The sequence below is a fragment of the Cupriavidus sp. 22TCCZM01-5 genome (genome assembly GCF_057798915.1).
In genome coordinates this window covers 55,796-111,486 of record NZ_JBYOJR010000008.1, presented here as the reverse complement: position 1 = coordinate 111,486, position 55,691 = coordinate 55,796, and the positions used below count along the sequence as shown (strand labels likewise).

Genomic DNA, 55,691 nt, shown 5'->3' with positions numbered 1-55,691 from the left:
GTGCGGATAGCCGAGTCCGGCCAGCACGCTGTCACAGGTCGGCCGTGCGGCCTCGGGTACCTGGATGCCGACCAGCACCGAGGCCGCATCGCCGCCATCGTTGCGATAGTGGAAGAGGCTGATGTTCCAGTCTTCCGGCAACGCGCGCAGGAAGGTCGTCAGCGCACCGGGCCGCTCCGGGAACGCAAAGCGGAACAGGCGCTCGCCGCCAGCCAGCGCGGAACGCCCGCCCACCATATGCCGCAGGTGCTGCTTGGCCAGTTCATCGCCAGTGAGATTGACCGTGGCAAAACCCTGCGCGCTGAACGCGCCGGCGATCTGCGCGGACTCGGCCCGGTCACGGATGCGCATGCCGACGAACACATGCGCGGTATGCGCATCGGCAATGCGGTAGCTGAACTCGGTGATGCTGCGGGTGCCCGCCAGGTCGCAGAAGCGCAGGAAGCTGCCGCGCGCCTCGGGCATCGTCACCGCGAACACGGCCTCGCGCGCATCGCCGATCTCGGCACGCTCGGCGACAAAGCGCAAGCGTTCGAAGTTGATATTGGCGCCCGATGTCACGGCCACCAGCGTCCCGCCCTGCATGCCACGCTGTTGCGCGTATTGCTTGGCCGCGGCGACTGCCAGCGCGCCGGCGGGCTCCAGTACGCTGCGCGTGTCCTCGAACACGTCCTTGATGGCCGCGCATACGGCATCGGTGCTCACGGTCATGACATCGTCGAGATACTGGCGGCACAGGCGGAAGGTTTCTTCGCCGACCAGTTTCACCGCGGTGCCGTCCGAGAACAGGCCAACCTCATCGAGCTCCACGCGCCGGCCGGCACGCAGCGATTGCGCCATCGCGCACGAGTCCTGCGTCTGCACCCCGATCACGCGGACTTCCGGGCGCACCGCCTTGACGTAAGTGGCAACGCCGGCGGCAAGGCTGCCGCCGCCGATCGGTACGAAGATCGCATCCAGCGGCCCGCGATGGCGCGCGAGGATCTCCGCGCCCACGGTGCCCTGCCCCGCGATCACGTCCGGATCGTCGAAGGCCGGGATAAAGGTCAGGCCCAGCTCCTTCTGCAGGTGCATGGCGTGACGCCACGCATCGGTGTAGGACGCTCCCGCCTGGACCACCTCGACCGTGGGCCCGCCATGCGCGCGCACGGCATCGACCTTGACCTGCGGTGCCGTGGTCGGCACCACGATCACCGCGCGCACGCCCAGGTGCGCCGCCGACAGCGCCACGCCCTGCGCGTGGTTGCCCGCCGACGCGGTGATCACGCCTCGCTGCAGCGCCTGCGCATCCAGGTTTGCCATCCGGTTGTATGCGCCGCGGATCTTGAACGAGAACACCGGCTGGTTGTCTTCGCGCTTGAGCCAGATGGCGTTGCCGGTGCGCGCGGACAGGTTGTGCGCAAGCTCGAGCTCGGTTTCGCGCGCAACGTCGTAGACGCGTGCGTTCAGGATGCGCTTGAGATAGCTGTTCTGGTCGGGAACGCCTGGTGAAAAAACATCGCGATGCTCGCTGGCGGGCTCGACGGCGTGTACGGACATGACGGGACTCCTGTGCTGGATTCGTGCCCAGGAGGCGGAAACGAAAAACCCGCCTCAGGGGCGGGTTTTGCGGAAACTGATCTAAGGACGCGCGCTAACCCACCATTCCAGGAATGGTGATAATAATCAGCGCGATGTCGTTGTGACGGCGGTCCATGGACGAAAGCTTGTCGGACCCGGGGCGATTTGTCAATCTTGCGATCCGGCGAGTGACGAGGCGTGACGCGGTGAATGGCCCGCGGCTGAACGCGCGGGCCGGTCGGAGACTCAGGTAATTATGTTGAAGACCAGGCCCAGCGCAATCGCTGCGCCGATTGTTTCCACTGCTGCCAGCGCGATCAGGTTCTTCACAATGAAGGCGTCTTCCTGCTTGGTCACCATGTTGTAGTCTCCGTAGGAATCCATATCCGACCGGGAGGCGATGGGCCAACACCAACACTAAACACTTGCAGCCCGATCTTCCGTCCAGCCACGTCTTGTGCGCGATTCCAGTAGACTCCAATGCCACCGCCGGCGAAAGCTGGCACAAACCCGAATATTGCGACGTGGCGAATGGGCGGAAAGTAAGGTGTTGCCGCAGGACGCTCGGCTTCAGTAAATTGCCGGAAGAACCGTAACTGTATAAGGCAGGCCCTGGCCTTTGTTTGCATCTTTTCCGAATTGACCGGCATGGAACCCATCTCATTTGAATTCGTTTCCGTGGAGGAAGCGAAGCAGATCCTGGACGGCGCACCACCCGCGCAGGCCGAGCCGGACTGGCCCAGCCTGCGGCGACCCGTGCCGCCCGACACGATGTCACTGACCCCCACGGCAATACGCTGGCTGGCCGCGCTGCCGCCTGAAGCCCGGCCGCTGGAACTGTGCCGCCGCTTTCCGCGCATCGGCAACCAGCTCGCTGCGTTGTGGAGCCACCCCGACGGCATCCTTGCGTACCTGGAAGACCTGCTGATCGACAAGCGCGGAGGCCGCCAGGGTTTTCCGGACGGCATCGCACTGGAGCTCTCCCGGCTGCAGGAACACCTGCGGCCGCCCCAGTCCTAGCGCGATATGGGTCTTTGGGGGGTCTCAGCGGAGTCTTAGCGGCGCATCGCTTGCATTCTGCGAATCCTCTGGTACAATGTGCAGCTCACTTGCCCAGGTGGCGGAATTGGTAGACGCACTAGGTTCAGGTCCTAGCGGTGGCAACACTGTGGAGGTTCGAGTCCTCTCCTGGGCACCAAGATTTGGAAAAGGCTTGCTTCGGCAAGCCTTTTTTCATTGGCGCACAGGAAACACCTATGGAAGCGTCAAACGCCAATGACGTGCGCGGAGGGCAGAACCCGCGCGGTACTCATGACCAGCCGTCACGGATCCGCATGATGGTCTGGCGCGACACGCGCAGCGTACGGGCCAGTTCGCTGATCGGTGTGCCGACGCGAATCGCGGCACGGATTTCCTCGTGCGTGTGAGGCTCGAGCAAAGGCTTGCGGCCCAGCCGGGCACCGCGACTGACGGCTTCCTGCGCGCTCTGCTTCATGCGCGCGCTGCGCCCTTGCCGCTCCAGCCCGTCAACCGCTTGCAGCGTCCGCAGCACTGCGGAGCCGGGTGCGCTCAGGTCTTCATCGCCCACTTCCACGCAATGTACCCGGACGCCCAACTCATGGCAGCGCTGCGCCGTGGCAATGACGTCGCGCAGATTGCAGCCCAGGCTCGCGAGCGTCGCGGTCACGATAGTGTCTCCGGCGCGCAAGCGCTGCAGTAGCTGCAGGAATGCGGGCCGCTGCACGGCCGGGCCCGTCCCGGATGCGCGCTCCCACCAGGCGTTGCCGATATTGACCACGTAACCCGCGGCATCGAGCGCCATGCATTCGCTTTCGAATTCGCCAAGGCTGCCTGCCTGGTTCGTATAGAGATACACGGACGGCATTTGATCTCCTTGCCGCTTCCGGGCGGCATGCTACTGTCCGGAATCGTAGCATTCCTGACAGCTCGATGATATGCCGGCGCCGATAACCTTCCTTACCATCTCTTCATCGAGCAGAAATAAATACAAGGCCCCTTTGCACCCATGCATGCGGGCCAACTGCCACTGGAGACAGAAAAGTGCCGATGACGACGCAACAGTACTATAACCATATCGTCGAAGGTTCCGCGACATTGCTGTCCGACGATACCTGGCAAGCGGCAGGTAGCGTGGTGCAAGCAGGCGCTGTGCTTGTGCAGTCGGGCACCCTGGGCCTCTTCCGGACCCGTGAACGCGCCCAGGCCCAGGGGCTGGCGTGGGCGAAGAGCTGGATCGACACGCACTCCGACTCGCCAGCCGCCTCGCCCGCTCCTTCCGGCAGCGACCATTCCGGTACGCCGAAGCCGAAAGCCACCCCCAGCACGCGCACAGCCCCAGACTGTGCGGCCAGGCAACTACTGGACATCGAAAGACATATCTGCGAAGTGCGCGGCAACCTCCGCAGGCAAATTCGTTTCGCGCGACAGCTTCGCGCGGATGGCCTGCCGACGGAGTTCACCGAGATGCTGTTGCACACCTTGTGCCAGACCGTGACGTCGTTGCGCAAGCAGCGCAACCGTCTGCGGCAGCAGCTTGCCACCGCTTCGCGGTCCCGGCCGCGAAGCCGCTAGGCAGGGCGGCAGGGAGAGGAAAACAGATCGAGGCGTGGAACCAGCCCGAAGAGACCCGAAGTGCGGGCTGGTTCCAGACGCCGTGACAGCTTCAGCCCTTGCGAAGCCGCATCAGCGTGGTCAGCAAGGTGTCCAGCACGATGGGCTTGGACACATGGGCATCAAAGCCCGCCTGCAGCGCCGCGTCGACGTCGCGCTGTTGCCCGTAGCCGCTGAGCGCGACTGCGGTCAGGTTTGCCAGGCCAGAAAGCTGGCGGGCTGCTCGCAGAAGTTCGTAGCCGTCCATGCCGGGCATGCCGAGATCGGACAGCAGCAGGTCCGGCGGATTCGACTCCATTTCCCTGAGCGCCGCCTGGGCGTCCGTGGCAACCTGGACAACGGCGCCTTCCGATTCGAGCAGCATCCGGAACGTCTCGACCGTGGGCGCATCGTCGTCCACGAGCATCACGCGCATGCCGCGCAGCAATGACGCGGTCACCGGCCCCTCGCCATCGTCGGGCCGCAGGCTGGCACCTGCCGGCAACGCTACGGTAAAGGTGGCACCAAGGCCAACGCCGGCGGAATCCGCGCTGACCGTGCCGCCATGCAGTGTCACCAGTTCCTTGACCAGCGACAGCCCGATGCCAAGACCGGATTGCCGGCCGCGCGGGCCGCCCCCCTGGTGGAACATGTCAAAGATATGGGGCAACGCCTGCGGCTCGATGCCATGACCGCTGTCCCGCACGATGAGCCTGGCGCGCTCGCCCTCGTTCTCCAGCTTGACGTCGACCTTGCCGCCGTCACGCGTGAACTTGAGCGCATTGCTGATCAGGTTCCAGACCACCTGCTCGATGCGCGTGACATCCGCATGGATCCACACAGGCGTCTTGGGCAGTTCGCAGTGCAGCGTCAGGTGCTTGCGCGCCGCGTCATCGGACACGGCCTCGCACACGCGCTGCACGACTTCGCGCCAGTCCAGCGCCTCCCGCGTGAGCGAGAGCTTGCCGGTGCGCACGCGCGACATATCGAGCAGGTCGTCGATGATTTGCGCCTGGTTCTGCACCGTGCGCTGGATCGTCGCCGTGGCACGCGCAATCAGCGGATTGCGCCGGGCCTCAGTCGAGCGCGAGATCAGTTCGCTGCTCGCGCTGATCAGGTTCAGGGGGTGCTTGAGCTCGTGCGAAACGACGGCCAGGAATTCGTCGCGCCGCGCCTGGTCTTCGTCGTGCCGCCAGGCCGACTCATTGCGCGGCGCGCCCTGCGGCAGCGCCTCGTCGAGGTCACGCGCGATCTTGGCGTAACCGCTGATGCCGCCGCCTTCGAGCCGCGACAGCACGCCGCTGGAGCGAAAGCGCGTGCCGTCCTTGCGCACGTGCCAGCGGTCTTCCTCGACACGCCCGTACTTGCGGGCCTGCGCCATCTCCTCTGCCGGCACGCGTTCTTCACGGTCCTCGGGCGTGTACAGGACATCAGCCGCCCTGCCCAGCATCTCCGCCTCGTCGTAGCCGAAGATGCGCTGCGCGCCGACATTCCAGCTCGTGACGCGACCGTCGTCGTCGAACGTGATGATGGCGTAGTCGCGCGTGCTTTCCGCGACGATGCGCATGCGCTGCTCGCCATCGCGAAGACGCTCCTCCGCGGCACGGCGAGACGTGATGTCGATGAACGACAGCACGGCGCCGTCGATACGGTCCTCGGTGGTCCGGTAGGGCAGAAAACGCGCCAGGTACCAGTGGCCGTCGCTGCTGCGCACCTCGCGCTCGATCAGCCGCAGCGAATCGAAGGCTTCGGCGGCATCGTCCGACAGCTTGTCGTACTCGAGCCGGTGCGTAATGTCGAGCAACGACCGTCCGATATCCGACGGGATGATGCTGAACACATCCGTGGCCCGAGGCGTATAGCGCTTGATGCGGATATTGCGGTCCACGAAGATCGTGCCGATGTCGTTGACCGTGATCAGGTTCTGCAGGTCGTCGTTGATCTTGCTGGTTTCCTCGACCTTCGACTTGAGCTCGGCATTGACGGTCGTAAGCTCCTCGTTGATCGATTGCAGCTCTTCCTTGCTGGTCTCGAGTTCTTCCGTGGCGGAACGCAGTTCCTCGTTAATGGCCTGCAGTTCCTCGTTCGACGCCTTGAGTTCCTCGGTCGAGGTCTCCGACTGCTCGATCGTGGCCTGCAGCTGCTCCTTGGTACGCTGCAGCTCGCTTTCCAGCTGGCTGACCATCGGGTCGCGCTGCGGCTTTGACGCGGTGGCATCCGCCTCGGCCATGCTGTCCTCGACCTCGTCGAACAGGATCAGCACGAAGTCCGCGTTGGCTTCGACATCATGGACGGGCCGCGCGATCATGTTCACGTAGAAGGACCGGCCATCGCGCTGGAGTTGCACGCGGCGCGCTTCCACGCTGTGGTTCGCCTGCAGGGCCTGGAAGATCGCGGTACGCAGCTCCAGCCGCAACTCCGGGCGCACCGCCGCGATGATGTTGTGCGACGGTTCACCGCCCGCATACTGCAGGAAGCGGCCGGCACGGTCCGACAGGTGAACGATGTTCGACTCGCGGCTGACCAGCACGCTGGGCGGCGCATGCTGCTCGATCACGCGCTGGTGCAGGTCGCCGAACGAGAACTTGCGCCGCCCCGCGTGCGGCGCGACCATCATCGGCAGGCTGGAGACCATGGTCGCCGGCGCCTGCGGCATGGGCGCTTCGGCGCGCACCGCCACGTTGGCGCGATAGATCCGAGCCTTCTTGTCGACCACGCTGAACAGGTTGCCGACGCTGTCCGCGGCCTCCGAGCCGCCCAGGAAAAGGTAGCCGCCCGGGCGCAACGCAAAATGGAAGGTGCGCAGCACCTCGAGCTGGGCCTCCCGGTCGAGGTAGATCAGCATGTTGCGGCAGCACACCATGTCCAGCCGCGAGAATGGCGGATCGCGCAACACATTGTGCAACGCGAACAGTACATGCTCGCGCAGCTCCTTCTTGACCCGGTAGTGCCCGGCATCCCGCGCCAGGAACTGGCGCATGCGGCCGGCATCGACGTCGGCAAGGATGGATTCCGGATACAGCCCGGAACGTGCCACTGCGATGGCCCGCTCATCGATGTCGGTCGCGAAGACCTGGTACGGCACGGCTTCCCCCGCGTCTGCGCTCGCCTCCTGCAACAGCATGGCGAGCGAGTAGGCTTCCTCGCCGGTGGCGCAACCCGCGCTCCAGACGCGAATCGGATCGCCCTCGGCACGCCGGCGCTCGATGATCTGCGGCAGCACCTCCGTACGCAGCGCATCGAAGGCCTCGCGGTCGCGGAAGAAATTGGTCACGCTGATCAGCATGTCCTGCAGCAGCAGCGGCGTTTCGTCGGGATTCGCGTGCAGGAAGTCGCGGTACTCGGCAAGCTCGCTGAGCCCGTTCACCTGCATGCGCCGCTCGATGCGGCGCAGGACGGTGGCGCGCTTGTACTGGCGGAAGTCATGCGAGGTGCGCGTGCGCAGGATCACCATGATCTCGCGCAGGACGTGCTCGGTATCGGGGGCAGCCGCCGCCACGCTGTCGCCCGAGCCCTCATCCGACGTCAAGTGGATGCGGTTGACGTTGGACCAGAACTCCATGAGCTTCTGCGGCATCTCCGGTACCGGCAGGATGATGTCGACGTGCCCGGTACTGACTGCCGCACGCGGCATGCTGGGAAACGCCGCATCCTCGGGCTGCTGCGCCAGCACGATGCCCCCCAGCTCCTTCACGCGCGTGATGCCGACCGATCCATCGGCCCCCGCTCCCGACAGCACGATGGCCGCGGCACGTTCGTGATGGGCCTCGGCCAGCGAACGGAAGAACAGGTCGATGGCGGCGCGGCGGCTGCCTTGCTGCGCTTCCGATTCGACGCGGAGGTAGCCATCGACCATCAACAACGTCTTGGACGGCGCAATGATGTAAACATTGTTGGGTTCGATGGCCGTGACGTCGCTCACTTGCAATACCGGCATCGAAGTCACGGCGCCGATCATTGCGGGCAGATGGCTCGCGTGATCGGGAGCGAGGTGTACCACGATCACGTAGGCCGCGCCGGTGCGCCCCGGCAAGGCCTCGAAAAATGTCTTGAGCGCTTCGATGCCGCCGGCCGACGCACCAATGCCGACAACGGGAAAGGAAAGCTGGCTTGGAAGCGACTTCACTTCGGAAGGTGCCATTGGTGCGTAAATTCTTGCTGAAAATGGTGGGTAGAAGGAAATATTACTACGCTGATCCCTCGCCGGCGCATCCCGCGTGGCACCGCCAGCGCGGTGAAGCGGGACGCGGCATGGCGTGGCGCCAAAGAGCCTTGGCGCGGCAGCGAGGCAGGCGCGCGGGCCGCACTGCGCGACACGCCGCACCTTTTCCCCCATTTTCCGCATTTCCCGCCTTGGCATTGATACGCGGCTGCGGCGTCATTACCGGCGGTTGTAGTTTCTTCCGCTCACACCAGCATGCCGGACGCCTGCGCACCGCATCGCGATGTCAAACCGGCGGCATGGCAGGCGGGCATGCGGGTTGCTCCACGAATGCACCTGCAACCGTACGGAGACTGCAATGGATCCCAATCTCACCTCGAATCAGGGCGCCGCCATCGTTGGCAGCGGTATCGGCGAAGGCCCCGGCCCCGAAGTCATGGCGGCATCGAGCCTGGACGACACCAAGGTCTATTCATCCGACGACCAGCACGTCGGCGAGATCAAGGAGATCATGATCGACGTCCCGCGCGGCCGGGTGGCCTACGCGGTCCTCACGACTGGCGGGTTCCTCGGCATGGGCGATACGCTGCACGCGATCCCGTGGGGGGCGCTGGTCATGGACACGGACGCGAAATGCTTCCGCCTGGGCCTGACCGCAGACCGCATCAAGAACGCGCCGGGCTTCAACAAGAACAGCTGGCCCAGCATGGCCGACCCGCAATGGGCGACCGAAGTGCATCGCTACTACGAGCGCGAGCCGTACTGGATTGGCAATCCGCCGCTGTTGTGAGCCCTGTTGACGGCATGCCTGGCGTTGCACCCGGGGCCGTGGCGGGCGCCATGGGCCCTGGCTGCGATGCCAGGCACCGCGGCATCGCCACGGCGCGGGCGGCCAGGGGCATGAAGCTTGCACAGGCATTGCATCCCGCCCGATGGCACTACAGGAGCTTGCCGTGACCGCTACCCGTTTCCCAGGACATCTCGCCGCCGCCATGGTGTTCTTCGTCGTCATCCCCGCGCACGCCGCGCCATCTGCGTCCGACACCGAATTCATGAAGAAAGCCGCCCAGGCCGGGACCATGGAGATCGATGCCAGCAGGCTGGCCCAGCAGAAGGCCAATGACAGTTCAGTCAAGGACTTTGCGGCCCGGATGATAAAGGACCATCAGGCCGCGGCGGATGAACTCAAGCAGCTTGCCAGCCGCAAGCAGGTGGCGCTCCCGGCGGCGCCGGACACCTCGGACAGCGCAACGCTGGACGCGCTCAAGGGCCTGAACGGCGCGGCATTCGACCGCCGCTATACGGACAGCGTTGGCGTACAGGCGCACATGCAAGCCGTGGAGTTGTTCCGCCGGGCTTCCCAGACCGCTACCGATAGCGACGTCAAGTCCTTCGCGACAAAGACGCTGCCGACCCTCGAACACCACCTCGACATGGCGCGCAACCTGGCGGCGAAAAGCAAGTGAACGCGTGAGCAGCGCCCCGGTGCGCCATGGCCATGTCCGGTCCGCGCGCCGGGTCATCTTCCGGATCAGCTCCCTGCTTCCTCTTCCATGTAGTGGCTGACGTACTCGTCAGCACCGTGTAGCAGGGTGCGCCGAAGCGGCGGAATCCGACGCCGCTAATGAATCGACTCCGTGCCGGTACATTCGTCGCCAAGTCCCTCGATCAGCAGTACCGACTCGTTCTGCAGCGCGAGCCGGACGCCGGCAGCAATCGCAGCACTCCGGCAAGCGAAGGTTTCGGTCTTCATGGTCTTGCCATCGTCCGTCATGGCGACTGCCCACATCATGCCCGTCATCGGGATCACCTTTACGACACCGTCCGCCATCTTCAACTCCTCGGATGAAGCCACCCTCGCCTGGCCGGGCTGCCGCTATGCGGCCCTTCTGTAAGCGGATGATTGCTTGCCGCTGGCACCGGCTTCTGCAGCTGACCATTGCCGTGCATGGTCCATGCCACCGCTGCACAGGCATCCGGAGCGAGGCATGTCGGCCGCCCAATGCCCCGTGTGGGCGGCACGCAAGAATGGTTGGCAAGGCCTGAAAGAATTACTGTGGTGCCGCGCAGCGAAAGCGGTCAGCGGCGGTCAGCGGCGGTCAGCGGCTATAGGGGCGTGCGGCGCCAGCTCAGACCTGGCGCTTCTCGACTTCGGGGGCGTTCAGCGTGTAGGCTCGCCACGCGCCGATTGTCCAGCGCGTCCAGTGCTCGGGGGCGAAGGCCATTTCGTCATAGTCAGGCAGACGGCTGTAAAGGACATCGCGGAGTTCCGGCTCCGCCATGAAGGCGGCCCGGATGCGGTAGATCGCAAAGACGCGTGCAAGCAGCACCAGGCCCGTAATGGCAAGCGCAATGCACCAAAGCTCCAGCGAACTCATCGAACTCATGTCGTGCCTCGCTACGCCCTGCCGGGCCGCGTCGAACTCAAGCGAACCTCCAGCGCCGCCAGCGCACGCTCAAGACTCGCAAGCATCTCGGCGGCCTTCATGGACTCGGCGGCATCCGTCAGTCGCGCGGCACGCTGCTGTTGCAGATGGATCTCGGCCTTCAGTTCGTTCATGTAGCGATCCAGAATGACCAGTTCGCGAAATCTTCCTGGCGTCATGGCGGTACCCGGAGTTTGCAGCAGTTGATTGCATGCTATGAAAACCAAGGGGAATCGTCATGGGCTGCTTTATGTTCGGAACGCAAAGATTTCGAACATCACTGAGGAAGCTATTCCGACATAAGCTTGAGCCGTGCCTGGCGCTTGGCCGCCAAGCAGCGTCGATTCCCGATGGTTGCCCGCTTGTGATTGAGCGGGCTCTTTTTTGTTCTCTGATGAAGCCGGGATGAGGCAATGAGGCAGTGATGATTGCCTGGGCCCCGACGGCCAAGCCGATTTACCAGCCAGGTGCGCCAGAGGCCAAGGCCCAGGTGCAGGATCCCTCGCTACCTCTTGGCGACCGCCCTTTCCGACTGCGAGTTCCCCTTATGCGCGGCGGCCGCGGCCGCCGCGGCAACGTTCGCCACCTGGCTCTCCGCCAGCTCCACCGCCTGTCTCGTCGACGCCTGCATCGATTCGCACAGCGTGATACCGGAAGCCATGGCCGCCTGCCATGCGTTCAGTGCGCCATCCGAGCCACCCGGTGCCGTCTGCGCGAGCTTGTCGAAAATCTCTTGCCACGCGCGCTTGTTCGCTTCGAGTTGCGCAGCTGCCACCTTCTGAAACTCCTCTCGCGTGGCGGCCGCAATTTCCTGGACCTGCTGGAAGTACGCCCGCGCCTTTTCGGCCGCGGGTTCGGCCGCGGTGGCCTGCAGCGCAAACAGATCCTGCGGATTCCTGGCGGCAAGTGCCTGGCGCACCGCCTCCTGACTGTCGACGATCGTCCCCTTCATGGTCTGCATGCCGAGTTCAGTGAGCTTTTGGCAGGCGTCCAGGGTCTTCGTCGTCATGCCGAACACGATATCCATGGCTGCTGCCTGTGCTGCATATACGGGCTGCAGATTGACTTCTGGCATGGTGGTCTCCTTGAGGATGAGTCGCCACGGACCTGACGTGGCGACTGGTTGACGAGGCCGATGGTGTCGGCTTGTGCGTCGTGGAAAGAACGAGACTAGTGAAGTTCCGCGCGAAGTGATAGCGGGAAGCTTAGTCCGAAAGAGCCCGTTTATGGACAGCCCTATTTTCGAAGCGAAGGTTGACTTGTCGTATTTACTGACGCACGCTGCAACGCTTACAGCACTTCGCCCTGTTCGAAGAATGCGCTAAAGGCCGCATCGGGTGGCCCATGCGCCGCACCATCGCCTGCCTGTTCGCGGTCATTGTCACGCTGTGGGCCCGCGCACGGCTAAGATGAGGGGCCTCGTCCTCACTACGCCCCCAATGAGAATCCGCATCGGCGAAGAGATCACCTTCCGCAAGCTCGAAGCGCTGCTGGCGTTCATGGAATCCGGCAACCTGGCCAAGGCGGCCGAGATCCTGGAAACCAGCACGGTCAGCGTGCACCGCGCGCTGCATTCGCTGGAGGAAGGCACGAGTTGCGCGCTGTTCCGGCACGAAGGTCGCAACCTGATCCCGACCGATGCGGCCCATGTGCTGGCGGACACGGCCCGCGAAGTGCTCAAGGCCATGGCCGACGGCATCCGCGCGACGCGCGAGGCCGCCGGCTACCTGGCCGACCATCTCAAGATCGGCTCGCTGTATTCGCTGACGGCGCAGACGGTGCCGCGAATCGTCATCGACCTCAAGGCCCGGCGGCCGGACCTGCAGACCGAGCTCGTGCTGGGCTCGAACGCCGACCTGCTGCAGATGCTCAAGCAGGGCGCCATCGACGCCACCCTGATGGCCACGCCTGAGCCGGACCCCGAGATCGAATCCATCCCCCTGTTCGAAGACGAGATATTCTTCGCAGCGCCGGCCGACTCGCGCTATGCAGCGATGCCGGCCGTGGACCTGCGTACCTGCCGGGACGAGCCGTTCGTGTCGCTGAGCGAAGGGTTCGCCACCTCGCGCGGCTTTACCGAGGCGTTCCGGATCGCGGATTTCCAGCCCAACCTTGTCATGAAGGTCGGCGATATCTTTTCGCTGATGAACCTGGTCGGCGGCGGCGTCGGCTACACCCTGCTGCCTGGCCGCGTGAAGGGCGTATCCCCGCGCAATGTGGCATTCGTGCCGCTTGCCGCCGACTACGACTCCATCCGCCAGACCATCGGCCTGAGCTTCCTGCGCCGCCGCGAGCGCGATCCCAACCTGCTGGCGCTGGCAGCCGTCTGCCGCATGGCCATGCGCGAAGGACAGTAGCACCCGGCTCGCTTTCGCCAAGCGTAACGATCCTGCCGCCCGCGTGATTGTTCCGCGGTCTCCGCCTGATTATGGTTGACACCATCAGACAGACCTAGCCGGAGACACGATGACCAGCACCACCCCGGGGCGTCAGTGGAATACCCGCAGAGAAGCCAAGGCGCGGCGCAAGCAGCAAGGCGCCGCTATCGCGCAGGGCAAGCGCATACCGACCGGCGACATCGTGGCCTTCCTGGAGGCCGTGCTGCTCCCGGGCGATCGCGTGGTGGTCGAAGGCAACAACCAGAAGCAGGCGGATTTCCTGTCGCGCTCGCTGGCGCAGGTCAGCCCCGGGCGCGTCAACGGCCTGCACATGATCATCCCGAGCGTCAGCCGCGTGGAGCATCTGGACTTGTTCGAGCGCGGCATCGCGCGCAAGCTCGACTTCTCGTATGCGGGCGCGCAGAGCATCCGGATCTCGCAGTTCCTGGAAGACGGCCTGCTTGAAGTCGGCGCGATCCACACCTACATCGAACTGTACGCGCGCCTGTATGTGGACCTGGTGCCCAACGTCGTGCTGATCGCCGGCTACAAGGCGGACCGCGACGGCAACCTCTACACCGGCCCGAGCACCGAGGATACGCCCGCGCTGGTGGAGGCCGCCGCGTTCCGCGACGGCCTCGTGATCGCGCAGGTCAACGAGATCGTCGACGACCCGGCCGGCCTGCCGCGCGTGGATGTGCCGGGCTCCTGGGTCGACTACGTGGTGCAGGCCGACCAGCCGTTCTTCTGCGAGCCGCTGTTCACGCGCGACCCGCGCCTGATCAAGCCCGTGCACGTGCTGATGGCGATGATGGCGATCCGCGGCATCTACGAACGCCACCAGGTGCAGTCGCTGAACCACGGCATCGGTTTCAACACGGCTGCCATCGAACTGATCCTGCCGACCTACGGCGAGTCGCTGGGGCTGAAGGGCAGGATCTGCAAGTACTGGACCCTTAACCCGCACCCCACGCTGATCCCGGCGATCGAGACCGGCTGGGTCGAAAGCGTGCACAGCTTCGGCAGCGAACTGGGCATGGAGCCATACGTCGCGGCGCGGCCCGATATCTTCTTCACCGGCGCGGACGGCTCGATGCGCTCGAACCGCGCGTTCTGCCAGCTTGCGGGCCAGTATGCGGTGGACCTCTTCATCGGCTCGACGCTGCAGATCGACGGCGACGGTCACTCGTCCACGGTGACGCGCGGCCGGCTGTCCGGCTTTGGCGGCGCGCCGAACATGGGCCACAACCCGGGGGGCCGCCGCCACCCCACGCCCGCGTGGCTCGACCTGATCGAGACCGACGATCCGCTCGCACGCGGCCGCAAGCTCGTGGTGCAGATGGTCGAGACCTTCCAGGCCGGCGGCAAGCCGACCTTCGTCGAATCGATGGACGCCGTGGACGTCGCGCGCGAAAGCGGCATGCCGCTGGCGCCGGTCATGATCTACGGCGACGACGTCACGCACGTGCTGACCGAGGAAGGCATCGCCTACCTCTACAAGGCGCAATCGTTCGAAGAGCGGCGCCGGATGATCGCCGCCGTGGCCGGCGTGACCCCGATCGGCCTGAAGCACGATCCCGCACAGACGCGCCGCATGCGCAGCGACGGCCTGATCGCGCTGCCCGAGGACCTTGGCGTGCAGCGCAGCCAGGCCACGCGCAGCCTGCTCGCGGCCAAGAGCATGGCCGACCTGGTTGAATGGTCTGGTGGCCTGTACGCGCCGCCGGCACGCTTCCGGAGCTGGTAATGGGCGGCGCAGCGGCAAGCACCATATGGGCCGGAAATAATGCGGCCCCTGCGATCGGTGGCCAGTCCACGCATGCGCAGTTGCTGGCCGGCCTGGCGGTCGACGCCATCGTCGAAGAAGCACGGTTGTCGCCCAAGCCCGGGCTGGTCGACAGCCGCGGCAGCGGCGCGCATGCCGACCTGACGCTGGCGCTGATGCTGCGCTCCGCGCAGGCGCTGGGGCCATCGTTCGCCTCCATGGCAATGGCCGGCGCGCGCGCGGCACGCGTGGGCTACGCGCTGCGCGAGCGGCTCGGCGCGCTCGGGCGTGAAGCCGAAGCAGCCATGCTGGCCGCCACCGGCGGCGTGAACACGCACCGCGGCGCCATCTGGTGCCTCGGCCTGCTGGTCGGCGCGGCCGCGCAGCTCGCAGCCGCCGGCGAGCGGGCCAGCGCCAGCGCGGTCAGCGATGCCGCCGGCGCCATTGCGCGGCTGGCTGACCGCCATCGCCCCGCCATCACCGGCAACAAGGGCGAGCTGGCCTGCCTGGCGTATGGCGTGGGCGGTGCCAGGGCGCAGGCGCGCGCGGGCTTTCCGCATGTCATGCGGCGCGCATTGCCGGTCCTGCAGCACAGCCGCGCGCGCGGCGACAGCGAATCCGCGGCCCGCCTGAACGCCTTGCTCGCGCTGATGAGCGGGCTGGACGATACCTGCGTGCTGGCCCGCACGGGCCGCGCGGGGCTGGCCTATATGCAGGCCGGTGCGCAGGCCGTACTGGCGGCGGGCGGCACCGGCACGGTCGCGGGACGGCGCCTGCTGCGCGAACTCGACGCCGGCATGCTGGCCCGGCGCGCATCGCCGGGCGGCGCGGCGGACCTGCTGGCCGCGACGATCTTCCTCGACCGGCTGGCACGTGTGTCCGGCTCCGGCACGGGGCAAATCTAGGAGACCTCCATGGAACAACTGCGTTTTGAATTTCCGGCGGGACCGCCTGCCGCGGCCCGCGTGCTCGTCGGCGTCGTGGGCTCGGGCGATCTCGAAGTCCTGGTCGAACCCGGCACCGGCGGCGTCACCACCGTGGATGTCACCACTTCCGTCAACGGCTACGCGCGCGTCTGGGACGCGCAGCTCGCGCGCGTGTTCGCGGCGGAACCGCGAGCATCCATGCAGATCCGCATTCATGATTTCGGCGCCACGCCAGGGGTGGTCGGCATGCGGCTGGCCGAAGCCTTCGAAGCGCTCGGTGCGCACGGACAACCGGAGCAGCCATGAGCACCGCATCCTTGCTGAACCGCGACAGCTTCATCGAACTGGGCGCGCGCGAACGTGCCCGCGCCCTGCTGGACGCCGGCACCTTCCGCGAGCTTGCGGGGCCGTTCGACGGCCTGCATTCGCCATGGCTTGCGCGCCAGGGCATCGTGCCGCAAAGCGATGACGGCGTGATCGTGGCAAAGGGGCAGATCGACGGGCAGCCAGCCGTGGTGCTCGCGATCGAGGGCGCCTTCCAGGGCGGCAGTCTCGGCGAGGTCGGCGGCGCCAAGCTTGCCGGCGCGCTGGAGCTGGCCGCCGAGGACAACCGGCGCGGCGTGCCGACACGCGCCGTGCTGCTGCTCGAAACCGGCGGCGTGCGGCTGCAGGAGGCCAACCTGGGGCTGGCGGCGATTGCCGACATCCACGCGGCCATCGTCGACCTGCGCCGCTACCAGCCAGTGGTCGGCGTCATCGCCGGGCAGGTCGGATGTTTCGGCGGCATGTCGATCGCCGCCGGTCTCTGTACGTCGCTGGTGATGACGCAGGAGGGTCGCCTAGGCCTGAACGGACCCGCCGTGATCGAACAGGAGGCCGGCATCGCGGAATACGATTCGCGCGACCGGCCGTTCATCTGGTCCTTTACCGGCGGCGCGCAGCGCGTGGCCACGGGTTTCGCTGACGTCTACGTCGCCGACGACTGCGCCGCCATGCGCGACGCCGTCGCACGCGAGCTTCGCGCCGCGGCAGCGGCCACGCCCCGCAGCGAGCGCTGCCGCGAAATGCTGGCCGTGCTGCAGGATTATGACGCCGGCACCCAGCCTACGCCGGCTGGCGTGCAGCGCCTCCTTGGCCGTTTCCATCGGGAGTCTGACGCATGAACACCACCGTCCAAACCCTGCCGGAGCAGGACGTGAGCCGTGGCGCGCGCTGGATGCGTGCCCTGGCGCCAGCCGCGTCGTATCGCGATGGCTTCCCGCGCTCCGTGACGGTCGCCGATGGCGAACTGGCCGGCACGCCGGTCCGCTGGATCGCCGTGGTGCCCGATGCGCAGAACCGCTTCCCACGCGCGCGCAATGGCGAAGTCGGGCTGGTCGAGGGCTGGTCGCTGGCCCAGGCCGTACGCGAAGTGGTGGAAGCGGATCGCGATGCCGCGGCCAAGCGCGCCATCGTCGCGGTGGTCGATACGCCGAGCCAGGCCTATGGCCGGCGCGAGGAAGCACTGGGCATCCACCAGTCGCTGGCCGCCGCGGCCGCCGCGTATGCGCAGGCGCGCCTGGCCGGGCATCCGGTGGTGGCGCTGATCGTCGGTAAAGCCATGTCGGGCGCGTTCCTCGCGCATGGCTACCAGGCCAACCGCATCATCGCGCTGCGCGACAGCGGCGTGCTCGTGCACGCCATGGGCAAGGACGCCGCGGCGCGCATCACCATGCGCACGGTCGAGGACCTGGAGGCGCTGGCCGCCACCGTGCCGCCGATGGCCTACGACATCGGAAATTTCGCCACGCTCGGCATCCTGTGGCGGCTGATCGACGTGGCATCGGCCGACGCGCCTCAGCCCGCGGACATCCATCTCGCGCGCGATGCCATCCTGGCGGCACTCGCGGATATCGGGCGCGACAGTGCGCGTGACCTCTCCGGCCGGCAAAACGGCGAAAATCGCCAGGCGTCGCGCGCGGTGCGCGACTGCCTGCGGCGGCAATGGCAAGCCTGAGCACGGCCCGCCCGGCGCCGCACGACCTGCTCTGGCTGGCCGATCCCCGGAGCAGCCTGGCAGGCGTCGCACTGCCGGACTGGGTGTCGCTGGCTGCGCTGGCTACCACGCCGGTGGTCGTGCGCCGCGACGCATGTCGCGCAGATGCCATTCCAATCGGGCTGCGCGGCGCGGTGCGTGCCGAGCGCTTTGGCACCTGGATCGCGCCCGCAGATGTGGCACGCGTGGTCACACCGATGGACATCGCGGCTTCGCGCGCGTGGCGGCGCCCCGAACTCATGGCGCTCGCCGCCATCCGCTCGCTCGACGCGGCTGCCGATGCGCTCGACGCGCGGCACATTCGCTGGGGCGTGGGCGGGAGCGCCGGCTTCACGCTCGCCAGCGGCATCAATGTCCTCCATGCGCAAAGCGACCTCGACCTGCTCGTCTATGCGGACCGTCCGCTGCTGCAGGCCGATGCCGAACTGCTGGCCACGCTGCAGGACGCCGGACCAGCGCAGATCGACATCCAGGTCGACACACCGCAGGGCGGCTTCTCGTTCCTCGAATGGCGGCGCCAGCGCGGCAAGGTCCTGCTGAAGACCTCGCAAGGGCCGAGGATGTGCGCCAACCCATGGCAGCCGCTGCCATGAGCGTGCTGCTGACCTTCCCCGGCCAGGGCTCGCAGCGGGCCGGGATGCTCGCGGATCTTCCCAACCACCCGGCCGTTGCGGCCGTGCTCGCGGAAGCGGCCGATGTCCTGCAAATGCCCGCCGCCGGGATGGATACGCCAGCGCGCCTGCGCTCGACCATCTGGGTGCAGCTTTGCCTGCTGACCGCAGGGGTCGCCATGGCACGCTGCCTGGCGGACGAAGGCGAACAGGCCGATGCTGTCGCCGGGCTTTCGATCGGCGCCTATGCAGCGGCCGTCACGGCCGGCGTACTGTCATTTGCCGACGCGTTGCGGATCGTCCGGCTGCGTGGCGAACTCATGGAGCGGGCTTATCCGCATGGCTACGGCATGACGGCAATCCTGGGGCTGGAGCGCACGCGCCTCGGACCGCTGGTGGCACAGGTCCATGCGCCGCAAAGCCCGGTCTATCTCGCGAACTTCAACGCGCCCGCGCAGATCGTGATCGCCGGCAGCATCGCGGCCATGGAAGCGGTATCGGCCCTGGCGCTGGCGGCGGGTGCGCAGGCGGCCAAACCTGTCGCGATCCATGTGCCTTCGCACTGCCCTCTGCTGGACGACGCTTCCGCCGGGCTGGCGCAAGCCATGGCGGCCGTTGCGCTGTCGCCGCCCCGCCTGCGCTACTTCAGCGCCAGCCTTGCGCGTGAATTGCGCGACCCGCGCCGCATCACCGACGACCTGGCCCGCAACATGGCGATCCCGGTGCGCTGGCACGAGACCATGCTGCTGGCCTGCGCCACCGGCGCACGCGTGGTGATCGAAGCGCCGCCGGGCGATGTGCTGACGCGGCTGGCGCAGCCGGTGTTTGCGGATGGCATCGTCATGGCCGCGGACAGGACGCGCGTGGATACGCTGGCCGCGATCATGCGGCGCGGCCGGCAAATGGAGTGAATCCGCCCGCTCAGGCGTGCCAGTCCTGCAGCGGATGGCAGGTCATGTACCGCGGCGCTTCGCCGATGCCTAGCCGGGCACGCGCGGCGCCAAGGGGTTCGTGGAGCAGGGCCTCGTAATCCTCGGCCAGCAGCCACTTCGCCGCGCGGCCGAGGCGGTAGCCTTCCAGCACCGCACGCGCGAAGGCGAGGCTGCGGGTCACGCGCAGGCTCTTGAGCGACGCCGCCACCGCGATCAGCGCCCAGCCCAGGCCACCGGTCTGCGCATAGCTGAACGCCACCAGCGCGGCCTCGCCCAGGCTCTCGTCGGCGCGGTAGCCGGTCAGCACATGCCAGATGTCGTGGATATCTCGTGTGCGGCGGCCGAACCACATGTAGGCATCTTCCACCAGGGGCTCGCGGCCGAGGTTGGAAACCTCGGCCAGCCCGTCGGCGCTGTAGCCTGTGTGCCGCAGGAAGTCCCGGTACGCGGCGCCCACCGTGCCAGGCGCAAAGCTCGCCACGTAGGCCGGGTCGCACAGCCGCTCCGCCAGTTCGGTGCGCTGGTAGACGAGCCGGCGGCCGTCGGGCGTGCCCAGCAGGCGCGCGAAGTTCTTCGGCATGGACGGCCCGTTCAGCGCGCGCATGATCAGGAACACCTGCGTGGTGTCGTGCCCGTCCGCGAGCAGCTTGCGAATGGCGCTGAACGCGGTGGAGAAATCGCGCTTGTAGGGATCGGGGGCAATCGCGGCAGCCATCGGCGTCTTCCTTTCGAACGTGGTTCAAGGGCACGGACGGTCGGCGTGCCCCGGCCCGGCGTGGTGTCCGGACGGACCTGCGCTACACATTCTCATGTAGCATGCAGCGTCGCATCCACAAAGGGAAATTGCATGTCCGCAACCCGCATCCTCCTGCTCGCGGCCGTGGCGGTGCCATGGCTGGCAGCCTGCGCCACCGGCGCCAACGTGGAGTACCTCGAGGCCCAGGAAGCCAGGCTGATCCACTCCGACGCCAGTGTCGGCGACCTGACGCTGTGCCTGAAAAGCAGGCTCGGGGAAGCGGCCAATATCGTCGCCTACCCGGAACCGGGCAAGGTCGACGTGCGCATCGGTTCCGCCACCCGCGCCGACACGGCCTATTTCTACCTGGTCAGCCTGCGCCAGGCGCAGCAAGGCACGGATGTCGAGATCCGCAGTTCGGGCGAATGGCGCCCGACCATGAGCCCGAGCCGGGTCGCCGGCTGGGTGCAGGACTGCAAGCCAGGCACGGCGCACTGAGGCCGCGCGCGTGACCCGGTCGCCTGACGTCCGGTTCATGCGGTCGCCGACTCGGCATCGCGCAGCCGCGCCGCGGCCTCGCGCACGAAATCCACGCAGGTGCCGGGCGCCGTGAGCGGCAGCATATGCCCGCCGGGCACCATGGCCAGCGTGGCGCCCTCCACCTTGGCGACGAACGCCTCGCCATTGGCCGCCGGATCGAGGATGCGGTCTTCGCGGCCGAAAAGAATGCTCACAGGCCGGCGCAGCTCCGCGTAGCGCGCGACCAGCGGCGCCAGGCTCGGCGCGCCGGCAACCAGGTCTTCCGACGCCGCCACGAAATGGCTCGGCCGCAAGGCCAGCATGCCGCCGCCGCGCATGGCAAAGTCCACGGGCACGGGATCCGGGCCGAAGACAATCTCGAGTACCTCGTCGCGCCGCAAGTCGGACATCGGCACCGCCAGCGTCCATGCCACGAACTGGCGCACCCAGTGCCGCCGCATCGCCAGCGGCCGGAATACCAGCGGAATCTCCTCGGCCGGATGCGTCAGCGGCGCGAGCAGCGCCAGCCCGCCGACCCGGTCCGGATGACCAATCGCCAGCGCCAGCGCAATGGCGCCGCCCAGCGAATGGCCGACCACGAGCGGACGCTCCAGGCCCAGCTTGTCGATCAGCGCCGCCAGCACATCGGCCTGCCCTGCCAGGTCCGCGCGCGCGCCGGGGCTGCGCACGGAATAACCCGAGCCGGGCCGGTCCACCGCCACCACGCGGAAATCGCGCGCCAGCGGCTCGATCATGCCGTAGCCGAAATTGCCGAGCTGGCCCGAAAGGCCATGCACCAGCAGCAGCGCCGGGCCCTGCCCGCGCTCCACCACATGCAGGCGCGCGCCAGGCACATCGACAAAGCGCCCGTCGGGCGGCAGCGCGGCCTCGACACGGCGCACCGTGCGCACGGTGTAGACGAACAGGCAGGCGAACAGCGCCGCCACCGCCAGAACCACGTAGAACAAGATCATCATGGCTGTACCTCGCCGCCGGACAGGCTCACCGGCGTTTCGCGCGGCGCCGGCGCGCCGTGCGGCATATCGAACCGGAGCACGCCGTCGGCAATGCGGCCGTGGCGGAGGGTGAGCATGTCCATGATGTAGTTCTGGTACACGCGCCACGGCCTGCGGTCGCCCTGCCGCGGCAGCACGCCGGCGGCGCGCTGCACATAGCCGGAGGTGAAGTCCAGGAAGGGTGCGGGCTGCACGGCCGCGTCGCGCCGCGGCATGGCCACGCGGTGTCCGCGCCGGTCCATGTACCGCAGCAGCCGGCACACGTACTCGGCGGTCAGGTCCGCCTTGAGCGTCCATGAGGCATTGGTGTAGCCGAAGGCCAGCACCAGGTTCGGCACGTCATTGAGCATCATGCCCTTGTATGCCATCAGTTCGGCCGGAACGCGGGGCTGCCCGTCGACGCTGACGGCGATGTCGCCAAGCATATTGAGCCTGAGACCCGTGGCCGTCACGATGATGTCCGCCGGCAGGATCTGCCCCGAGGCGAGCACGATGCCGCCTTCGGTAAAGCGCTCGATGGTATCGGTGACCACCGACGCGCGGCCGTCGCGGATCTCGCGGAACAGGTCGCCGTCGGGGACCAGGCACACGCGCTGGTCCCACGGCTTGTAGCGCGGCGTGAAGTGCCGGCCGACATCGAAGCCGGGCGCGAGCTGCGCGGCGGCCATGCCGACCATGCGCTGGCCGACCCGCTCCGGCCGGCGGCGCGCGAGCTGGAAAAAGAACATGCCGAGCAGCACGTTCTTCCAGCGCGTGGCCGCGTAGGCCAGCCGTTCCGGCAGCAGCCGGCGCAGCCTGGCGGCAATCGCGTCCTCGCCGGGACGGGTCACGACGTAGCTCGGCGAGCGCTGCAGCATGGTCACGTGCGCGGCGCTGGCGGCCATGGCCGGCACCATCGTGACGGCCGTCGCGCCGCTGCCGATCACCACCACGCGCTTGCCGGCGTAGTCGAGCGAGGCATCCCAGAACTGTGGATGCACGATGCGGCCACGGAAGGTTTCCTCACCGGGAAAGGCCGGCCGATGGCCCTGCGCATAGCTGTAGTAGCCGGCGCACACATACAGGAAGCGCGCGCGCCACTGCTGGCGGCTGCCGTCTCCGGCGCGCTCCACCGTGACCGTCCAGCACGCTTCCTGGCTATGCCATGCCGCGCTGATCACCTTGTGGCCGAAACGAATGTGCCGGGTAATGCCGGCTTCGTGAGCCGTCTCGCGGATATAGGACAGGATCGACGGGCCGTCGGCGATGGCTTTCGCGCCCTTCCATGGCTTGAAGCGGTAGCCGAGCGTGTACATGTCCGAATCCGACCGGATGCCCGGATAGCGGAACAGGTCCCAGGTGCCGCCGATGGCCTGCCGCGCTTCCAGGATGGCGTAGCGCTTGCCTGGACAGCGCTGCTGCAACTGCCGCGCGGCGCCAATGCCGGACAGTCCGGCGCCAACGATCAGGACGTCGAGCAGCGTGTGTTCGGGGGCAGCTTCGGGTGCAGCAACGGTCATGGCGGATTTCCCGGATGCGGTCACTTCTGACACCATAGGTTGTCAGATGCCATCTGACAATAGGGAATGTCATAATGGTCCGATGATGATCGAGCCGACCGAGACACCCGAGACCTCCACCGCCCGCCGCCGCTACCGCGGTGCAGCAGCCGACGAGCGGCGCACCCAGCGCCGTTGCCAGCTGATCGCCGCGGCCATCCAGGTCTACGGCGAGCGCGGCTACCAGAACTCCACGGTCAAGGCGGTATGCGAGGCGGCCGGGCTGACCGAGCGCTACTTCTATGAATCCTTCGCCAACAGCGAAGCCTTGCTGGAGGCTTCGTTCCACGCCGTGACCGACCTGCTGCTGCAATCGATCGGACATGCGGCGCACGAGGCCGGACGCGGGCGCCAGCAGCGCGCGCTGGCCATGCTGCGTGCATACTTCGGCGCCTTGCAGCGCGAGCCACGCTCGGCACGGGTGTTCCTGGTGGAGATCCGCGGCGTCAGCAAGCGCGTGGACGAAGCGCTCGACGCGTCGCTGCGCGCATTCGGCGGCCTGCTCGCACAGGCATTGCTGCCGCCGGGACAGCATGCGGACCCGTTGCTGCTGTCCGGCATTGCCGGCGGCGTGGTCCATATCGCGCTGCGCTGGATCCGCGACGGCTACGCACCGGACGTCGACACGGTAGCCGCCACCGCGCTGCAACTGGCGCTGTTGCTGAAGCGCAAGCCGGCCTGATCTTTTTTTTTGCCTATCCAGCTGTTCCGGCACCGGTGCCGCGGGTCAGGGAGAAGACAGCGGAGCCTGCCTTTACTTTCCCGCGGGCGCCAGTACCAGCAGCGTGGAGGTGCCATGGGCCAGCATGCGGCCATCGGCGGCGAGTACCCGCGCCTCGGCGGTAATGATCTGCCGGCCCTGGCTGACCACGCGCCCCTCTGCGCGGACACGCCCCGTGTCGGCCTTGATCGGCCGGGAGAAGTTGCCCTTGGTTTCGACTGTGGTGTAGCCGGTGCCGGGCGGCAGCAAGGAGTTGGCCGCGCAACCCGTGGCGCTGTCGATCAGGGTCAGGGCCCAGCCGCCATGGACGGTCCCCATCGGGTTGAACAGGTGTGCGCCGGGGTCACCCTCGAATACGGCAAAGCCGTCGCCAACCTCGGTCAGCCAGAAGCCCAGCACCTGCGAAATCGGCGGTTGCGGCAGCCGGCCGTCGATGATGGCCTGCAGGATGGCCTTGCCGCTCATTTCCGCGACCTCGGCAGGGGACGCTACGCCGTAGCGATGACTTGTCATGGTTGTCTCCCGGTGAAAGGGGGTAGGTTACAGGGAGATGTGGAAATGTGTTCGGATGGGGTGTCACAGCACAGCCTGGACCTTCCACTCACCAAAAAAACGCCCGCGCCAGAGAACCACTGGGAGGGCTGGGCGGGCGTTGCAAGCCGTACGATGCGGGGCCGCACGGCTTCGATATCGTAAGCAATAACGGCCAGGGCAACTGCCAACAATTGTGTCTGACCAGTGTCTGACACAGGGGTCAGAGGCGCGGCGCCGGCAAGTGCAGCGTGAACGTGGCACCGGCCCCGGCATCGCTCGCCACACGAATGCTGCCGCCGTGGCGCTCCACCACGGTCTTTGCCAGGACGAGGCCAAGCCCGCTGCCTGCGGGCGCGCCGGGGTCGTGCTCATGCAGGCGCGCGAACGGCTCGAACAGGCGCTGCTGCTGCGCGAGCGGGATGCCCGGACCCTGGTCCGTGACCGCTATGGCATAGCCGCCGGGCTCTGCCCGCAATGTCACCGTCACGGCGGCACCGCGCGGGCTGAACTTGACCGCGTTGCTGACCAGGTTGGCAATGGCGCGCGCGAGCAGCGCGGGCTCGGCGCGGATCACGGCGGGGTCATCGGGCAGGTCCACGTTCAGCGGCACGCCGCGCGCGCTGGCCAGCGCCCATAGCTCGTCGGCGGCATCTAGCACCAGCCCGGCAAGGTCGACATCTTGCAGGGACAGCGGCTGTGTCTCGGCGCGCGCCACGCGAATGAAATCGTCGGCCAGCGACAAGGTGCGCCGGGCATGCGAGTCAATCCGCGCGAGCAGGTCGGCCGACCGTTCGTCGCCGGCCGCGCCGCGGTGCAGATCGATCAGCGCCAGGATCGATGCCTGCGGTGAACGCATGTCATGCGACAGGAAGCGCAGCATCTGCTCGCGCTGGCGTTCGGCCAGGCGGATCGCCGTGATATCGATGAAGCTGACGATCAGCCCGGCCACGGCGCCCTGCTCGCCATGCAGCGGCGCGCCGTGCATCAGGTAACGGCGCTCGTCGCGCGCGGCCAGTTCGATGCCGTCATCTTGCCCGCCCGGCGACGCGCTGCGCGCATGCAGTGCCTGCCAGTACGCCAGCGCCGGTTCGGGGGCGGCAAAGAGCACGGCCATCACCGCGCGGATGTCAGCACGAGCACTGTCGGCCCCGGCATCGGACACATCGCCTCCGCTCCCGGCGCTGTTGCCCAGCACGCCGGGCACCAGCGCCACGCAGCGCCGGTTCGCCAGCAGCACACCGCCTTCCAGGTTGCAGATCGCCGTCGCCTCGGGCAGGCTCTCCAGCCCGTCGGCCAGGAAGCGCCGCAGGTCGTGCAGCCGCGAGCTCATGCGATAGACCGCGCGCATGTGGCTTTCCAGCGTGGCGCCGATGGCGGCGGGTGCGGGCGGCAGTCCGGGCTCGCGCTCATGGCGTGCCAGCTCGTCCGCCAGGAAGCGCAACGCCGCTTCCTGGCGGCGCCAGCTCCACAGCGGATAGAACAGCAGGCAGCCAAGCAGCGCAGCGGATGGCGCGAACCACAGGCGTGCGCCGGCCAGCAGCAGCGGCGGCCCGGCCAGCAGCAAGGCGATGACCATCCCGCTCGCCAGCAGCGCCCCGCGCGGCGTCAGCACCAGCGCCGCCAGCGCGGCCGCCAGCACCGCCAGCATGGCGCACGCCAGTTGCCAGCCCGGCGGCACCGCAACGATGGCGCGATCCTCCTGCAACGTCTGCAGCGTATTGGCCAGGATTTCCACGCCGCTCATGCCGCGCCCGTCGTGCGCCACCGGCGTGGGCAACACGTCGCCCATGCCGGTGGCAATGGCGCCGAACAGCACGGCCTTGCCGCGGAACATCGCCGGATCGGCGCGGCCCTCCAGGACATCACGCGCCGACACCCGCGCGAACGTCCCCGGCGGGCCCGCGAACGGAATCCGCAGCCGGTACTGGCGCTCCCAGCCGAAGGCGTCGACCGCGCTGGCCGCTTCATGCCGATAGGCATCGGCTGGCCGCGGCGCGCCGCCCCACGACGCCATCACCGCCGCCACGTGTGGCAGCCCGGCATATTGCGCGGGTTGCGGCCCTTCCAGCAGGTACACCTGCCGCGCCACGCCATCCGCGTCCACGGTCAGGTTGATGTGCCCTACCCCGGCGCCCAGTCCGGCCAGCGGATAGCGCACCACCATACCGCCCGCCGAGGGTTCGGCTAGCGCGGGCAGTACCACGTTGCCCGCGGCGGCGAGACTGCGGGCGAGCAAGGCATCGTCCTGTGGATAACGCGTGTCGCGCTCGGTCAGGATCACGTCCACGCCGATCACGCGCGGCTGGCCTGCGGCAATGCGGTCCACCAGTTGTGCCAGCACCGCGCGGCGCCAGGGCCAGCGGCCGATGGCGGTGATGCTGGCGTCGTCGATGGCCACGATGACGATATCGTCGCTCGCGGCATGCTGCTGCGCACCGATGGAAAGGTCGTAGATGGCCAGGTCGGCGCGCCCGGCCCAGCCGTAGCGTGCGATCGCCGCCACCAGCGCCAGCACGGCGGCCAGCAGCAAGGCCCACTCGGCCAGCGTACGCCGCCCGAAGGCGGTCCCGGGAGCTTGCCGCCCGGGCCTACCTGAGGCGGACGCCGTCGCCATGGCCGCCCTCGTCGCGGATACCGTTGCCCAGGCGGATCGCGCCGCCCTGCCCGTCGCGCAGGTAGCCCGCAATATCGATGCGCTGCGGCGCGGAGAAGGCGGCCGCGGGCTCCTGGCCGTCTGCCGCCGCGCGTGCGACGCGCACGTAATATGTGCCAGCCGGCGGCCGAGGCAGCGCCACGTCGCTGTCGGCACTGCGCTGGTCCGCCACCAGGCGCGTGAAGGCGGAATCCTCGGCCATCTGCACGCGATAGCCGGCCGTTGCGCTGGCGTCCGCGGGCCAGCCGATGCGCAGGCTGTTGCCGTCATCCTTCAGCGTCGGCACGGGCGGCGCCGGCTCGAGCATGAATGGCACCGCCGCCGACCAGGGGCCGGGCCGTCCGCGCGCGTCCAGCGAGCGCACGCGCCACAGCCATGCCCCTGGCGCAAGCTTGCGCACGGCGTGCTCGGATTTGCCCTGCAGCGTGACAGCCGTGGCGGCAAACCCGGCATCGGCGGACACGGCGAGCTCATAAGACGCAGCGGCGCCCACGGCCGCCCATTCGAACTCGGCCGAGTCGCCATAGCGCACGGTCCCCGCGCCTGGTTGCAGCGTGAACGGCGCCGGCGGATTGAGCCGCACCGCAAACGGTGCCGATGCCGGCTTGCCGGACAGCCTCTGAGCGTCCACCGCGCTCACCGCCAGATAGAGCGCGCCTTCCGGAAGGCCTTCCAGGCCGATATGCGTGTCGGCCGTGTCGCCGGTCCAGACCAGCTCGGTATGCGCAGCGTCGCGCGCAACCGAGACCCGATAGCCCGCGGCCCCTTGCACGGGCTGCCAGGCCACCTCCGTGGCGGGGCCCACTACCGTGTCGGGCAGCGGCTGCAGTGACGGCGCCGGCAGCAGCGCGACCGGCCGTGACAAGCGGGCGCCAGCCACGCCGATACCATAGCCAGCCGTCACCGCGGTCGCGGAGGCCGTGGAGGTCGTTCCTGCGCGCGCCAGGGCGACGCCGACCTGGCCTTCCAGCACTTCGCTGCGGCTGCCGTCGGTATCGGCGGCCACACGGTAGCGCGTGCCCCGCACTCCGGTCACCATCATTGGCGTATGCAGCTCGAAGCGGCCCACGCCGCCACCTTCGGGTGCCACGCGCGTTTCGGCCTGGCCGCGCTCGATGCCAATCACGGTATCGGTCAGGCCCGACTTGCGGAACGTGCGCAGCCGCCGCACCGCGACGGTGGTGCCCGGCGGCAGCGTGACACGCGTGCGGTCGGGCAGCTCCAGCGTGACGGTGCTGCCGGCGGCCGTGACGATGCGCGCGCTCTCGCGCAGCGCCAGGCCGGCGCGCAGCGGCTCGCCGTCGGCCTGTGCCGGCCCGTTGACGAACACCACGCGCGCCGCGCCAGGCTGCTCGGGAATCTGGTCCAGCGGGATGCGCAGGCGCGTGCCCGGTGCGAGCCGGTGCGGATCGGCCACGCCGTTGCGCGCCTGGAGCAGGCGCCAGCCGTCGGCGCTGGCCATGTAGCGCTCGGCCAGGGTGAACAGGTTGTCGCCCGGCTCGACCACGTAGATGAAGTCCGCGCCTTCGGCGCCGGCAGGCCCCGCCTGCGCCGGTGCTGCGGGCGCCAGGCACATGGCCAGGGCCATGCCGGTCACCGCAGCCGCCCTAAGCACGGGGCTCGTCCTCAGCACTGGCTTCTTCGAAGCGGTAGCCGTGCGAATAGACGGAAGTCAACCGCACGCCGTTCTCGGGGCGCAGCGCCAGCTTGATGCGCAGGCGCGACATATGCGTATCGACCGTACGCGAACCCGCACCAATGGCGCGGCCCCACACGGCCTGCTCCACCACGTCGCGCGACAAGAGGCGACCCATGTTGCGGAACAGGAACAGCGCAAGCTCGTACTCGCGCGGCGACACCGTCACGGGCTCGCCGCCCAGCGTGATGGTGCGCGCGCGCGGATCGATGCAGTAGCTGCCGCGGCGGATGAGGTCGGAATCCTGGGTGGCCTCGGGGTAGGCGCGGCGCAGCAGCGAGCGCGCGCGCGCCAGCAGCTCGCCGGCCCGGATCGGCTTGAGCATGTAGTCGTCGGCGCCGACGCTCAGGCCGGCAACGATGTCCTCTTCAGCGGTACGGCTGGTCAGGAACAGGATGGGCGGCATGGGGCCGGACGTCTGGCGCACCCAGCTCACCAGTTCAAAGCCACTGGTATCCGGCAATTGCCAGTCCACCACCAGCAGGTCAAAGGCCTGCTCACGCAGTGCGCGCAGCAGGGCCGCGCCCGTGGCATAGGATTCGCATTCGAATCCCGCCTCGCCCAGTATTTTCCGGATCAGTTCAGCCTGGTCCGGATCGTCTTCCACCGAGGCAATCTTCATCCTCACACCCTTCTGCCTGCTGCGACTGCAAATTGCTTCCGCGATCGTGCGGTCGTGCGTTATTGATCCTCTTTTGATCGCTCCCGCATACAACCACGGGAGCGCGGCTGTCGGGAATGCTCCGCGGCAAGCCTGTCCGAAGCATCGCCACAACCACAATGTTACTCAACCGCGGCTTGCGCCCGGTGTCAGTTGCGCGGCCGCCAGCTCATCGCCCAGGCGTACAACGCCACCAAGGTGCCGAACTGGACGAAGATCGACCCGAGCAGGAAGACCAGGGGATACCACAGCAGCGAAAAATGGAGCAGCGACGACGCAGTCAGCGTGTATTGGAGGGGAACCAGCACGACCAGGTATGCCATGGCCATCGCCGACAGCAGCAGCTTGCGCAGGAAACCGAAGTCCAGCACGTTGTAGATCAGCGCATACAGCCACGGCGTGATCAGGATGACCAGCACCGAAGCCTGTGTCAGCGATGCAATGGACTTGCCGGCATCGTACGGAAAGCTCGCCGGCCAGAAATAGAAGTACGCCTGTGCGCTCGCCTGGATCAGGCCAACCAGCCGCAGACCGTAGGCCAGCGGCAGCGCCCGGCCCGAGGTCAGCCATCGCGTCCCGAACAACAGCACCAGCGTGATCGCCATGCCGCACAGCCACTGCACCGGCGTAGGCAGCGCGGCGTTGGCATGCGCATAGGGCACGGTCCCAAAGGCCGGCAGTAATGCCGGGTCAGCCCGCAGCGACACTTCTGCGCCGAGCGCCACGCTCCAGAACCCGATCATGCGGCGCCACAGGTCCGCCACCCATGGCCAGCCCATGCAGAAGGCGTAGGTCAGGAATGCGGGGAGCAGCAGCACGTCGATCCAGCGCGTCAGCGGAAAGGCCAGCCTGCGCATGGCGCGGTGCTTCTCGAAGCGGTCGCCGCGATAGCCCGTCACGCGCTGCAGGGCATCGCCGCGCGCGGTCGCGGGGCGCCGGGCCTGCTGCGGATTTTGTGGCACCGTGTTGCCGCTCACCGGAAACTCCATCGGAAGCCCAGCTCACCCGCGGTGCGGCTGTAGTTGGGATTGTGGTAGTACTGCGCGCCAATCAGCAGCAACAGCTGGCGGGACACACGTTCGCGCCACTGCACGCTGAAGCTGTAGCTGTCAAAGTCGACGCGTTCCGTACCGGTCGTGAATACCTGGTAGGCCTCGCGGGCATGTTCGGCGCGCACGATGAAGGCGCGTGTCTCGTCGCTGCCGATCGTGGCGGCCACGTACTGGCTCGGGCCGAACACCTGGCCCGGGTTCGCCCGGTTGAAGCGCAGGCCGCCCTCCACCACCAGGGACGGGAAGTACGCCAGCCCGCTCAGCAGCACGCCATGGTCCGAACGCCCGCCGTCCTGGCCTTTCGCGTAGTACGCACCGAGACCGGCAACGAAGCGACGGTCCGGACCAAACTTGCGGTAACCGCTCGCGTCGACGCGCCAGCTCGGGAACAGCTCGCTGCTGCCGGCGCCGGCGCCCACGGTCATGTAGTAGTCCTCGGACAGGTTGCGCGTCAGCGATAGTGCCCCGTACTGGCCGTTGAAGCCGAAGCGGCTCTGGTGGTCCAGTTCGCCCTGCACCACGCCCAGCGGCGTCACGGCCATGCCGCGCACCGCGGCGGCGGTCGCCGAACCGTAGCCGTTCGTCATGCGGCCATCGCCGAACACGACTTCGATCGCGCCCTTTTCCGGCTCAAAGGGCACCGGCAGCGGCTGCGGGATCGCCATCGGCCGCGGCGTGGGAACAGGGATCGGCATCGGCGTTATCGAGGACGAATCCTGGGCCAGGGTGGCTTCTGGCTGAACGGAAGCCGGCTGCACTTCGCCCTGCGCGCGGGCTATGTCCATGGCCAGGGCGGATGCTGCCAGCGAAGCACCCCACACGATTCGATTCCAATACACGCTCAGTTCATCCCAAATAGGCTGTGGTCCCACGGACCCAGGTCATTCCCGACGATCGGTGTGGCGCCATCAGGCGCCCCCCTCCCGCAAGGCGGCTGCAATCACGATCCGGTTCCCGGGGCCCGCCACCACTTTCCAGCTGCTCCCCTGCATCGACACGCTGCCCTGTCCGCTTTCCACGCGTGGCCGCGCATAGCGGTCACTCGGAAACAGCCAGGTCAGGGCGTCGAGCGATTGCTTGTTTTCGGCGGTCACGCGGACATCGTTGCGGTCCGATGCCAGGCGCCAGACGGTCTGCTCGCGCCGCTGCGCGAACTCCGCCATCTGGGTCATCGTGCGCCACTGGAAGCGCTGGCGGGCCTGCTCGGCGTCGGCCGCTTCGAGCAGCGCGTCGATGGCGCGCAGGTAGCGTACCGCCCCGGGCGGATGGAAATAGATCAGGCGAATCTCGCCGGTACCCGCGGCAAAGCGCACCAGCGACGTCAGCCAGTCCGCGATCTCCGCCTCGGGAATACTGGACATGTACGCTTCTTCGATGGTGGAGTACTGGCCATAGGTCTGTACCGGGAAGGACCAGATATGCTCGTCGCGGCGGCCGTTGCGGTATGTGCGCGTCGGGCCCTGGCCGATATTGCCAGTGAAGTAGTAGGCCTTGACGTTGTGCTCGTCGAGCCAGCGCGTAGCCCACTCCGGCTGGTTGCCGGTCGGCGCCGAGTACTCGGTCTGCGGCTTGCCCGTCAGTGCCTGGATGGCATCCGCGTTCTTCTGCAGGTAGACCTCCATCGACGCCTGGTTCTTCTCATTGACATTGAGCCCGAACCAGTCGTGGATCCAGCCGCCGTGGCTGCCGACTTCGTGACCATCGCGCATCAGCCCGCGCACGATCTCGGCGAATGCAGGGTTGTTCGCGAGGTCCACGCCGCGCCCATCGTTGAACTGGCGCTGGTCCGGCCCGGCGGTGATGTGGAAGCTGAATGGACCGCGCTTGAACACGCCATCCTGGATCAGGCTGTCGACGGCGTCGATGCAGATCCGCGCATCGCAGTGCCAGTTCAGCACCAGGCCGCCGACGCCCTGCGGCGCGGGCGACAGCCGCGGCTGCTCCAGCATGCGGCCGGCAAAGTAGTTCAGGAAGCCGTGCAGCAGCACGCCGTCGGTGCGCAGCTTGAGATAGCCGAGCGGCAAGTTGACGAACAGCACGCGGCCCCTGCCCAGTGCGCGCTCGCCGGCAATGACCGACTGGTCCTCGGCCACCATCAGGACCTTGCCGCTGTAGCGACTGCCGGTATGCATGGCAGGGTAGCGCAGCATGTCCTCGCCATAGCCTGACAGCATCGCGCGTCCGTCCTTGACGATCCAGCGGCCAGGCGGAATGTGCAGGTCGATCATGGTCTGCGGGGCGCCATAGACGGTCGCCTGATGCGCGAGGTCGGCGCGCAGCTTCGAGTAGAAGCCATACGGTACGCCGACCAGGTCCGACATCCGCGATCCGCCCTGCTCGTAGAAGCCGTTCTCGTCGAGGATGCCCGCGTCATACACCTGCATCAGCGCGCCGCCCGCCTCGACGAACTGCCGGACCTTGTTGACGAACGCCGTCGTCATCGAACGGTGCACGGTATCGGGCAGGATCACCGCGGAATAGTCGCGCTCGCCGTTCAGGCCATGACGCACGAACTCCGAGGCCGTGACGGTGCTCAGGTGGACGCCCTCTTCGCGCGCGGCATCCATCCACGCCTGCGCGTAGATCCGGTTCCCGGCTGCCAGATTGTCTGGAACCACCAGGACGATGCTGTCGCTTTGTGGCTTGCCGGGCCCTTCGCTGATGCTGCGATACGCCAGCAGGCCACACGCCACGATCGTCACCAGTGCGAGTAAGCCAATGACATGCTTGCGCCACGCGGATACTTTCAACAAGTTCAACCTCATTGCATATTGGGCCCGTCGGCCGTGTCTGGCATGGCATGCAGGAGCCCGATCCGCACGCCTTCCTCCAGTAGATTCCAGCGCCCCTGCGCCCGCCACCCCGCCGATGCCCGCAGCCACGCGGCAGCCGTCTGCCGGTCGCCGGCCTTGTAGGCCGCCAGGGCAATCAGGCCCCACGGATAGTGGTCACTCTTGCCGGCCAGCCAGTCCTCGGCGTGACGGTGCTTCCAGACCGCCCACTGACGCGTCGCCTGTGGGTCGGTGCTTACGTCGCTGAGCCACAGATAGACTGGTGCGACAACATTCGGATAGAACCCGTACAGCGCCGGCGGCAAGGTAGCGTGCGCCGGCTCCAGCGCCACCGCCGGGTCGTAGCCGTAGCTGCGCGCCAGTCCATCGAGCATCTGGCGCTGCGAGGGCAATTGCGACAGCTCGCGCGCGTAGCGCGCGGCCGTGTCGGGCCTCGCGCGCAAGCCGCCCAGCGCGCCGGCAACTTCGACGTTGTCGGCCAAGTACGCCTCGGGCCGGCCGAAGCGCGCGCGGAACGTGGCGCGCTGCGGATCCCACAGGGTCGCGAGGTTCTCCAGCGACCTGCCGCAACTGGCCTCCAGCGCCCGGTCGCCCTTGAGCACCTCGCTGGCCAGTATGCACCAGAACACCGCGAGCGAATCGTCGGCATCTGCCGGGCCACAGGCGACCCATTGCGCGCCTCCACTGCGGCAGATGCGCGGGAACGGCCCGTTTGGCTGCTGGTACGGCAGCAGCCAGTGCGCCAGCGCATCGGCATGCGCATGCACATCCACGCCAAGCCGGTGCGCGACCAGCAGGGCATAGATCGCGGTGTAGGGCTCGACATAGTCGCCACGGGCAAATACGGTCATGGCGCCATTGGCCACCGTGAAGTCTTCGAACATGGGCGTTGCCGGCCTGGTGTCCGCGCCCGCGGCTGTCAACGACACGCCGAGCGCCAGCAGCGTCGCGGCACAGCGCCGTGCCAGCCGGCGTACGCCGCTGGCCGGCGACACGGCGGCGCGGCTGCGGAACGGGTTCGGAAGCCTCGACACGGGGGCGGCTCCTAGGCTGCGAAACGCGCAACTTCATGGGTGGTGATCACCCCATGAACGATGCAGCCAGGCGAAACGAACAGGCGGTTGCACACCAGCGTGGTCGGCGCGTCGGGGCGCCCGATCCGGCAATTGGGGCCGAGCACAATGTCCTCGAAGCCGATCAACGGCCCCAGAATGGCGCTGCCGGCCCCGATTTCCATATTCTTTCGCGCCGAAAGACTGCCGATGATCCTGGCACCGTCGCCCACATGCAACTGGCCGTGGCTCTTGATGCTGCCTTCGAGTGAAAGCTGGGCCGCCACGCGGCAATCCCCGCGCACCACATAGTCGCCCGCGGGCGCGCTGTCGTGCCCGATGTCCGCATTGCCATCGAGCACCTGGCGCGAAGCCACCGGTTGCGGCATGGGCACCGGCTTTGGCGCCAGCCCGGCCTCGCCAAACACCACGGAAGGTGCGCCCGCGCGTTCAAAGCGCGCCGGCGGCTCGAAGCTGACGATCTGTTCGGCAGTGACCCGACCGCCCACGCGCGCATCCGACGCCAGGCGCACCTGCCGCCCATGCACCCAGCGCTGCACCTCGGCCTTCTCGCCGAGCCGGACTTTGCCTTCGGCCAGGCACGCGCGCAGCTGCGTGCCGGCGCCCGCTTCGAAGTCATGCTCCACGTAAAGGTCGGCGCGCACGCGGCTGTCCTGCGCCAGCGAGGCGCTGCCGCGGAACACGACGATATGGTTGGCCTTGCCCAGGGCCCGGGAAAGCGCCTTCTGCTCGTCCGGCTGCAGCGTGCGGATATCGCGGCCCGCGCTGAGTGCCTTGCTGACGGGAATCTCGTAGCCATCGCCCGCCTGGCGCAGTGCGTCCAGGTCGACGCCGTGCTGCTCGACCAGGCGCGTGCGGAAGCCATTGGCAAAGAACGTCAGGCTGTTCGGCTGGTCGCGCCGCATCGGCAGCGGCGCGAAGTCGGTCGGACGCAGCCATTCGGCGAGCGCCGGCAGGAATGGCAGCAACAACAGGCCCAGCACGGCGCCGGCAAGAAGGAAATAGTTCGCGGTCATCATGCCTCCCCGGCCGGGCGGGTGTCGGAGGGCGAGGACACGCCGCCGGCGGTGCCCGCCGCCGGCGTGCGGAAGCGCTCGGTCTTGTCCCAGACCAGCTCGCGCTTGTGCCAGGCGTCTGCGACCTGCGCGACGGCCGCGCGCGAGATCGCCACCATGCTGACCAGGAAGCCGAACAGGTTCAGCGGCAGCAGCCGGATACGGTTGCGGTGGCCGTCCAGGTAGGTGGCTGCGGCAATCTCGAAGAACGCCGCGTTGCTGCCCAATCCGCCGTAGCACAGCAGGGCCGTCAGGAACACCCAGCCCGACACGATTGACTGCGCGGCTGTATAGAACAGGATTGCCGCAATCACCCAACCGAGCAGCTGGATCGGCGGCATGATGAAGATCAGCAACAGGAGCGCCCCATCCACGCGCTCGCGCAGGCTGATGCGCGGGTTGGTGACCAGCTTCCGGATATTGTTCACCATCACCTGGTTGTGGCCACGCGACCAGCGGCTGATCTGCCTGACCCGCACGGGCCACACCTCCGGCACCTCTTCATAGCACTCGGACCGGTTCTGGTAGACCGTCTTCCAGCCGCGCTGGAGCAGGCGGAACGTGACATCGGTGTCTTCGGCGAGGGTGTCGATATTCCACCCGCCGATCTCTGCCAGCGCGCGGCAGCGGATGCCGCCCACGGTGCCGCCGTACTGCGGCACCAGCCCGAGGTTCATGCGCGCGGTCTGGTCCACCTGGTAGCCGCCCGCGCGCTCCAGGTCGAGCAGGCGGGTGAGCAGGTTCGCGCCGGCGTTCACCGGCACCACGCGGCCCATGATCGCCCCCACCTCCGGATCGAAGAATGGCGCCACCAGCTGCTTGATCAGACCGCGCGCCGGCAGATAGTCGGCGTCGAACACGATCATGATCTCGGCGTCGATCAGCGCGGTGGCATCGCGCAGCGCGGCCGCCTTGCCGGGACGCCCCTCGGTGCGGTGAAAGGGCGAGAAGCGGCCAGGGTGCTTCGCCGCGATGTTATCGATGATCTGCCGCGTGCCGTCGGTCGAACGGTCGTTGACGGGCATGATGGTCATCTTGTCATGCGGGTAGTCCACCTGCAGCAGGGCATTCAGGCAGTCGGCGATCACCCGCTCTTCGTTGTGCGCGGCGACACAAACCACGACGCGCGGCCAGACCCCGTGCTCGATGTCGAGGTAGGGCTGGCGCTGGCGGCCGAACAGGCGGTTCAGCGTGAAGACGTAGTGCCGCACCGTGTAGATCGCCAGCAGCACGATGATGCAGAGCGCGGCCGCAAGCAGGACGCTGTTGACTAGCGACAGGATTTGCATGGTTGGCATCAGGATGCGGCCGGCCGGGCGTTCCGGCCGGAAGCACGGACGTTCATGGCGGTCATGCCGCCGCCTGCTGGTCGCAGAGGAATTCGCTCATGGGCGTACCCGACAGGGCCGCCACGATCCGCTCCGAAGCCAGGCCATCGCCGTAAGGATTCAGGCGTTGCGAGAACGCACGCCAGGCGTCATCGTCGTCATAGAGATGAGCGACCGCTTGCACGATGCTCGCGACTTCGGTACCGACCAGCCGCACCGTGCCCGCCTGCACGGCCTCGGGCCGCTCGGTGACGTTGCGCATGACCAGCACGGGCTTGCCCAGTGACGGCGCCTCTTCCTGTACGCCGCCCGAGTCGGTCAGGATCACGTGGGCCCGCTGCATCAGCCGCACGAAGCGCGCGTAGTCGAGCGGCTCGATCAGGTGCACATTCGCCAGGCCCGACAGCTTGGCCTGCACGGGGCCCTGGACGTTGGGGTTCAGGTGGACCGGGTAGACGATCTGGATATCGTCGCGCCGCGCAAGCTTGGCCAGCGCTTCGCAGATATTGGCAAACCCGGAGCCGAAATTCTCGCGGCGATGGCCCGTGACCAGCAGCAGCTTTCGGTCGTCGCGAAGGAAGGGGAAATGCGCATCGAGCCGTTCGCGGAACGGCTGGTCGGCCAGGATCCGGCCCGTCGTCTGGAGCAGGGCATCGATCACGGTATTGCCGGTCACCACGATTCTGCCGCCCAGGTTCTCGGCCTGCAGGTTGTTGCGCGAGGACTCGGTGGGCGCGAACAGCAGATCGGCACAGACATCGATCGTGCGTCGATTCATTTCCTCGGGCCATGGCTGGGACAGGTCACCGGTCCGCAGCCCGGCCTCGACATGGCCGACCGGGATGCGGCGATGAAACGCCGCCAGGGCAGAAACCATGGCCGAAGTCGTATCGCCATGCACGAGAATCCGGTCTGGACGCACGGTCTCCAGCACATCGTCGAACGTTGCCAGCAGCCGTGAACTCAGGCCATTAAGGGTCTGGTCGCGCGTCATCAGCTCGAGGTTGTACTGCGGGACGATCTCGAACAGGTCCAGCACCTGCTGCAACATCTGCTGATGCTGTCCGGTCACGCAAACGACGGATTCAATCTGCGTGTTGCCAGCCAGCGCCCTGACCAGGGGCGCCATCTTGATGGCTTCGGGACGTGTGCCAAATACAGATAGGATTTTCATCATGCCGTACAAAAGAACCTGACAACCCGCCACGGAGTGGCTGGGCGAGCACAGATTTTGCCTCGCAGCTCCCGCTTTTCCGTCATATGACGCTTGCTGCGCACTGCGCCCGACCTTGCGTGCACCGAATCTGGGCAACACAGCATCCTAGGCTAGCCCGACGCAACACACTGTCAACAATTGTGCCAAGGCCGATACATTGCCAGCGCACGTGACTGTACCCCGGCAAGGCATGGCCAGGGTGCAGGAACAAGTTGGGATCTTGCGATGGGCAAGGCGAACCGGCGCCCCAACCCCTTTGGAAGCTGCGTCTTATCGCGAAGACGCGGATGCGCTATTGTGAGCGATTCATTGTGATTCCCCGTACTCGATGACATTCGCGCGCACATGGCGGCGATGTTTTCGTCGTGGCCGCCGTCAGGCATTTCCACGCGATTTTATTTTTCACGACCCTTTTAGAGGGATCGTTTCCGCGGCCGCATCCCCCGAATGTGGTAGGCCGCGAAGTAAGCAATTGTAAAAGCGGTAGCAACCCAATGGCTTACAAGGCAGACATTATGCCCGACAACAAGTCCCGGTGATACTTCTGCATAAACCGAAGATCAGTCAATACCGCCTGTGACGCACTGTTGCAGTGCGGACGGCGTGTCTCTCAGGGAATTCACTGAATCGACGGTGATGTAGAAACCGCTAATATCTCGTGTCGGAACATCTCATCATGATTTGGCGCTTTGCCTGATTGACACGCCGGGAAAATTCGTCAGAATGCTCCCCACACAGTGCAGCGCCTTTCGATGTGTCGTTCCGTGGTGTTTTCTCGATTGTCATACCACCGACATTTGGAAGGCATAAACAATGCGCAAAGGCACCGGGCATTCACCAACCCTTGCGCGGTTCCAGCATTGGGCACGATGTACAGCGGGCAATTAAGCTCATTTGAAATTCAAGGTTGAAAAGATATGGAAACCGGTACCGTTAAGTGGTTCAACGACGCCAAGGGCTTCGGCTTCATCACCCCGGACGCAGGCGGGAACGATCTGTTCGCGCACTTCTCCGCGATTGAAGGCGCAGGCTTCAAGTCGTTGAAGGAAGGCCAGAAGGTCCGCTACGTCAAGGCGATGGGCCAGAAGGGCGAACAAGCCACGAAGATCCAGGCGGTCTGATCCGGTTTGGACACCGGCAGGCGCGCGCCCAAGCACGCGCCTGCCAACAGAGAGCCCCGCGAACGCGGGGCTCTCTGCATTTGGCGGCCCGCATCGGCGCCGCCTGGAACGCGACGCAGCGGCTTGCCACGCGAGCATCGAGGCTCTCTCCGTCATCCTCGCACTGCTGCTGCCGCTGGCGACCCGTGCCCAGGCCGTTGCCAATTTCGGCCAAGGCCACCTCCGCGTGCCACCGCCCGCGCGCCGATAAGGCACTCTGGCGCGGCCGGCCTATTACGAGGTTATTGCTATAATCGCCCGACCCCCAATCCACCGTGAGCGTGGCACGGCAGCGTGGTCCGCCGATGTCACACGACGGGATAAAAAGCGTGTCGAGGAGTTACGTGGCCGGTACTCAAATCGCAACGCCAGATGCCCCCACTGCCGGCGCAGCCACGCCGGCCGCATCCTCGGGCAGTTCCTTCCACGCAGCCATGCGCATCCTGCCCGTGGCTCAGCGGCAGGCCATGTTCGAGATCTATGCCTTCTGCCGGGCAGTCGACGATATCGCCGACTGCGACGCACCGCATGCCGAGCGGCTTGCCGGCCTGGATGCCTGGCGACGCGACATCGGCCTGTGCTATGCCGGCCTGGCCCCTGCCGCGCTACGGTCCCTGGCACAGCAGATTGACGCCTTCCATCTGCGCCAGCAGGACTTCCTGGATGTGATCGACGGCATGACCATGGACGTGGTCGCCGATATCCGCGCGCCCGACGCCGCTACGCTGGACCTGTACTGCGACCGCGTCGCGAGTGCGGTGGGCCGGCTTGCCGTGCGCGTGTTCGGCATGGACGAGGCCCCGGGCCTGGCGCTGGCGCATCATCTCGGGCGGGCGCTGCAACTCACCAATATCCTGCGCGATATCGACGAAGACGCCGCCATCGGCCGTCTCTACCTGCCGGCACCCGCACTGGTGGCCGCGGGCGTGCAAGGGCTGGAGCATGCCACGCCGCTGGAAGTCGTCGCCCATGCCGGCGTCGACGCGGCCTGCGCGGCCGTCGCACGCGAGGCGCAGGCCCACTACGAACAGGCCGATGCGGTCATGGCGCAGTGCCCGTCACGCGTGGTGCGCTCGCCGCGGATCATGTCCCAGGTCTATCACTGCCTGCTCACGCGCCTGCGCGCGCGGGGCTGGCGCGCACCGCGCACGCGCGTGCGCGTGCCGCGCGCGCAGATGCTGTGGATCGTTCTGCGCCACACCATGGTCTGAAGATGCTGCAAGCGGATCCGCTGCGCGGCGCACGGCGCCCCGCGGCATCCCGAACACCATCTTCGAGGCACGCATGCGTCGTGCCGCACAAGGAGTTTGCATGTTGATGAACGAGGCCGTCCTTGCCGCACCGCGAGCCGCCATGGCGCCCGCCGCGCCGGCCGCCCCGGACGCCCTGGAAACCGGTATCGGGCGTGCGCTCGATGCCCTGCTGGCCCAGCAGAAATCCGACGGGCACTGGATCTACGAGCTGGAAGCCGACGCCACCATCCCGGCCGAATACGTGCTCATGGTGCACTACCTGGGCGAGACGCCGGACCTGGCGCTGGAAGCACGCATCGCGCGCTACCTGCGGCGCATCCAGAATGCCGAGGGCGGCTGGCCGCTGTTCCATGAAGGCCGCTCTGACGTCAGTGCCAGCGTGAAGGCCTATTTTGCGTTGAAGATGGCCGGCGACGATCCGCAGGCCCCGCACATGACGCGCGCGCGCGCCGCCATCCTCGCCATGGGCGGCGCGGAAGCGAGCAACGTCTTCACGCGCACGCTGCTGGCGCTGTATGGCGTGATGTCCTGGCAGGCGGTGCCGATGATGCCGGTGGAAATCATGCTGTTGCCGCAGTGGTTCCCGTTCCATCTGTCGAAGGTATCGTACTGGGCCCGCACGGTGATCGTGCCGCTGCTGGTGTTGAACAGCCTGCGGCCGCAGGCGCGCAACCCGTGCAAGGTCGGCATCGACGAGCTGTTTGCCGCCCCGCGCGAAGGCGTGCGGCTGCCACCGAAGGCAGCCCACCAGCACGCCGGCTGGTATTCGCTGTTCCGCGGCGCCGATGCGCTGCTGCGCGCTGCCGAGCCCATCATGCCGGGCGCGCTGCGCCGCCGCGCCATCGACGCAGCGGTTGCATTCGTGCGCGAACGGCTCAACGGCGAAGATGGCCTTGGCGCAATCTTTCCCGCCATGGCGAACTCGGTAATGATGTTCGACGTGCTCGGCATTCCGCCCGATGATGCCGACCGCGCCGTGGCGCGGCGCTCGATCGAGAAGCTGCTGGTCATCCATGACGACGAAGCCTACTGCCAGCCATGCCTGTCGCCGGTGTGGGATACCGCGCTGGCGGCCCATGCGCTGCTGGAAACCGGCGAGCCACGCGCCACGGCCGCAGTCAGGCACGCGCTGGACTGGCTGCGCCCGCTACAGGTACTCGATTTGCGCGGCGACTGGACGGTACGCCGGCCGGATGTGCGGCCGGGCGGCTGGGCGTTCCAGTACGCCAACCCGCACTACCCCGACGTGGACGACACCGCGGTCGTTGCCGCGGCGATGAACCGCGCCGCCCAGGCAGACCGCGCCGCAGACGCCGACCATGCAGACCCGAACGCCAAAGCGGTCACGCGCGCGATCGAATGGATCGTCGGCATGCAGAGCGGCAACGGCGGCTGGGGCGCGTTCGAGCCGGAGAACACGCACCTGTACCTGAACAACATCCCGTTCGCGGACCACGGCGCGTTGCTCGATCCGCCCACGGCGGATGTGTCGGCACGTTGCCTGTCCATGCTGTGCCAGACCGGAGACACGCCCGACAAGAGCGAACCGGCCGCGCGCGCGCTGCGCTACCTGCTGGCCGAGCAGATGCCTGACGGAAGCTGGTTCGGGCGCTGGGGCACCAACTATATCTATGGCACGTGGAGCGCCTTGTGCGCGCTCAACGCCGCGGGCCTGGACCGCGACGCTCCGCCGGTGCGGCGCGCTGCCGAGTGGCTGGCCGGCATCCAGAACGCGGACGGCGGCTGGGGCGAAGACGGCGACAGCTACAAGCTCGAATACCGCGGCTACGAACGCGCGCCCAGCGTGGCATCGCAAACGGCCTGGGCACTGCTGGGATTGATGGCGGCCGGCGAGGCCGGGCATCCCGCCGTGGCACGCGGCATCGGCTACCTGCTGCGCACGCAGCAGCCCGATGGCCTGTGGCGCGAGCCGCGCTTCACCGCCGTCGGTTTCCCGCGCGTGTTCTACCTGCGCTATCACGGCTACGCGCGCTACTTCCCGCTGTGGGCGCTGGCGCGCTACCGCAACCTGCAGCGCAGCTGCACGCGCCAGGTGGCGTGGGGATTGTGAACGGCACCCCTGATGCGCCTGTCTTGGGCGAGCCGTGCGTGCTCGTGGTCTGCGGCATGGACTTCGAAGCAAGGATCGCGGCTGGTCCGGGCAGCGAAGTGGTGGTCGGCCTGCGCGGTGCGGCACTGGCCGCGGCTATCGAGCGCAGCGCGGGCGAATGCGCCGGGATCCTCAGCTTCGGCGTGGCCGGCGGCCTGGATCCCGCGCTGGCACCGGGCGCGGTCGTCATTGCCACCAGCGTGCGCGACGAATCCAGCGGGCAATCCATGCCGGCCGATCCGGCCTGGATGCGCGCGCTGATGCGGGCGCTGCCGCAGGCGGCAGCCGGTGCGCTCGTCGGCTCGGACACCGCCGTGGCGACGCTCGCCGACAAGGCTGCCCTGTACGCCGCCAGCGGTGCGCTGGCCGTCGACATGGAGTCTCACATAGCCGCCCGCATGGCGCGCAGCCATGGATTGCCTTTCGCTGCCTGCCGCGTGGTGATCGATCCGGCCACGCGCGCCGTCCCGCCACTGGCGCTGGCCGGGATGGGAAATGACGGGCGCACCGATATCGGTGCGGTCATGGCGGGGTTGCTGAAGGCGCCGTGGCAATTGCCGGCGCTGATGCGGCTGGGGCGCGATGCCAGTGCCGCGCGTGCGAGTCTGTTGGCGGTACGGCGGGCTGTCGATCAGGACTTTGCGCTAGGCAACCAGCCTGCGAGCTAGAAGGTCTGACCAGCACTCGCCGGTACTGAATCCGACGAAGGCGTCCGTTCCCGGTGCCTCACCCAAACTTCCGCGCCGCATCCAGCGCCAGCCCCGACCCGATCCCGCCGAACAGGTCCCCTTCCACCCGCCGCGCCTGCGGCAGCAGTTCGCCGAGCCGCTGCCGCAGCAGCGGCACGCTGCTGGAGCCGCCCGTGAACAGGATGGTGTCGACCGATTCCGCCTTCACGCCCGCCGTCACCAGCATGTCCTGCACGGTCTTCTCGGTCTTCGCCACGAGCTTGCCGATGGACTGGTCGAACTCTTCGCGCGTGATCGCAAGTCTCAGCTCGGGCTCGATGCGGTGCAGGTCCACGTCGGTGCGGTCCGTGCCCGAGAGCGCGATCTTGGCCGCTTCCATCTGGATGGCAAGCCAGTGACCCGCGCGCTCGCGGATCAGGCGGATCAGCCGGTCGAGCATGGCGGTGTCGGCCGCGTCGCGATAGTTGTCCATCACGATCGACCACGCCTTGCGCGTGTAGACGAGGTTGATGGTGTGCCAGCTCGCCAGGTCGAAGTACTGCCCGGAGGGCATTTCCTTGCCGTTGCGCAGCTTGCTGCCCAGGCCCAGCAGCGGCATGGCGCGCGCCAGGCTCAGCGCGCGGTCGAAGTCGGTCCCGCCGATATGCACGCCGCCATTGGCCAGGATGTCGTCGCGCCGGTCGGTGCGGCTGGCGCGCTCGGGCGACAGCCGCACCAGCGAGAAGTCCGACGTGCCGCCGCCGATGTCGGCAACCAGCACGAGTTCTTCCTGCGCGATCTTCGCTTCATAGTCGAACGCGGCCGCGATCGGCTCGTACTGGAATTCAATGTCGCGGAACCCCGCATCGCGCGCGATCTCCGCGAGCGTCTGCTCGGCGAGCTGGTCGGCCTTCGGGTCCTCGTCGATGAAGAACACCGGCCGGCCCAGCACCGCGCGCGTGAACGTGGCGCCCGCCGCGCGCTCGGCGCGGCCTTTCAGTTCGCTGATGAAGTGCGCCAGCAGCTTGCGGAAGGGCATGGCCTGCCCCATCACCTCGGTGCTGTCTTCCATCATCGAGGTACCGAGCAGGCTCTTGAGCGAGCGCATCAGCCGCCCTTCGTAGCCGGCCAGGTAATCCTCCAGCGCCGCGCGGCCATAGCTGACCAGCGGGTCTTCGGCATGGAAAAAGATCACTGAAGGCAGCGTGAGCTTGCCGTCTTCCAGCGGCAGGAGCGCGGCCGGATGGCCGGGGCGGGTCCATCCCACCGTGGAGTTGGACGTGCCGAAGTCCAGGCCGCATGCGTTTGACATCATCGATTCCGTTCTTTGTACAACGACTGCTAGTTCCCCGGGCCAGCCAATGGGCCGGCGCAGGCCGGGCGCCATTGTAGTGGCAGATGCCGGCCGCGTTCGGCCCTTGACACCGTCAGCGGCGAATCCTATGCTCCTTTCGTTCTTTCTATAAGACCTACGTTCTGTCTTATAGAATTTAATAGATATCAGGAGACGACATGACTTTCCCGCACCGCCGCAAGCTTCACACTTGTGCCCGCGCACTGCTGTGCCTCGCCATCCCCGGATTCATGGCAGCCGCGGCACCGGTCCACGCCGACACCTACCCGAGCCAGCCGGTGCGCCTGGTGGTACCGTTCCCGCCCGCGGGCGGCACGGACGTGCTGTCGCGGCTGGTGTTCAACAAGGTGGGGCTGGCCACGCACTGGAACGTGGTGGTGGAAAACCGCGCCGGCGCGGGTGGCAATATCGGCCTGGATGTCGTCGCCAAGGCCCGGCCCGACGGCTACACCCTGGGCATGGGCCAGACCGCGAACCTGGCGATCAATCCGACCCTCTACCCGAAGATGCCCTATGACGCGGTCAAGGACTTCGCGCCCGTGGTGCTGGTCTCCGCCCAGCCAGTGGTGCTGATCGTGCGCGCCGATTCCCCGTACAAGACGGTCGCGGAACTCGTGGCGGCCGCCAAGGCCAAGCCGCTGTCGATGGCCTCTGCCGGCACCGGCACCGTGGGCCACCTGACCGGCGAGATGTTCGCGCGCCGCACCGGCATCAAGGCGCTGCACGTGCCCTACAAGGGCGCGTCGCCGGCCTTGACCGACCTGCTCGGCGGCCAGACCGACTTCTATTTCGCCACGCCGCCCATTGCGATGCCGATGATCAAGGCCGGCAAGATCCGCGCGCTGGCGGTCACGTCCGGCAAGCGCCTGCCGCTGCTGCCGGCCGTGCCGACCGTGGCCGAATCGGGCTACGCCGGCTTCCAGGCGGAAGACTGGAAGGCGCTGGTGGCGCCGGCAGGCACCTCCCCCGAAGTGGTCAAGCGGCTCAACGCCGAGGTCAACAAGGCGCTCGCCCAGCCCGACACCGTCAGCAAGCTGCGCGAGGAAGGGAGCGAACCGCGCGGCGGCAGCGCCCAGGACCTGGCCGCCTTCATCAAGGCCGAGAACGCACGCTGGGGCGCGATCGTGAAGGAATCCGGCGCGCGCGTAGAGTAATCGCCGCTGCCCCGATCCGTCCCGGCCCGTCCCCGCATTCCGCAGGAAACCATCATGCAAAAACCGTTGCGCCATGTGCGCGTACTCGACCTGACCAATGTGCTGGCGGGCCCGTTCTGCTGCCACCAGCTCGCGCACATGGGCGCCGAGGTCATCAAGGTGGAAACGCCTGGCACCGGCGACCTGGCACGCCAGCTTGGCGCTGACGCGGAACTGAACCAGCGCCTGATGGGCGTGTCGTTCCTGGCGCAGAACCCCGGCAAGCAGTCGATCACGCTCAACCTCAAGCACGCGCGCGGCAAGGAAGTGTTCCGCAAGCTGGTGCAAAGCGCCGATGTCGTGGTCGAGAACTTCCGCCCCGGCGTCATGACGCGCCTGGGACTCGGCTATGACACCCTGAAGCAGGACAACCCGCGCCTGATCTACTGCGCGATCTCCGGCTTCGGCCAGGACGGGCCGCTGTCGGACCTGCCGGCCTACGACCAGATCATCCAGGGCATGTCCGGCGTGATGAGCATCACCGGCGACGCGCAGACCGCGCCGTACCGCGTCGGCTATCCGGTGTCGGACACCATCGGCGGCATCACGGCGGCCTTTGCCATTGCGGCCTCGCTGGCGGACCACCAGCGTACCGAAGGCTATTTCATCGACGTGTCGATGCTCGAAGCCACGCTTGCCACCATGGGCTGGGTGGTCTCGAACCACCTGATCGCCGGCCAGACGCCGGCCCCGATGGGTAACGAGAATTTCACGGCCAGCCCGTCCGGCACCTTCCGCACCGGCGACGGCCTGCTGAACATCGCCGCCAACAAGCAGGAGCAGTTCGAGGCCGTATGCCGCGTGGTGGGCCGCCCCGACCTGATCGCCGACGAGCGCTTTGCCGCGCGCCAGGCGCGACTGGCGAACCGCGCCGCACTGACGCAGGCACTGGAAGCCGAACTGGCAAAGAAGTCCGCCGAAGCGTGGTGGACCCTGCTCAACGATGCCGGTGTCCCGGCCGGCCCCGTGCTGGGCGTGCCCCAGACCCTGGAGCAAGCGCAGGTGCGCGACCGCGGCATGATCGGCACCTTCGCCGACGTGCCCGGCGTCGGCCGCGACATCCGCGTGGTGCGCACCGGCTTCAAGCTGAACCGCGAAGCACCCTCGGTAGACACCCCGCCGCCGCAGCTGGGCGAGCACACGCGGCAGATCCTTGCCGGCCTGGGCTACAGCGAAACCGAAATCGATACCCTCGGACAGGAGCGTGCAATATGAGCGAAACCAGCCAGACCATGGACCCCGGCCAGCAGATGTCCCAGGACTGGTGGCGCACGGAAATCATCGACATGCGCCCCGGCGAGATCCGCTACCGCGGCTACCCGATCGAGCAACTGATCGGCCAGGTCTCGTTCGCGCAGATGATCTGGCTGATGCTGCGCGGCGAGCTGCCGGGCCCGGGCCAGGGCGAGCTGCTCGATGCGGCCCTGATGGCCGCCGTGGATCACGGGCCGCAGGCGCCCAGCATCGCCATCGCGCGCATGGCGGCCACGTGCGGCGTCGGGCTGAACAATGCCATGGCCTCGGCGGTCAACGTGCTCGGCGACGTGCATGGCGGCGCCGGCGAGCAGGCGGTGGAGCTGTACCAGGACATCGCGCGGCGCATCGACGCAGGCGCCGCGCTGGATCCGGCGGTCAGCGCTGGCCTGCAGCACTACCGCGACCTGCACGGCAAGTTCGTGTCGGGCTTCGGCCATCGCTTCCACCCGCTGGATCCGCGCGCGCCGCGGCTGCTGGCGCTGGTGGACCAGGCGGCGGAGAAAGGCGTGGTGAACGGCCGCTACGCCGCGATCGCGCGGGCCGTGGAACGCGCGCTGGGCGAAGGCCGCAGCAAGCCGGTGCCGATGAATATCGACGGCGCCACGGCGGTGATCTATGCGGAACTCGGCTTTCCGGCGCCGCTGGCGCGCGGGCTGTTCTGCCTGTCGCGCTCGGTCGGCATCCTGGCCCATGCGTGGGAACAGACCCAGCAGGGCGGCCGCAACAAGGGGCCGATCCCGCGCCAGTTCCTGTGGACGTATGACGGCACGCCGCAGCGCGATGTGCCGGGCGGTCCGGAGGCCTGACTCAGCCCTGCCCCTGGCTCAGGGGCGCCGGCGCCATGATCTGGCTGACCACGCGGACCAGCGCCGGCGGCGGCGCGTCCTCGAGCGTGGCGGATGCCACCACATAGCGGTCGCGGCCCTGCTGCTTGGCCAGGTAGAGCGCGCGGTCGGCATCCGCGAACAGGGTGCGCCACAGCAACTCCTTGCTGCCCGTCTCGCCGCGCAACTGCGCCACCCCGATGCTGACTGAGGCAAAGCACTCCCGCCCGGGCAGCGGGATCGCGCGGACCTTGCGCAGGATACGGTTGGCCAGCGCGGTGGCCTGGTGTTCGTCGGTATGCGGACAGAGAATGCAGAACTCCTCGCCGCCGTAGCGCCCCGCCACATCGGAGGCACGGCGCGAGTTGTCGAGCGCGTGGGCCACTTCCCGCAGCACCGCGTCGCCGGCGTGGTGGCCAAAGGTGTCGTTGACCTGCTTGAAGTGGTCGATATCGATGACCAGGCACGATAGCGGCTGGCCGTCGCGCTGCCAGCGCGCCACCAGGCCCAGTGCCGAATGGTCCAGCGCGCCGCGGTTGAGCAGCCCGGTCAGCGCATCCAGGCGTGCGCCGCTTTCGTTGTTGGCGATGATCTGCTCCATCGCCATCACGGTGAATCCGAACAGCCCGAGCAGCACCGCGATCAGCAGCGCCAGCGCCCAGGCCGACCCCGCCGGGCCAATGAAGAACAGCGTGAATGCGTGCGGGTCGGCAGCCTGCGTGACGGCATGGCTGGCGCCGGCCAGCAGGGTCGACAGCTGCACCAGGCTGGACACCAGCACCAGCGGCGCGCCAATGCTGCGCCGCCCGCGGCCGGTCCGCAGCAGCGTCGCGATCGTCGCCAGGGCAATCATGGCAAGGATGCCGTAGACGGCTGCCTGCAGCACGCGCGGCCCGTCTGGCAGGCCAGCGAAAGTGACCATCAGCCCGACCACGACCACACCGGCCGTCGCCAGCGGGCCGGCATGCGAGAGCAGGCTGTAATAGACGCGCACGCCGCGGTAGATCAGCAGCCAGCCCACCACGAAGGCGCCGGCGCCGGCCATGCCCAGGTGCGGCGCGCCACCGGCCGCGCTGACCGCCAGCGCCAGTCCGGCGCAGGAGACCATCACATGGCCGAAGGCCCAGAGCCGCCCCGCTTCGATCGCGCGCAGCGCAAAGACCAGCCCGGCCGAGATGACCAGCGTGCTGGAAAAGAACACGATCATCACGACCGCAAGGGTCTGCTGGTCCAGGTGCACGAGAATCCCTTGACAAGGCCATGAGGCGCGCCGTCAGTCGACATGACGGCACGGGTAAGGGGGGGGCGACCGGGAATGATATCCCGCGGCAGCCGTCAACGGGCACCCCCGACAAGCCGGGTCGCCTCACCGCAACACCCGCCTGAGGAGGGGATCAGGCAGCCGCCGCCGGCATCTCGGGAAAATCGGGGAAGCTGCCGCCCAGTGCCTGGGTCAGCGCGCGGGCGGCGCCCAGGACATCGTCACGGAAGTCTTCGCGGAACCGGCTGGCCGGGCAGGTCAGCGTCAGCGCGCCGGCCAGGCTGCCGTCCGGTCCGAATACCGGCGCCGACACGCCCGCGATATCGGGACTGCGGTCGCCAACCAGCGCGACCACCCCCTGGCGGCGGATGCGCTCGTAGAGTTCGCCGGCTTCTCCGGCAAAGGCGCGCAGCACGCGCCCGCCGGCGCCGCGGTCGCGCGGCAGCAGTTCCCCGGCGCGGATGTGGTCGCGCACGGGCTGGGGCGAATCGACGCGGTACAGGCACAGCCGGTGTTCGCCCTGCTCGACATGGAACGCGGCGCTTTCGCGCGTGGCCTGCACCAGCGCGCGCAGCACCGGCATGACCGCGGCCTCCAGCGAGAACGACGCGGCATAGACCGCATTGAGCCGCGCCACCTCGGGTCCCAGGCTATAGCGCCCGTCGGGCCGCCGCTGCACCAGCGCCGCATGCTCCAGCGACGCGAGCAGCCGCAATAGCGTGCTTTTATAGAGGCCGGAGCGTTGCGCCAGCTCGGCCAGCCCGAGCGAGGTATCGCCAAGCCGGAACGCCGACAGCACGAACAACGCACGGTCCACGGCAACGGCGCCGCCTTCGGCGGCGTGCTTGTCGGCTTCGGAGACCTGGGCGGCTTTGCGTGGCATGGACTGGCGCTGAATGGAAAACCGGCGTGCAAGACACGCCGGCATGACGAAACGAACAGCCACCGTATAGAAGGGACCCGGCCTTGTCAATGCATGGCGGCCAGGCCGTCAACGGTGCCCGCCGCCACGTGCCCCGCCCATTCCGCCACCCATCCCGCGAACCGCTCCGCCACCCATGCCGCCGCGGAACCCGCCGTGCGGCATGACACGGACGACGCGCCCGCCCCAGCCGCCGCCGACATGGCGGAAGAACACGTGGTGCATGGGATGCAAGTGGTGGTGGCGGTCAACGAAGACGAACGCCGCCCCGTAGCCCACGGCCACCGGCGCCCAGTACCAGGAATCGCTGTCGTCGTAGTAGTAAGGCGTTGGATAGTAGGCGCCGCCGCTGTCGTCCACCAGTTGCCAGCTGCCGTCAGGCTGCAGGCAGGCCACGCCGGTCACCTGCTGCCACTGGCCATTGATCACGACCTGGCCCGCCACCAGCTGGCATGGCGGCCCCGTGCTCCAGGTCTCGTCGGCCAGCGCGGGCGTCAAGGCGCAAAGGCCAAGACTGACCACCCATGCCGCCGTCCATCTTGCAGCATCGTTCATGGCCGTACCTCCCTAGCGCGCTCCGCCTGATACCTGTGGTATAGGCGTATACACGCCGCGCGCCAGCTTTATTCCGGCACGAGCGTCGATCGCGGCAAGCGGATAGCGCGCGAGCGAGTGATTGCCGCCGCGCGCACTGCGGGTGGCGCTGGCAGCGCACAGGTTCAGCATTCACTCCACTCGCGGCGAGTGCATCACGGCAGCCGATCCACAGGCCTATAGGCTGGCGCCGACCAGTGGCGTATTTCTGCAACAGACATTTTCGTGCCGGGCGTCCTTGCGGGCGTGCAAAGGCGCCTTAATGCACATGGCGCTGCAGCTTGCGCCACTTATTCGCCGCGTGCGCGCCACATGCCCGAATTAGAACGGATATTGCGTGCTTTTGATTAAGCTGCCGCTGCACAGCATGGATAGAATCATGCGTTACCTCCCGCCGCAGCCTTATTTTTCGCATTGGTATGACCCCTCCCAACCTCTCGCTTGGCGACATCCTGGATGACTTGCGCAGCGCACCGCGACCGCTGACGCCGTCCGAGCACACCTACCTGGCCTACCTCAGGCAGCGGATCGTCACCGGCGACGCCGACCTCTGGACCACGCTGGAAACCGCCGGCGTGCCATGCCGCGAGCGCCGCCTGTCGCCCGAAGTCGTACTGGCGCTGACCGCCCTGGGCCAGTTGCCCATGCACTGAAGCCGCGCGGGGCGCGCCGCCGCCCCGCCGTGGAACTCGCCCCGCTTTCCCCCTCCTCCAGTCCCCCCAGTCCCGCAAGGGGCCCCGCCCAAGAACGCCAGCCGAAACTTCCGACGAGTCGCAATATCGTTGCTGAATTTTCTGAATCAGGCTCGCCACGCTCATCGCTAGGATCGGCGCTTTACCCTGCGCCACACCGCGCGAACCCCCAGTCTGCGGCAGGCTGGCGGCAAGCCAGCATGGCTCACTGCATGGCATACCTCCTCAAGAACCGCCGCGTCAGCCTGTTGTCCCTGCGCGCGTTCGTCGCCCTCGTGCGCCATCGGGACCTCGGCCGTGCGGCCGCGGAGCTGGGCATCCAGCCGCAGCGGCTGCAGTATCAGGTGCGCAGGCTGGAGTCCGCGCTCGATACCACGCTGTTCCGCGTCTGCAGCCCGCACTGGCTGCCCACGCCGGCCGGCATTCGCGTCCTGCCCAGGGCACAGCGCGTGCTGGCGATGTGGCGCGAGATTCTCGACAGCCTCGCGCAGGAACCGATGGCGTCGGAACCCGCAATACCGCCCTACGGGCCCGTCGCGTTCTGGGTCCGGCAGGCCACCATGTAGCGCGTTACGGTGACAGGCGCGTGCAGCTGTAAGCCTCGGTCCGGTAGGGAAACGCCACCTGCGCCCGGCCGGCCAGCGCCGGCTCCTGGTCGATGACGGCCTGCACCTGTGCCCGCACGGTGGCTTGCCGGTCGCGCGGCAGCGAGGCAATGAAGCTCACCGACATCACGCGATCGACGACGACCTGCTGCGGCGGGCCTTCATGCACGTACGGCAAGCTCTCCAACGCGAGCGGGCCGAAGCCCCGCGCAGGAAACACGCGTTTCCAGTCGCCCTTGTAGAAGCGCGGCGCATCGCCTTCGAGCGGCATCATGATGGCGGTGAGCCTGGCGACCCACGGCACGCTTTCTTCGCGCACGTTCCACACCAGGCCCAGTTTGCCGCCCGGACGCAGCACGCGGCGGATCTCCGCCATGGCGCGGTCGTTGGCGAACCAGTGGAAGGCCTGCGCGCACACCACGGCGTCGACGCTCGCTTCAGGCAATGGCATCGCCTCGGCCGTGCCGGCCACGGCCTGCACCGACGGCAATGCCGCAGACAGTTGCGCGCGCATCGCGTCGACCGGCTCGACCGCGATGACCCCGGCGCCCGTCGCAGCCAGCCGGCGCGTGAACTTGCCAGTGCCGGCGCCGAGGTCAACGACGGTCTTGCCCGGACCCAGATCAAGCGTCCCGCGCAGCCAGTCGCCAATGCCTTCCGGGTACTCGGGGCGACCGCGGGCATAGGTGTCGGCCTGGGCGGCAAAGCCTTTGGCGGCGGCGTGGTGGATCTCTGTCATGACGGGCTCCGGTCTCGCTGTAGCGCTGTGGCGCCGTGGATATTCCGGAGCCGTACACTACTCCCGCCCGCAGTGACGGGCAAGGACTCAGTGCAGCATCCCCCAGCGCTCACCATCAGTCGTTCCAGCGTGGTGAACATCAGCCCTTCCACCATCAGTCCGATCAGTATCACCGTGGCCAGGCTCCCGCCACGCCGCCGCACTCAGCGCGGCACGTCGCCTTCAATGGTGGTGCGATACATCACGCGGCGCAGTTCGGGTGGACAACCGGCGGCCAGGTGCAGCAGCGAGCGGTTGTCCCAGAACACCAGGTCGTGCTCCTGCCAACGATGCCGGTACACGTGCTCGGGACGCGTGCTATGCGCGAAGAGCTGGTCGAGCAACTCACGGCTCTCGTCTTCAGGCACGTCGGCAATGCGCGTGGTGAAGTGCTCGCTGACGAAGATCGCCTTGCGGCCCGTTTCCGGGTGCGTGCGCACCACAGGCTGCAACACCGGCTTCACTTGCGCGATCTGCTCGGGCGTGAGGTCGGGCCGCCATGGGCTGCGCGCCTGCAGTTCGGCATAGCGCGCCAGGTAGGTGTGTTCCGCCTGCAGGCCGTCGACGGCGCGCTGCAACGCGGCCGGCAACGTATCCCGGGCCAGGTGCATATTGGCGAACAGCGTGTCGCCGCCTTCGGCGGGCAGCTCGCGCGCATGCAGCAGCGAACCGAGGCTCGGCTTCTCCTTGTAGGAGAGATCGGAATGCCAGAAGTGGCCGGCATCGCCAAGGCCGATCGGTTTGCCGTTCTCCACCACGTTCGACACCACCAGGATCTCCGGGTGGCCCGGGAGCTGGAACTGGTGCAGCACGTGGATCTGCAGCGGACCAAAGCGGCGGCTGAACGCGACCTGCTGCTCCGGCGTGATGCGCTGGTCGCGGAACACCAGCACGTGGTAGTCAAGGTGCGCGCGATGGAGGCGCGCGAAGTCTTCGGCGGACATCGGCTGCGACAGGTCCAGGCCGATCACTTCCGCACCTAGCGGTGCGTCGAACGGACGGATCTCGAAATGATCCGTGCCCGCAGGCGGATGCAGTATGAAATGCGGTCGGCTCGGCTGGCCGCTATGGAGGTTGGCAGTCATGGCAGGTTCGGTGATGCGCTGGGGGAAGCCAGCACCGCTACGCGTGCCAACGGGCACTGCGCGCGGCGGGTACGAGCCGTCCACTGTAGGGACCGCCGCCTGACGCGGTCAACGAACCATATCGCTGGGTCATATGCGGACAGCGCATATCCATGCCTGGACATTGGCCGCCGTCGCTGCGGGCGTGGCGATCAGCCAGCGCTCGGCCGGTCCTCGATCAGGCGTACCAGTGCGTGCAGCAGGCGGTTGGCCGGCACCGCGACGCCGAGCGCCTCGCCGCGGCGCACGATCAGGCCGTTGAGATGATCGATCTCGCTGCGCTTGCCGCGCGCCAGGTCCTGCGCCGTCGACGAAGTCTGCTCGGGCATGGTCTCGGCAATGCGGCGCACCGCCAGATCGATATCGCCGGGCAGGACCACGCCGTCCGCGTGCGCGACCGCGAGGCATTCCGCCACGATATCGCGCATCACGGCCTCGACGCCTTCACCGCGCACCAGCCGGCCATAGGGCAGCTGCGTGATCGCCGAGAGCGCGTTGTAGACGCAGTTCAGGATCAGCTTGGCCCACAGCGCGCCGCGCACGTTGTCGGAGCTCTCGACCGGCACGCCGGCCGCGGCCAGCGTACTGACGAGGCCCGCGCCCCGGCTGGTCGGCTCGATCACCAGCTCGCCGCGCCCGTGGTGCCTGACGTGTCCCGGGCCCGCCATTGCCGTGGCTACATAGACCACCGCGGCGGCCACTTCCTGGTCCAGCAGGCTGCGCAGCGTCTCGGCATTCTCGACGCCGTTCTGCAGCGACAGCACCAGCGCGCCCGGCGCCAGCGACGGCTTCATGGCCAGCGCCGCGCTCTGCGTGTCGGTGGACTTCACGCAGAACAGCACCAGGTCCGCACCCTGCACCGCGCTGGCGTCGGTGCTGGCGGCTACTCCTACCTGCTCGTCGAACGATTGCGTCTCGAGCCGCAGGCCGCGCGCCGCGATGGCCTGCACGTGTTGCGGACGCGCGATCAGCACCACCTCGTGACCGGCCCGCGCCAGCATTCCGCCGTAGTAGCAACCGACGGCTCCGGCACCCATGACTGCGATTTTCATTGTTGCCACGCTCCTGCTGTAAATCCTTTCTTGATCCTCGATGTAAGCGACGCGTCGTGCCGCCCTACCCCTTGCCTGAATGCGATTATGACAGGACGCCCCTGGCGCGGCGTACCGGGGCGAAGCGATACGCATACCAATAGGCACGCCGTGTACGAGCACAAGCGCAAGCACGCAACGGGTGCATATGCGGTCATCCCATAACCAATGCCGGAATCATTCGTTCAGTTGCCGCGCACCGCACGCTTATCGTGGAGCTCTCCTCCACTACCGTCAGGCAACGACCATGACCACGCAGCGCCCCACTGCCAGCCACCCGTACACGGCACCCCGCCTCTCGCGCCGGGACATGCTCAGGCAGCTGGCGTGCGCCGGGGCGGCGGCGGCGCTCTCGCCGCTGAGCGCGTTCAGTGCCAGCGCGTCCGCGCGCCCCGAGGTCATCCGCATCGGCGTGGCACAGCCGGCCACCGGCACGCCGCCAACCTTCGCGGGCAGTTCGCTGTCGATCGCGCATGCGCGCGGCTGGCTCGAGGAATCGTTCAAGCCCGCCGGCACGCGCGTGGAGTGGTACTTCTTCAAGGGAGCGGGCCCGGCCGTCAATGAAGCGCTCACCAACCGGCAACTGGACTTCGCGCTGCAGGGCGACCTGCCAGCCATCGTGGCACGCGCCGCGGGGCTGAAGACGCGGCTCGTGCTGGCGGTCGGCGTGCGTTCGAACATCTATATCGGCGTGCCGCCCGACTCGCCGCTGAAAACGGTTGCCGACCTGCGCGGCAAGCGCGTGTCGCTGTTCAAGGGCACCAATATGCATCTGCCGGCGCTGCGGCTGCTGGAAGCCAACGGACTCAC

The 55,691-nt window shown here is 67.6% G+C and carries 52 protein-coding genes and 1 tRNA gene (2 of these 53 running past the window's edge); 25 read left to right on the top strand and 28 right to left on the bottom strand.

Annotated elements, in window-relative coordinates; translation table 11 throughout:
- Positions 1 to 1,539: the 5' portion of a threonine ammonia-lyase, biosynthetic gene (ilvA, locus tag AC3FNH_RS10390; RefSeq protein ID WP_488719980.1), read on the bottom strand. The gene continues 45 nt to the left of window position 1, outside the view; 1,539 of the gene's 1,584 nt are visible here — the first part of the coding sequence; its start codon is at positions 1,537 to 1,539; its stop codon lies beyond the left edge, outside the window.
- A gap of 669 nt (positions 1,540 to 2,208) precedes the next feature.
- Here ilvA and AC3FNH_RS10385 point away from each other — a divergent pair.
- Entirely contained in the window at positions 2,209 to 2,580 is a 372-nt protein-coding gene (locus AC3FNH_RS10385) for a hypothetical protein (RefSeq protein WP_276102260.1), read from the top strand.
- A 91-nt stretch (positions 2,581 to 2,671) separates the two neighbouring features.
- Positions 2,672 to 2,758: transfer RNA gene (locus AC3FNH_RS10380), tRNA-Leu, on the top strand.
- A 111-nt stretch (positions 2,759 to 2,869) separates the two neighbouring features.
- Here AC3FNH_RS10380 and AC3FNH_RS10375 read toward each other — a convergent pair.
- Entirely contained in the window at positions 2,870 to 3,445 is a 576-nt protein-coding gene (locus tag AC3FNH_RS10375) for a recombinase family protein (protein WP_276102261.1), read from the bottom strand.
- A gap of 182 nt (positions 3,446 to 3,627) precedes the next feature.
- Here AC3FNH_RS10375 and AC3FNH_RS10370 point away from each other — a divergent pair, with 182 nt between their 5' ends.
- Positions 3,628 to 4,152, top strand: a complete 525-nt coding sequence (locus AC3FNH_RS10370; protein WP_488719979.1) for a hypothetical protein — start codon at positions 3,628 to 3,630, stop codon at positions 4,150 to 4,152.
- 91 nt (positions 4,153 to 4,243) lie between these two features.
- Here the strand turns inward: AC3FNH_RS10370 and AC3FNH_RS10365 are convergent, their stop codons facing one another.
- Positions 4,244 to 8,311, bottom strand: coding sequence for a CheR family methyltransferase (locus AC3FNH_RS10365; RefSeq protein WP_488719978.1), 4,068 nt, complete (start codon positions 8,309 to 8,311; stop codon positions 4,244 to 4,246).
- A 379-nt stretch (positions 8,312 to 8,690) separates the two neighbouring features.
- Here AC3FNH_RS10365 and AC3FNH_RS10360 point away from each other — a divergent pair, with 379 nt between their 5' ends.
- Entirely contained in the window at positions 8,691 to 9,122 is a 432-nt protein-coding gene (locus AC3FNH_RS10360; RefSeq protein ID WP_276102266.1) for a PRC-barrel domain-containing protein, read from the top strand.
- Between the two features lie 163 nt (positions 9,123 to 9,285).
- Positions 9,286 to 9,798: a DUF4142 domain-containing protein gene (locus tag AC3FNH_RS10355; protein ID WP_276102268.1), complete on the top strand. Its 513-nt coding sequence runs from the start codon at positions 9,286 to 9,288 to the stop codon at positions 9,796 to 9,798.
- A gap of 155 nt (positions 9,799 to 9,953) precedes the next feature.
- Here the strand turns inward: AC3FNH_RS10355 and AC3FNH_RS10350 are convergent, their stop codons facing one another.
- The 4 genes from AC3FNH_RS10350 to AC3FNH_RS10335 form a co-directional block, all read right to left on the bottom strand.
- On the bottom strand, positions 9,954 to 10,163 hold the full coding sequence (locus AC3FNH_RS10350) for a DUF2188 domain-containing protein (protein WP_488719977.1): 210 nt from the start codon (positions 10,161 to 10,163) through the stop codon (positions 9,954 to 9,956).
- Between the two features lie 298 nt (positions 10,164 to 10,461).
- Positions 10,462 to 10,719 (bottom strand): hypothetical protein, encoded by a 258-nt coding sequence (locus tag AC3FNH_RS10345; protein WP_488719976.1) that lies wholly within the window; start codon positions 10,717 to 10,719, stop codon positions 10,462 to 10,464.
- 11 nt (positions 10,720 to 10,730) lie between these two features.
- Complete coding sequence (locus AC3FNH_RS10340; RefSeq protein WP_276102271.1) at positions 10,731 to 10,892, bottom strand: hypothetical protein; 162 nt, start codon at positions 10,890 to 10,892, stop codon at positions 10,731 to 10,733.
- A 371-nt stretch (positions 10,893 to 11,263) separates the two neighbouring features.
- A complete protein-coding gene (locus AC3FNH_RS10335) occupies positions 11,264 to 11,833 on the bottom strand; it encodes a phasin family protein (RefSeq protein WP_488719975.1) in 570 nt (189 codons plus the stop codon).
- A 364-nt stretch (positions 11,834 to 12,197) separates the two neighbouring features.
- On the opposite strand from AC3FNH_RS10335, the gene AC3FNH_RS10330 reads away from it, so the two are divergent.
- From AC3FNH_RS10330 to mdcH, 8 genes are all read left to right on the top strand, one after another.
- The gene (locus AC3FNH_RS10330) at positions 12,198 to 13,115 is read left to right on the top strand and encodes a LysR family transcriptional regulator (RefSeq protein WP_488719974.1); all 918 of its coding nucleotides are present in this window, start codon (positions 12,198 to 12,200) and stop codon (positions 13,113 to 13,115) included.
- A 109-nt stretch (positions 13,116 to 13,224) separates the two neighbouring features.
- Positions 13,225 to 14,883: a malonate decarboxylase subunit alpha gene (gene mdcA / locus AC3FNH_RS10325; protein WP_488719973.1), complete on the top strand. Its 1,659-nt coding sequence runs from the start codon at positions 13,225 to 13,227 to the stop codon at positions 14,881 to 14,883.
- The gene (locus AC3FNH_RS10320) at positions 14,883 to 15,806 is read left to right on the top strand and encodes a triphosphoribosyl-dephospho-CoA synthase (RefSeq protein WP_488719972.1); all 924 of its coding nucleotides are present in this window, start codon (positions 14,883 to 14,885) and stop codon (positions 15,804 to 15,806) included. The genes mdcA and AC3FNH_RS10320 overlap by 1 nt, the downstream gene beginning before the upstream one ends.
- 9 nt (positions 15,807 to 15,815) lie before the next feature.
- Complete coding sequence (locus AC3FNH_RS10315; protein WP_276102277.1) at positions 15,816 to 16,133, top strand: malonate decarboxylase subunit delta; 318 nt, start codon at positions 15,816 to 15,818, stop codon at positions 16,131 to 16,133.
- Positions 16,130 to 16,990: a biotin-independent malonate decarboxylase subunit beta gene (locus AC3FNH_RS10310; RefSeq protein ID WP_488719971.1), complete on the top strand. Its 861-nt coding sequence runs from the start codon at positions 16,130 to 16,132 to the stop codon at positions 16,988 to 16,990. Before AC3FNH_RS10315 ends, AC3FNH_RS10310 begins: the two co-directional genes overlap by 4 nt.
- On the top strand, positions 16,987 to 17,823 hold the full coding sequence (gene mdcE, locus AC3FNH_RS10305) for a biotin-independent malonate decarboxylase subunit gamma (protein WP_488719970.1): 837 nt from the start codon (positions 16,987 to 16,989) through the stop codon (positions 17,821 to 17,823). The genes AC3FNH_RS10310 and mdcE overlap by 4 nt, the downstream gene beginning before the upstream one ends.
- Positions 17,811 to 18,455: a malonate decarboxylase holo-ACP synthase gene (locus AC3FNH_RS10300; protein ID WP_488719969.1), complete on the top strand. Its 645-nt coding sequence runs from the start codon at positions 17,811 to 17,813 to the stop codon at positions 18,453 to 18,455. The genes mdcE and AC3FNH_RS10300 overlap by 13 nt, the downstream gene beginning before the upstream one ends.
- Complete coding sequence (gene mdcH / locus AC3FNH_RS10295; RefSeq protein WP_488720067.1) at positions 18,452 to 19,384, top strand: malonate decarboxylase subunit epsilon; 933 nt, start codon at positions 18,452 to 18,454, stop codon at positions 19,382 to 19,384. The genes AC3FNH_RS10300 and mdcH overlap by 4 nt, the downstream gene beginning before the upstream one ends.
- 10 nt (positions 19,385 to 19,394) lie before the next feature.
- Here mdcH and AC3FNH_RS10290 read toward each other — a convergent pair whose 3' ends face one another.
- Positions 19,395 to 20,120: a Coq4 family protein gene (locus AC3FNH_RS10290; protein WP_488719968.1), complete on the bottom strand. Its 726-nt coding sequence runs from the start codon at positions 20,118 to 20,120 to the stop codon at positions 19,395 to 19,397.
- 132 nt (positions 20,121 to 20,252) lie between these two features.
- Between AC3FNH_RS10290 and AC3FNH_RS10285 the strand changes: the two genes are divergently transcribed.
- Entirely contained in the window at positions 20,253 to 20,639 is a 387-nt protein-coding gene (locus tag AC3FNH_RS10285) for a hypothetical protein (RefSeq protein ID WP_276102283.1), read from the top strand.
- Positions 20,640 to 20,674: 35 nt separating this feature from the next.
- Here AC3FNH_RS10285 and AC3FNH_RS10280 read toward each other — a convergent pair whose 3' ends face one another.
- Positions 20,675 to 21,637, bottom strand: coding sequence for an alpha/beta fold hydrolase (locus tag AC3FNH_RS10280; RefSeq protein ID WP_276102284.1), 963 nt, complete (start codon positions 21,635 to 21,637; stop codon positions 20,675 to 20,677).
- Positions 21,634 to 23,211: a flavin-containing monooxygenase gene (locus AC3FNH_RS10275; RefSeq protein WP_488719967.1), complete on the bottom strand. Its 1,578-nt coding sequence runs from the start codon at positions 23,209 to 23,211 to the stop codon at positions 21,634 to 21,636. The genes AC3FNH_RS10280 and AC3FNH_RS10275 overlap by 4 nt, the downstream gene beginning before the upstream one ends.
- A gap of 46 nt (positions 23,212 to 23,257) precedes the next feature.
- Here AC3FNH_RS10275 and AC3FNH_RS10270 point away from each other — a divergent pair, with 46 nt between their 5' ends.
- Positions 23,258 to 23,896 (top strand): TetR/AcrR family transcriptional regulator, encoded by a 639-nt coding sequence (locus AC3FNH_RS10270; RefSeq protein WP_488719966.1) that lies wholly within the window; start codon positions 23,258 to 23,260, stop codon positions 23,894 to 23,896.
- Between the two features lie 72 nt (positions 23,897 to 23,968).
- On the opposite strand, the gene AC3FNH_RS10265 is transcribed toward AC3FNH_RS10270, so the two are convergent.
- The 11 genes from AC3FNH_RS10265 to wecB all read right to left on the bottom strand — a co-directional run bounded on the left by AC3FNH_RS10265 (position 23,969) and on the right by wecB (position 37,953).
- The gene (locus AC3FNH_RS10265) at positions 23,969 to 24,448 is read right to left on the bottom strand and encodes a PaaI family thioesterase (protein WP_488719965.1); all 480 of its coding nucleotides are present in this window, start codon (positions 24,446 to 24,448) and stop codon (positions 23,969 to 23,971) included.
- A 241-nt stretch (positions 24,449 to 24,689) separates the two neighbouring features.
- Positions 24,690 to 27,083, bottom strand: a complete 2,394-nt coding sequence (locus tag AC3FNH_RS10260; protein WP_488719964.1) for a CHASE2 domain-containing protein — start codon at positions 27,081 to 27,083, stop codon at positions 24,690 to 24,692.
- The gene (locus AC3FNH_RS10255) at positions 27,058 to 28,710 is read right to left on the bottom strand and encodes a FecR domain-containing protein (RefSeq protein ID WP_488719963.1); all 1,653 of its coding nucleotides are present in this window, start codon (positions 28,708 to 28,710) and stop codon (positions 27,058 to 27,060) included. Before AC3FNH_RS10255 ends, AC3FNH_RS10260 begins: the two co-directional genes overlap by 26 nt.
- Before the next feature lie 19 nt (positions 28,711 to 28,729).
- Positions 28,730 to 29,440, bottom strand: coding sequence for a response regulator transcription factor (locus AC3FNH_RS10250; protein ID WP_488719962.1), 711 nt, complete (start codon positions 29,438 to 29,440; stop codon positions 28,730 to 28,732).
- A 188-nt stretch (positions 29,441 to 29,628) separates the two neighbouring features.
- Positions 29,629 to 30,456 carry a hypothetical protein gene (locus AC3FNH_RS10245; protein ID WP_488719961.1) on the bottom strand — a complete coding sequence of 276 codons (828 nt, stop codon included), beginning with the start codon at positions 30,454 to 30,456 and terminating at the stop codon, positions 29,629 to 29,631.
- Positions 30,453 to 31,316, bottom strand: a complete 864-nt coding sequence (locus AC3FNH_RS10240; protein ID WP_488719960.1) for a YaiO family outer membrane beta-barrel protein — start codon at positions 31,314 to 31,316, stop codon at positions 30,453 to 30,455. The genes AC3FNH_RS10245 and AC3FNH_RS10240 overlap by 4 nt, the downstream gene beginning before the upstream one ends.
- Positions 31,317 to 31,439: 123 nt before the next feature.
- Positions 31,440 to 33,284, bottom strand: coding sequence for a polysaccharide deacetylase family protein (locus AC3FNH_RS10235; protein WP_488719959.1), 1,845 nt, complete (start codon positions 33,282 to 33,284; stop codon positions 31,440 to 31,442).
- An 8-nt stretch (positions 33,285 to 33,292) separates the two neighbouring features.
- Entirely contained in the window at positions 33,293 to 34,357 is a 1,065-nt protein-coding gene (locus AC3FNH_RS10230) for a hypothetical protein (protein WP_488719958.1), read from the bottom strand.
- An 11-nt stretch (positions 34,358 to 34,368) separates the two neighbouring features.
- Positions 34,369 to 35,415, bottom strand: a complete 1,047-nt coding sequence (locus AC3FNH_RS10225) for a bactofilin family protein (RefSeq protein WP_488719957.1) — start codon at positions 35,413 to 35,415, stop codon at positions 34,369 to 34,371.
- Positions 35,412 to 36,749, bottom strand: a complete 1,338-nt coding sequence (locus AC3FNH_RS10220; protein WP_488719956.1) for a glycosyltransferase family 2 protein — start codon at positions 36,747 to 36,749, stop codon at positions 35,412 to 35,414. Before AC3FNH_RS10220 ends, AC3FNH_RS10225 begins: the two co-directional genes overlap by 4 nt.
- A gap of 52 nt (positions 36,750 to 36,801) precedes the next feature.
- The gene (wecB, locus tag AC3FNH_RS10215; protein ID WP_488720066.1) at positions 36,802 to 37,953 is read right to left on the bottom strand and encodes a non-hydrolyzing UDP-N-acetylglucosamine 2-epimerase; all 1,152 of its coding nucleotides are present in this window, start codon (positions 37,951 to 37,953) and stop codon (positions 36,802 to 36,804) included.
- Positions 37,954 to 38,912: 959 nt separating this feature from the next.
- On the opposite strand from wecB, the gene AC3FNH_RS10210 reads away from it, so the two are divergent.
- From AC3FNH_RS10210 to AC3FNH_RS10195, 4 genes are all read left to right on the top strand, one after another.
- Entirely contained in the window at positions 38,913 to 39,116 is a 204-nt protein-coding gene (locus AC3FNH_RS10210; protein WP_011301065.1) for a cold-shock protein, read from the top strand.
- Between the two features lie 383 nt (positions 39,117 to 39,499).
- Complete coding sequence (gene hpnD / locus AC3FNH_RS10205; RefSeq protein ID WP_276102300.1) at positions 39,500 to 40,366, top strand: presqualene diphosphate synthase HpnD; 867 nt, start codon at positions 39,500 to 39,502, stop codon at positions 40,364 to 40,366.
- A 100-nt stretch (positions 40,367 to 40,466) separates the two neighbouring features.
- On the top strand, positions 40,467 to 42,479 hold the full coding sequence (shc, locus tag AC3FNH_RS10200; RefSeq protein ID WP_488719955.1) for a squalene--hopene cyclase: 2,013 nt from the start codon (positions 40,467 to 40,469) through the stop codon (positions 42,477 to 42,479).
- Between the two features lie 23 nt (positions 42,480 to 42,502).
- Positions 42,503 to 43,186, top strand: a complete 684-nt coding sequence (locus AC3FNH_RS10195; RefSeq protein ID WP_488720065.1) for a phosphorylase — start codon at positions 42,503 to 42,505, stop codon at positions 43,184 to 43,186.
- Between the two features lie 58 nt (positions 43,187 to 43,244).
- Here the strand turns inward: AC3FNH_RS10195 and AC3FNH_RS10190 are convergent, their stop codons facing one another.
- Positions 43,245 to 44,501, bottom strand: a complete 1,257-nt coding sequence (locus AC3FNH_RS10190) for an Hsp70 family protein (RefSeq protein WP_488719954.1) — start codon at positions 44,499 to 44,501, stop codon at positions 43,245 to 43,247.
- Positions 44,502 to 44,698: 197 nt separating this feature from the next.
- On the opposite strand from AC3FNH_RS10190, the gene AC3FNH_RS10185 reads away from it, so the two are divergent.
- Genes AC3FNH_RS10185 through AC3FNH_RS10175 form a run of 3 tightly spaced genes read left to right on the top strand, consistent with a single transcriptional unit; the run spans position 44,699 to position 47,796 of the window.
- A complete protein-coding gene (locus AC3FNH_RS10185) occupies positions 44,699 to 45,694 on the top strand; it encodes a Bug family tripartite tricarboxylate transporter substrate binding protein (RefSeq protein ID WP_488719953.1) in 996 nt (331 codons plus the stop codon).
- 54 nt (positions 45,695 to 45,748) lie between these two features.
- A complete protein-coding gene (locus AC3FNH_RS10180) occupies positions 45,749 to 46,948 on the top strand; it encodes a CaiB/BaiF CoA transferase family protein (RefSeq protein WP_488719952.1) in 1,200 nt (399 codons plus the stop codon).
- Positions 46,945 to 47,796, top strand: coding sequence for a citryl-CoA lyase (locus tag AC3FNH_RS10175; RefSeq protein WP_276102304.1), 852 nt, complete (start codon positions 46,945 to 46,947; stop codon positions 47,794 to 47,796). Before AC3FNH_RS10180 ends, AC3FNH_RS10175 begins: the two co-directional genes overlap by 4 nt.
- Before the next feature lies 1 nt (position 47,797).
- Here AC3FNH_RS10175 and AC3FNH_RS10170 read toward each other — a convergent pair whose 3' ends face one another.
- From AC3FNH_RS10170 to AC3FNH_RS10160, 3 genes are all read right to left on the bottom strand, one after another.
- Positions 47,798 to 49,054, bottom strand: a complete 1,257-nt coding sequence (locus AC3FNH_RS10170) for a GGDEF domain-containing protein (protein WP_276102305.1) — start codon at positions 49,052 to 49,054, stop codon at positions 47,798 to 47,800.
- 154 nt (positions 49,055 to 49,208) lie between these two features.
- Positions 49,209 to 49,958 carry an IclR family transcriptional regulator gene (locus tag AC3FNH_RS10165; protein ID WP_276102306.1) on the bottom strand — a complete coding sequence of 250 codons (750 nt, stop codon included), beginning with the start codon at positions 49,956 to 49,958 and terminating at the stop codon, positions 49,209 to 49,211.
- A 108-nt stretch (positions 49,959 to 50,066) separates the two neighbouring features.
- Positions 50,067 to 50,552, bottom strand: a complete 486-nt coding sequence (locus AC3FNH_RS10160; protein ID WP_276102307.1) for a hypothetical protein — start codon at positions 50,550 to 50,552, stop codon at positions 50,067 to 50,069.
- A gap of 458 nt (positions 50,553 to 51,010) precedes the next feature.
- On the opposite strand from AC3FNH_RS10160, the gene AC3FNH_RS10155 reads away from it, so the two are divergent.
- Positions 51,011 to 51,244: an IclR family transcriptional regulator gene (locus tag AC3FNH_RS10155; protein ID WP_276102308.1), complete on the top strand. Its 234-nt coding sequence runs from the start codon at positions 51,011 to 51,013 to the stop codon at positions 51,242 to 51,244.
- A gap of 251 nt (positions 51,245 to 51,495) precedes the next feature.
- Entirely contained in the window at positions 51,496 to 51,849 is a 354-nt protein-coding gene (locus tag AC3FNH_RS10150) for a LysR family transcriptional regulator (protein WP_276102309.1), read from the top strand.
- 4 nt (positions 51,850 to 51,853) lie between these two features.
- On the opposite strand, the gene AC3FNH_RS10145 is transcribed toward AC3FNH_RS10150, so the two are convergent.
- The 3 genes from AC3FNH_RS10145 to AC3FNH_RS10135 all read right to left on the bottom strand — a co-directional run bounded on the left by AC3FNH_RS10145 (position 51,854) and on the right by AC3FNH_RS10135 (position 54,842).
- Positions 51,854 to 52,627, bottom strand: a complete 774-nt coding sequence (locus AC3FNH_RS10145; protein ID WP_488719951.1) for a class I SAM-dependent methyltransferase — start codon at positions 52,625 to 52,627, stop codon at positions 51,854 to 51,856.
- 203 nt (positions 52,628 to 52,830) lie between these two features.
- Positions 52,831 to 53,751, bottom strand: coding sequence for a TauD/TfdA dioxygenase family protein (locus AC3FNH_RS10140; RefSeq protein WP_488719950.1), 921 nt, complete (start codon positions 53,749 to 53,751; stop codon positions 52,831 to 52,833).
- 191 nt (positions 53,752 to 53,942) lie between these two features.
- Complete coding sequence (locus AC3FNH_RS10135) at positions 53,943 to 54,842, bottom strand: ketopantoate reductase family protein (protein ID WP_488719949.1); 900 nt, start codon at positions 54,840 to 54,842, stop codon at positions 53,943 to 53,945.
- Positions 54,843 to 55,128: 286 nt separating this feature from the next.
- Here AC3FNH_RS10135 and AC3FNH_RS10130 point away from each other — a divergent pair, with 286 nt between their 5' ends.
- Positions 55,129 to 55,691: the 5' portion of an ABC transporter substrate-binding protein gene (locus AC3FNH_RS10130; protein ID WP_488719948.1), read on the top strand. 571 nt of this gene lie beyond the right edge of the window; the window shows 563 of its 1,134 coding nt (coding positions 1-563); it begins with the start codon at positions 55,129 to 55,131; its stop codon lies beyond the right edge, outside the window.

Excerpts from the sequence above, each read along its gene's own strand:
- AC3FNH_RS10385 (WP_276102260.1), top strand. The coding sequence starts at position 2,209 with ATGGAACCCATCTCATTTGAATTCGTTTCCGTGGAGGAAGCGAAGCAG.
- AC3FNH_RS10375 (WP_276102261.1), bottom strand. The coding sequence starts at position 3,445 with ATGCCGTCCGTGTATCTCTATACGAACCAGGCAGGCAGCCTTGGCGAA.
- AC3FNH_RS10370 (WP_488719979.1), top strand. The coding sequence starts at position 3,628 with ATGACGACGCAACAGTACTATAACCATATCGTCGAAGGTTCCGCGACA.
- AC3FNH_RS10365 (WP_488719978.1), bottom strand. The coding sequence starts at position 8,311 with ATGGCACCTTCCGAAGTGAAGTCGCTTCCAAGCCAGCTTTCCTTTCCC.
- AC3FNH_RS10360 (WP_276102266.1), top strand. The coding sequence starts at position 8,691 with ATGGATCCCAATCTCACCTCGAATCAGGGCGCCGCCATCGTTGGCAGC.
- AC3FNH_RS10350 (WP_488719977.1), bottom strand. The coding sequence starts at position 10,163 with ATGGCGGACGGTGTCGTAAAGGTGATCCCGATGACGGGCATGATGTGG.
- AC3FNH_RS10345 (WP_488719976.1), bottom strand. The coding sequence starts at position 10,719 with ATGAGTTCGATGAGTTCGCTGGAGCTTTGGTGCATTGCGCTTGCCATT.
- AC3FNH_RS10340 (WP_276102271.1), bottom strand. The coding sequence starts at position 10,892 with ATGAACGAACTGAAGGCCGAGATCCATCTGCAACAGCAGCGTGCCGCG.
- AC3FNH_RS10335 (WP_488719975.1), bottom strand. The coding sequence starts at position 11,833 with ATGCCAGAAGTCAATCTGCAGCCCGTATATGCAGCACAGGCAGCAGCC.
- AC3FNH_RS10330 (WP_488719974.1), top strand. The coding sequence starts at position 12,198 with ATGAGAATCCGCATCGGCGAAGAGATCACCTTCCGCAAGCTCGAAGCG.
- mdcA (WP_488719973.1), top strand. The coding sequence starts at position 13,225 with ATGACCAGCACCACCCCGGGGCGTCAGTGGAATACCCGCAGAGAAGCC.
- AC3FNH_RS10320 (WP_488719972.1), top strand. The coding sequence starts at position 14,883 with ATGGGCGGCGCAGCGGCAAGCACCATATGGGCCGGAAATAATGCGGCC.
- AC3FNH_RS10315 (WP_276102277.1), top strand. The coding sequence starts at position 15,816 with ATGGAACAACTGCGTTTTGAATTTCCGGCGGGACCGCCTGCCGCGGCC.
- AC3FNH_RS10310 (WP_488719971.1), top strand. The coding sequence starts at position 16,130 with ATGAGCACCGCATCCTTGCTGAACCGCGACAGCTTCATCGAACTGGGC.
- mdcE (WP_488719970.1), top strand. The coding sequence starts at position 16,987 with ATGAACACCACCGTCCAAACCCTGCCGGAGCAGGACGTGAGCCGTGGC.
- AC3FNH_RS10300 (WP_488719969.1), top strand. The coding sequence starts at position 17,811 with ATGGCAAGCCTGAGCACGGCCCGCCCGGCGCCGCACGACCTGCTCTGG.
- mdcH (WP_488720067.1), top strand. The coding sequence starts at position 18,452 with ATGAGCGTGCTGCTGACCTTCCCCGGCCAGGGCTCGCAGCGGGCCGGG.
- AC3FNH_RS10290 (WP_488719968.1), bottom strand. The coding sequence starts at position 20,120 with ATGGCTGCCGCGATTGCCCCCGATCCCTACAAGCGCGATTTCTCCACC.
- AC3FNH_RS10285 (WP_276102283.1), top strand. The coding sequence starts at position 20,253 with ATGTCCGCAACCCGCATCCTCCTGCTCGCGGCCGTGGCGGTGCCATGG.
- AC3FNH_RS10280 (WP_276102284.1), bottom strand. The coding sequence starts at position 21,637 with ATGATGATCTTGTTCTACGTGGTTCTGGCGGTGGCGGCGCTGTTCGCC.
- AC3FNH_RS10275 (WP_488719967.1), bottom strand. The coding sequence starts at position 23,211 with ATGGTGTCAGAAGTGACCGCATCCGGGAAATCCGCCATGACCGTTGCT.
- AC3FNH_RS10270 (WP_488719966.1), top strand. The coding sequence starts at position 23,258 with ATGATGATCGAGCCGACCGAGACACCCGAGACCTCCACCGCCCGCCGC.
- AC3FNH_RS10265 (WP_488719965.1), bottom strand. The coding sequence starts at position 24,448 with ATGACAAGTCATCGCTACGGCGTAGCGTCCCCTGCCGAGGTCGCGGAA.
- AC3FNH_RS10260 (WP_488719964.1), bottom strand. The coding sequence starts at position 27,083 with ATGGCGACGGCGTCCGCCTCAGGTAGGCCCGGGCGGCAAGCTCCCGGG.
- AC3FNH_RS10255 (WP_488719963.1), bottom strand. The coding sequence starts at position 28,710 with ATGGCCCTGGCCATGTGCCTGGCGCCCGCAGCACCGGCGCAGGCGGGG.
- AC3FNH_RS10250 (WP_488719962.1), bottom strand. The coding sequence starts at position 29,440 with ATGAAGATTGCCTCGGTGGAAGACGATCCGGACCAGGCTGAACTGATC.
- AC3FNH_RS10240 (WP_488719960.1), bottom strand. The coding sequence starts at position 31,316 with ATGGACATAGCCCGCGCGCAGGGCGAAGTGCAGCCGGCTTCCGTTCAG.
- AC3FNH_RS10225 (WP_488719957.1), bottom strand. The coding sequence starts at position 35,415 with ATGATGACCGCGAACTATTTCCTTCTTGCCGGCGCCGTGCTGGGCCTG.
- AC3FNH_RS10220 (WP_488719956.1), bottom strand. The coding sequence starts at position 36,749 with ATGCCAACCATGCAAATCCTGTCGCTAGTCAACAGCGTCCTGCTTGCG.
- wecB (WP_488720066.1), bottom strand. The coding sequence starts at position 37,953 with ATGAAAATCCTATCTGTATTTGGCACACGTCCCGAAGCCATCAAGATG.
- AC3FNH_RS10210 (WP_011301065.1), top strand. The coding sequence starts at position 38,913 with ATGGAAACCGGTACCGTTAAGTGGTTCAACGACGCCAAGGGCTTCGGC.
- shc (WP_488719955.1), top strand. The coding sequence starts at position 40,467 with ATGTTGATGAACGAGGCCGTCCTTGCCGCACCGCGAGCCGCCATGGCG.
- AC3FNH_RS10190 (WP_488719954.1), bottom strand. The coding sequence starts at position 44,501 with ATGATGTCAAACGCATGCGGCCTGGACTTCGGCACGTCCAACTCCACG.
- AC3FNH_RS10185 (WP_488719953.1), top strand. The coding sequence starts at position 44,699 with ATGACTTTCCCGCACCGCCGCAAGCTTCACACTTGTGCCCGCGCACTG.
- AC3FNH_RS10180 (WP_488719952.1), top strand. The coding sequence starts at position 45,749 with ATGCAAAAACCGTTGCGCCATGTGCGCGTACTCGACCTGACCAATGTG.
- AC3FNH_RS10175 (WP_276102304.1), top strand. The coding sequence starts at position 46,945 with ATGAGCGAAACCAGCCAGACCATGGACCCCGGCCAGCAGATGTCCCAG.
- AC3FNH_RS10165 (WP_276102306.1), bottom strand. The coding sequence starts at position 49,958 with ATGCCACGCAAAGCCGCCCAGGTCTCCGAAGCCGACAAGCACGCCGCC.
- AC3FNH_RS10160 (WP_276102307.1), bottom strand. The coding sequence starts at position 50,552 with ATGAACGATGCTGCAAGATGGACGGCGGCATGGGTGGTCAGTCTTGGC.
- AC3FNH_RS10155 (WP_276102308.1), top strand. The coding sequence starts at position 51,011 with ATGACCCCTCCCAACCTCTCGCTTGGCGACATCCTGGATGACTTGCGC.
- AC3FNH_RS10150 (WP_276102309.1), top strand. The coding sequence starts at position 51,496 with ATGGCATACCTCCTCAAGAACCGCCGCGTCAGCCTGTTGTCCCTGCGC.
- AC3FNH_RS10145 (WP_488719951.1), bottom strand. The coding sequence starts at position 52,627 with ATGACAGAGATCCACCACGCCGCCGCCAAAGGCTTTGCCGCCCAGGCC.
- AC3FNH_RS10140 (WP_488719950.1), bottom strand. The coding sequence starts at position 53,751 with ATGACTGCCAACCTCCATAGCGGCCAGCCGAGCCGACCGCATTTCATA.
- AC3FNH_RS10135 (WP_488719949.1), bottom strand. The coding sequence starts at position 54,842 with ATGAAAATCGCAGTCATGGGTGCCGGAGCCGTCGGTTGCTACTACGGC.